Origin of the sequence: Dyadobacter psychrophilus (assembly GCF_900167945.1) — a bacterium.
GTDB classification, from domain to species: Bacteria; Bacteroidota; Bacteroidia; order Cytophagales; family Spirosomataceae; genus Dyadobacter; species Dyadobacter psychrophilus.
Genome location: NZ_FUZA01000002.1, coordinates 115,344 through 173,014, shown reverse-complemented (window position 1 = coordinate 173,014; position 57,671 = coordinate 115,344). Strand labels below are relative to the sequence as shown.

Sequence of the window (57,671 nt, the reverse complement as noted above, 5' to 3'; positions counted from 1 at the left end):
AAAATGCCGGAAACATTCCCGGATAACAGGTTTGAAATAAGGGTTGTGGTAAGAAAATACAGCTTATCGGCCACGCTGAATCTTGGCTTTTTACGCAAACCCAGCGCAATACTAAGCGGGAATACAACCATCAACAGCGGCGAAGAAACCTATATTATGGCCCAAATTACGACTGAAAGCGCCATGTCTGCCCAAGTAACGCTATCCGACGGCACCAAAAGTGACATTTATGGCGGACGAGGCGACCTGTCGTACATTCGCGTAAGTCCCAAGCAAACCACGACTTACACTATTGCTTCCATTCGCAATAGTTGCAGCACAGGTGTGGGCAGCGGGTCAGCGATTGTAGAAGTGAACCCTGTTTCGGCCCGAAGCGTTTCTGTTACCAATGTATTTACCCCGCAAGGCGGAGGTATTTGTGCAGGCAGCGAAATATCCGTTCTTTATGAACTGAAAGGGACTTTCACAACCGGCAACAAGTTCACAGTACAAATCTCCGATTCGACCGGCCGCAATTTTACTGACATTCAAACCAGCGGCAGCACAAGCCCGCTGAAAGCAACTGTCCCACTCAGCACACCCGACGGTCGCCTTTATCGGGTCAGGGTTGTGGCCTCGGATGCGGGCACAAGCAGCAGTGCATTTAAAGATGTGTACACAGTCGCAAAAAAATCAAAAGCACGTTTTTCAACTGAATCGGTTGTTTTCGATGGTTCCAATCCGCCGCACGTGCAAGTGCTATTGGAAGGAGGCGCACCCTGGACATTCCGGTATGGAACAGAATTCATGGCCCAAACGATTCAAACCAACAAACCTTCCTACGACCTTGAACTTTTCAACGCTGCCCCAGGTCAGATCTACCGGATCATTGCCGTAAACAATGCTTGCGGCAGCGGCGATATCGGCATCCCAGGCACAGTGCGCGTTGAAGTAATCACCGGCCCAACCGAACCTGCATCGACACAAAACGTTCGCATTTTTCCAAATCCAACACAAGATATCCTTATCCTGGAATTTAGCCAATCCGTCCCGCGCAGCATTGAGCTGTTTAATATTTCCGGGCGCAGCATGAAAAAATTGCAGGCGAAAAATCTTGAAGAACGCCTTGACATTAGCAAGCTACCCTCGGGAATCTACGTGATCGAGGTGATGCAGGGAGATAAGAAGACGGCTTACCGGATTTTGAAGGAGTAATTTCGGTTTGGTCTTTCTTAAATGTAGAAAGGCAATCAGCATGATGCTGGTTGCCTTTGCTGTTTCTAAACTTTGCGCTCGTGCTGTCTACGCCGCGATTGCGTTCAAATTCAACCAATTTCAACAAATCCTGTAAATAGTAAATCAATAACTTTCGTTTCCTTATTTTTTTATTTTAATTGCAGCTAGCTATCACTTATGTTGAAGCAGCAACGCGGCATGTTTAATCTTACTTTGTCGCACCTTTTATAAACCTGTTCCTAACCACTAAATTTTCCAGCCTTGAATAACCTTACATGCTTTCAGAAAGTACAAACATTCATCACTCAATTACAAGTAACTGACTGGTGGCTAAGGTCTTGCAACCCGCATCTTTATAGGATCAAATTTCTATCCAGGAATTTATTTTTGGCTTGTTGCCTTTCTCTTGCATTATCTCAAACAAATGCGCAAACCAAAACCTCACAGCCAACAATCTTAAAAAAAATCAATCCTAGCTCAGCCCTGCTCCCACTTCCGCAGCAACTGGAACTGACTGAAAAGTTGTTCACAATCAGCAAAAATTGGAAAATTGTAGCCGATCCGACGCTTGCCAAAGAGCAGACCACGAAGACCTTGCAAGAGGGATTAAAGGAAGCCGGCCTTTCCCTTTCCGTTACTGCTGGCAGCGCCGCTGGTACTTCACCCGCCATCCGGCTGGTGATTCAGAAAGGATCTGTCGAAATTGGCGCGAGTGTGGATACAAACCGGACAGCGCTGGCGCGACAGGCATATCGATTGAATTTGAAGCCGGAAGGCATTACCATTACAGCCAACGCTTCGCAGGGTTTGTATTACGGTGTTCAAACTTTTTTGCAGCTTTTAAGGTCGCAGGCGCCTAAAATGCGGGTTCCGGAGGGTGAGATTACGGACTGGCCTAATGTGGATGTGCGGATGATTTATTGGGATGATGCGCACCATTTGGAAAAAATGAGTGCTTTGAAGCGGATCATCAAGCAAGCCTCAACTTATAAGATCAATGCTTTTTCGATCAAACTGGAAGGACATTTTAATTACAAATCGGCTCCCGCGATAGTTGAACCTTTTGCGTTGTCTCCCGCTGAATATCAAGAGATCGCAGATTTCGCAAATGCACATTTTGTTGATCTTGTGCCATTTCTGGATGCGCCGGCGCACGTTTCGTTTATCCTGAAACATCCTGAATACCGTAAGCTACGGCTGATTGATGACATTAATTATCAATTTTCAGTGACTGATCCGGAAACATTTAAATTGCTGGACGCCATGTTCAGCGAACTTATCAATGCCAGCAAGGGCAGCAAATACATTATTCTTTCTAATGACGAAGCCTATTACACGGGCAAAGCGCCTTCGGAGAAGGCGATGGCGGATAGTCTGGGCGGAAATGGTCGGTTACTGGCTTGGTTTATCAAGAAACTGGCGGACAGGTTGCATGAGCAGGGCCGCACGGTTTTGTTTTGGGGTGAATTTCCTTTGCGGAAAGAGGACATTACCGCATTGCCCTCACACATTGTGAACGGCGTTTACAATAATGCAATTGCAGCGGAATACAAAAAGCATGGGATCAGGCAGTTCGTTTATACGGCCACGCAGGGCGCTGAGCCTATTTTCCCAAATTACTACCCGCTGCATACCAAGACTGCCGTCATGGCCGACGGAAGTGACCGCTCATCCGGCCGGGTGGCGGATATGATGAAGGAAATTAATACGGCTTTCACTGAAAATCTGTCTTCATTTGCAGGCGTGGTGATTGCGGGCTGGGCGGATGCCGGACTGCATCCTGAAACATTCTGGTTGGGTTATGCCACGGCAACGGCGGCTGGATGGAACAGCAAAAACCTGACTCCTGCGGATGCCTCGGCGCGATTTATGAATGCATTTTACGGACCCGCACAAAAGGATATGGACAGCGTTTACCACATCCTCAGCGAACAGGCGGAGTTCCATACAGAAAGCTGGGACTGGATCGCATCGCCCTGGCGGCCGATGATCAAAGGGAATTCAGACAGCTTGTTCTTACAGCCTGAAAGAGACCAGACATTACCCCTCCTGCCGGTGCCAGCAAACGGCTCGCTTGCGATTACAAACAAGACCTATCCTGTTAATCATGAACGACTTGCAACTGCCCAATCCATGCTGCCACGCAATGCAAATGCGCGTAAATTGATACAAGAAAACAAATCGCGCGCGGGATCGCAGCTTTACAATCTAGAAGTGCTGGAATCGGTTGCGGCGATTTGCGGCCAGAATTTGCGCATGTTGGTTGCCTTAAATAAAGTTACGGATTTGCTGCAACAAGCTTCGGCGGCCAGCAATCCTGTACAAGCCATTAAAAAGTTAGATGCGGCTATGGAAATGGTCAGCAAGCTAAAAACCCAGCGCGACAGCACGCTTGCTCTGGTTACAAAAACGTGGTATAAAGAATGGCAACCGCTGGTTATGGAAGCCAATGGACGCAAGTTTCTGCATCAGGTGGATGACATCAAAGACCACCAGCCGGTACGCACTACGGACCTTAGCTATCTGATTTACCGTGAATTGCATTATCCGCTGGATCAATGGTGGAATGATGTGAAGAAGGTTAGAAACGATTATGCGCAGCAACACCAGTTGCCTTTGATAAACAAGCAATTGAACTGGGAGCAATATAAATAACACACCGTTCCATCCAATATTTACCAACATTGAAAACAATGCTTCCCGACAAAACGTTTGGAAGCATTGTTGTTTCCCACACCTCGTATCCAGAATATTCCGTCAAAAGCTACGTTATCTTTCTTTTTATTCATATTATATTATTTTTTTCTTACGAAAAGACTTTACATTTGATAAAAACATTATATTTGTTTCGATACCTTTCGATTCAATCATTTCTAGACACCTTATCTTCCATAACCCATGGGAAAACAAATCTTTACCAACGGTTACAATTGCTTCCGCAACATGTGCGGATTGCCACCAGGAATACTTTTCAAAGTATTATTTCTGGTATTCTGTTGCGCCAACGCACAGGCTCAAACATCAGGCCGGGCCAACCTGGTCAATGTGAGCGGCCAAGTCACTGAAAAAGCGACTGGTCAGCCGCTGGTCGGCGTATCCATCCGGGTGAAGGGCGGCAACGACGGGGTTGTTTCCGATGCGAACGGTGCCTATAAAATTCAGGTGCCGGGAAACGGCACACTGCTTTTTACGTATATAGGTTACAGTGACATGGAAGAGCTCGTTGGAAACCGCTCAATCATTTCACCGCAACTCGAAGCCGGCGACAGAGCTCTGAATGAAGTCGTGGTTGTAGGTTACGGAAGCCAGCAAAAGCGCGAACTGACTGGTTCGATTGCGTCTGTAAGTTCCAAGCAGTTGCAGGATCGCGCTGTGGTTTCCTTTGGTGAAGCACTTGCCGGACAAATGGCCGGAGTGCAAGTGCAGCAGACTTCCGCTGCTCCGGGAGGCGGCATTTCTTTGAAAATACGCGGAACGGGTTCTATAACAGCAGGAAATCAGCCTTTATATGTGGTTGATGGTGTGCCATTGGACAACTCGGTAAGCAATGCATCTGCCCAAGGTGGAGATATTGGAGATCAATCGCCTGTTAACCCGCTGGCGAGCATTAACCCTGGCGATATCCAGTCAATTGACGTTTTGAAAGATGCATCTGCTACATCCATTTACGGTTCCCGCGGATCGAATGGTGTGGTTTTGATTACAACGAAGACGGGAGCGGCCGGTAAGTCGCAGATCAGCCTGAACGCCAGCTATGGTTTCCAGGAAGTTGCGAAAAAAGTAGGAATCATGAGCAACCAGCAATATGCGCAGCGTTCAATCGACCAGCGAAATACCGACTGGGTGCGTGCCGGCGGAAAAGCGACCGACCCCAATTCAGCAAGAAGCGGACCGCAATATAAAATACCAGAAGAATTCAAAAACGCGGCTTCCCTCCCATTCACCGACTGGCAGGACCTGCTTTATCGCCGCGCGCCGATGCAAAACTATCAGCTGTCAGCTTCGGGCGGAACGGAAAATGCGCGTTACTATCTGTCCGGTAATTACCAAAATCAGGAAGGGATCGTAATCAACTCCGGCTTCAAGAAATATGCATTTCGTTTGAATGTGGATGCGAAGGTTTCAGATAAGGTAAAAGTCGGTTTCCGTGTGGCGCCATCTTATACCAATAACCGCATAGCAACTACGGGCGGGATTCAGGATTACGGTGCGGTAGCCACAACGGTGATGTCGGTTCCCGGCTTATATCCAGCCCGGAATGCAGACGGCACCTATGCGACCTCTTACTTGCTGCATTATGATGATGGTACCACGCAAAACATCATTTACAACAACGCGCTGACATTTGGTGAGGGCATTAAGAACACGATGAACCAGTTCAGCACAGTCGGCAGCTTGTTTACGACGGTTGATATTTTGAAAAACCTTCAATTCAAAACAAGCATCAACGCGGACGTCAACACATTCAGCAACAACAAGTTTTCGCCTTCCTTTATCAGTGTTAATCCATCTTTTGGCCGTTCCTATGCGGCAACCAACATCAGCTGGATCAATGAGAACACGTTGACTTACGACAATAGTTTCGCCGAGCGTCACCATTTAAATGTACTCGTGGGTTTGACAGAACAAAAATCGAGCTTCAACTCGACGGCGGTCAATGCAAATTCATTCCCCAACGACCTTGTGCCGACATTGAATGCAGGGATCGTAACGGGCGGCAGCTCAATCCGTTCGCAATGGACATTGCTTTCATTATTAAGCCGTGCGACTTACAATCTGGATGAAAAATATTTCCTAACCGCAACATTCCGCCGCGATGGCTCCTCCCGCTTTGGTTCGGACAACAAATGGGGGAACTTCCCTTCGGCTTCGGTCGGCTGGCGCATAGGTCAGGAGAAATTCTTGGCTGATGTAAATGCCCTGAGTGAATTGAAGCTGCGCGCAAGTTATGGTTTGATTGGCAACAACCAGATTCCTGACTATGCATCGGTTGGGTTGATTTATGGCAGCAATTACATTCTTGGCTCGGGCGATGGTTCTATCGCCAGCGGTTTGGCGCAGGGCTCATTAGGCAATGCAAATTTGGGATGGGAAAAAGCCAAGGAGTTTGACTTAGGGCTTGATCTGGGACTTTTCCAAAACCGGATTTTCCTGAATGTGGATTACTACAACAAGCTGACTTCTGACCTGCTACTGAATGTTCCTGTGCCACTTTCAACGGGTTATGAAACAGCATTGCGCAATTTGGGAAGTCTTCGCAATAAAGGACTTGAACTTGCATTGGAAACCAGAAATTTTAAGACGGATAGGTTTACGTGGAATACCAATGCCAACATTTCTTTTAACAGAAACAAAGTAGAATCGCTTGGTGCAGGCGGCACGCCGATCATTGTTGCCAACCGCGCTCAGGAGAACTCTTTGACGCACATTACACAGATCGGCAGTCCGTTGGGAAGCTATTATGGCTACATTTTTGACGGTGTTTATAACACAGTCGACGAAGTGAACGCGTCAGCGCATTTACCCAACACCTACGCAGGCGATGCGAAATTCAGGGACCTGAACAACGACGGCGTGATCAACGATTCTGACAAAACCATTATCGGAAACAACCTGCCAAAGTTCACTTACGGGATGACGAACAGCTTCACATACGGAAACCTGGACTTTGGATTTTCGCTCCAAGGTGTTCAGGATGTGGAAGTGATGAACCTGACAAAACGCAGCGCTTACCGCAACAACGGAACAATTTCCGTTAATTACTGGCGGTCGCCGGAAGAGCCGGGTGATGGCAGAACATTTGGCGCGGGCAGCTCGGCCAATAACCGTACGATTTCATCCTATCTGGTAGATGACGCCTCATTCCTGCGCATCAGAAACGTGACGATCGGTTACCGTCTTGGCAAAGTACTTAACGGGTCAATCCTGAAAAATGCGCGGGTTTACATGAACATTCAGAACCTGCACACCTTTACCAAATATTCAGGCTACAACCCAGAGGTGAATACAACCGAAGGCGATCCATGGATTTCTTCTGCGCTTACGCCGGGCATCGACTATGGCACTTACCCGATGGCCAGAACGATTGTATTTGGCCTTAACCTTGGTTTCTGATCCTAATTAACCCAGATCAAACTTTTAACATTGATTTATTATGATCTCAAAAAATATAAAAATAGCTGTCGCCCTGGTTATCCTGGCATTTACGGGAACGTCCTGTGAAGATTTCCTGGAATCCAAACCCATTTCCCAAGTCGGCGAAACGGATTTCTTCAAAACCGAATCCGACTTTAATCAGGCACTGGTGGGTGCATATTCTGCTTTCTCACAGGTTTATTCAGGCAATGGATATTATTCCTTGCTGGTAGACCTTCGCTCTGATAACACCACTGAGCTCACTGCCGGCGGGGATGGCAATGATGCAAAAAGAAACATTGATGAATTCCGTGAAACGACCGATAATGAGCATTTAACTGCATTCTGGCAAACGAGCTACAACCTCATCGCGAGATGCAACAGTATTCTTACCAAAATCGACGGTTCAACTGTTTCAGAAAACCTGAAATCACAATACATCGGAGAAGCGCTTACGCTGCGCGCATTGGGCTATTTTAACCTTGTCCGCTTGTACGGAGGCGTTCCCTTGGTGACTGAGCCCGTAACGGATATTGACGCCAGTTATGAAGTGGGCCGTTCCTCGGTTCAGGAGGTGTATGCGCAGATCGAAGCGGATCTGGTGAAAGCCGAAGGATTGCTGCCTGTTTCTTACGATGAATCTGCCGTGGGAAGAGCAACAAAAGGAGTTGCGCAAAGTTTGCTTGGACAAGTTTATTTGACCCAGAAAAAATACGCCGAAGCAGCTGCTGAACTCAAAAAAGTAGTTACGTCGGGCACTTACAGCCTTTTGCCTGTTTATGCGGATCTTTACAAAGCCGGTCAGCAAGGAAATCCCGAAGCGATCTGGCAGGCGCAATACAAAGGCGCAGCCAATGGTCTAGGTTCAAACCTTCCCAATCACTTTGCCCCAACCGGTTCAGAAGGCATCACCATTACATCCGGCGGGGCTTACGGTTTTAACCAGCCCACGGATGACATTGCTGCGGCCTATTCAAAAGGCGATGTACGCCGTAACAACATTGCCGACGGCTATCAGAACGGAACTGCTTTTGTCGCGGCCAAATACATCCGCGGTTATGTGGAGCGCGAAACAGGCGGCGGTTACGCGGATTCGGGAGCAGATTGGTATGTGATTCGCTACGCCGACATCTTGTTGCAATATGCAGAGGCGTTAAATGAAGCAAACAAAGGCCCTAACGCCGACGCCTATGCGGCAATTAACCAAGTAAGAACGCGTGCAAAACTCCCCAATCTGAGCGGCCTGACTTATGAAACATTCAAAACAGCCGTTTACAACGAGGAGCGACTGGAATCACCATTCGAAGGGCACCGCTGGTTCGATCTCCTGCGCACAGACCGCGCATTAACGGTTATGAATGCAAAAGTTTCCGGCGGAGGCAAAAGCACAGTAGGAATTTCAACGCCAATCAAGTCTTACCAGCTCCTGTACCCAATCCCGGCCATCGCAGTGATTACAAGCTCGCCCGCAATTGTGCAGAATGAGGGTTATTAAAGAAGTATAAGATTAAAAAGCGTCTGATCATGGAAAGGTGTCAGACGCTTTTTTTTAAGGTAATTTTTTGGTGGTCTTTTGTTCTCTATTTTCCCCGATACAATATGTATTATTCATTCATAATCAATGGTTTGGATACATCTAGGTACAAAAAGGGTACAAACTGGCAATTTATGAGTAAAAAGTTTCCAATTTGTTGCCTGTCATTTTTGGACTTGCACATATTGAACAAGTACTCTTGAATATGGATGATGCCTTCATAAAACATCTGTACTCACCTCAAAAGTAACGATTTTGTGTGTTATGCTCCACTGGTCAATTTTACATAAATCTGGCGGTGCAACTACCGAGGAATTCTCGGCAGTTGAAGTTGGAATGTAGGGTGTAAAGTGTTGCGCTTTAAACCATCTAAGTAAGGCATTTTTCGATTTTAATTAGCTATATTTGTGATACAATGGTATTAATTATTAGGTGATAAAACCTATAAGTACTACAATGATATCACTTATATCGCCATCAAAGGCGCTTCGTAAGCTTGCAGAAAATGTGAGATCCAGGCGCCTGAGCGCAGGCCTTACTCAGGAAGGTCTGGCGGAGCGTTCAGGCGTTGCACTACCAACTTTAAGAAAATTTGAGCAGAAAGGGGTCATCTCTTTAGAATCATTCCTTAGGCTCCTTTTGGTAGTAGGAGGCATCGAGGAAGTGATTGAGGCTGTTAAGCCTGTAAAACCAACTTTCTCTTCAATCGATGAAGTGTTGAAAGAAGAGACTTCAATCCGTAAACGAGGTCGTCGCAAATGAAACGACTGATCACAGAACTCAAAGTAAGATTGGATTTCGGCAGCGAAATTCTTCCGGTTGGGCGTTTGGCTATTCGCGACCACACCGTTTATTTTGAATATGAGGCCTCATTCATTCAAAGAAGGTTGGAGATTTCTCCTTTACGATTGCCTCTCAAAACAGGCGTTACCGCTTTTGAAACAAGACCTTTCGAAGGATTGGCGGGTGTTTTTAGCGATAGCCTACCCGATGGTTGGGGGCGTTTATTATTTGACCGCCTTTTGCGTTCTCAAAACATATTGTCGTCCGATATTACTCCACTGGATCGTTTGGCACATGTGGGATTTCACGGAATGGGGGCCTTAGTCTATGAACCGGATTATAGTCCGTCTGATATAGAGGATAGCTTTATTAATCTGGATCAACTTGCTCAGCAAGCCGGTGAAGTTCTTACAGGAACTTCAGAAGAGATCATTCAGGAGCTACTTTCTTTAAATGGATCATCTGCCGGGGCAAGACCCAAAGCACTCATAGGGGTTGATGAGACCCGTCAGAATATAACCCATGGTGCAAAGCAACTCGCCGATGGATTTGAGCCCTGGCTGATCAAGTTCCCGAATTCTCAGGACGGACTTGATTCCGGCGCTATTGAATACATTTATGCCCTGATGGCAAAAGAGGCAGGCGTTGTAATGTCAGAAGCTCATTTATTTGCAGCTAGCAAAGGATGCGGATATTTTGCGGCAAAACGCTTTGACCGGAATGGTACAAAACGATACCACATGCATACGGTAAGCGGGTTATTGCATAGTGATTTTCGGGCACCATCATTAGATTATGAAGATTTACTGACGCTTACTGGTCAGCTTACGAAAGACATCCGTGAGGTTGAGAAAATGTATAGACTAGCTGTATTCAATGTCCTGGCCCATAACCGTGATGACCATGCCAAGAACTTCAGTTTTCTGATGGATAATAAAGGGGAATGGAAGTTATCGCCAGCTTATGATTTGACGTTTTCTAATGGCCCAGGGGGAGAACAAAGCACAATGGTAATGGGAGAGGGAAGAAATCCCAGCGACAAGCAGCTTATAAAGCTAGGTATTGAAGCGGGTTTATCTAAAGCTCTTGTAGATGGAATTATTGCACAAACAAAGGCCGCCCTGGGGCAGTGGAAAACCTTGGCAAAAGAATACGGTATTAGTCAGGCAAATATAGATTTGATAAATAAAAGGCTGGCATGAAATGGATGGTATACATTTCATGCCTTTGTTAATGTACTCACGTTTGAGAAGCCCATACTATTCCATTTCAATTCGCTATAACAGGCTATCTAAATAGTCAGCATAATGTTTATTTCCAATTCTGCAACGGCCGTTGCAGAATTGGAAATAGTTAACCCTTTTGCCATAAGTGCCCTCGCATGCTGCTGAAATACGTTGTCGGAAATACTACATCAAAGATCCAGATCTGCTGCTAAACTAATGTTGGGAACTTACCCCTCTGCTATGTTTCTCCCATCTAGTTCAACGGTTATGTCCGAGCTGAATGTGTTTGAGTTGACATAACACCTGTTATATAACAAAATATTATTTGGTTTGAAAGTGTCTCGGAGCGCACCATGTCGCCCATCAATCCAGGCGTTCAATTGTAGTCTGAATGCTGTTGCTGATCCGGTAAACATACTAACTTAGAAAGATGACCCTCCTCAAAAGCGAAGCTCTCCTGCTCGTATGTGACGTTAAAATCGTTTGCGAAGGCAGCTATATACTACTTGGCACAAGAAGGTAACGACGGGCGAATGCCCTAAACGTGAGCTTTTTAAGGAAGAAGTCAATCCCTAGTGTAAATACTCTTAGGCTTTCTCATACCCTGAACTGCTCCTCGCAAGTGAAAGAGCGTTTCAACCTCCTAACTGTCCCTGCGGCTTGCGCTGTACCCTTAGGGTTCGGTCAATACCGGGTTTAATTATGTTACAATTTAGCTAATTTCTCGGTAAGCGCCTCTGTTGCGTACATGTGCCGCTTTTCCATATGTTGCTACTCTTCAAGGTAGTTCAAGGTAAACCTAGTTAACTCCTTAGCATTTGCAAGTAATGCAGCGGTTCTAGTAATTGGATCAGCGTTAACAAGCCTAGATTCTTGCATCCTGCCTTGATGCTTAATTGATAAATAGAGAATACCATTGCTATCATGGTAATAAAGAAGTGGTCTAGCAACATTGAGCCAAGTCTTATGCCTATTGAAATCTGTTTGTCGTTGATAATTGTTGTCATTGAGGAATTGACTCATAAGGGTTTTGGAAATGTCAAAATTTACTACTTCCAATTGTGCAACAGCGGTTGCACAATTGGTTGGTGCCCATACTACAAGTTAAACTTGGATTTGCATTAATGCTGATGCTACACCGCATTTAGGTAACTGATTACTATCAAAATGGCGCAGGCGGGATTAATCACATTACGATTGCAGATATTTTCGAAACGCTTTTATTCCTAGCCTTAGAAATGTCACTAACAGGTACAGCATGTATGCTCCTGCCGCTATAAAAATGATGTTCGCAGCAATGCCAAGCACTATTGGTCCAGTTGGTCCTATATAATCATTCATCATACCTTATCTTTTGTTTCAACCTAAGATATAATATTTTCTAACAAGCAAGGTACCTATCATCATTTTTTGCTTTCTAACGTGGTCTGGTTATCTGTTCTAAACCTAAAACATCTAAACCGGGGCAAGGCCAATTCTTTGCGCAGAAGTATGTTCAGTTGGGATGCATGGTTTAACATGCCTCATATTGTACAAAAGGTGTTTCAGGTAAAGGTTTTAGATTTGCCGTTTTAACATCGCAAAATAAATTACTCCAAATCTGTGATTTATTCAGCGGTGCTGCGAATAATTGTTTAAACATGCAGTAATTTCCTTAGCCATAAAAAGCATTTCAAATGCCATTTCACCGCGATACCGCCAATTTCCTCACTGTAATCGAGCTTAATAAAGGTATCATCTATAAAGTGGCGAATGCATACTGCAAAAATAGTGAAAACAGAAAAGACCTTGTTCAGGAAATTGCTGTGCAGCTATGGCAAGCATTTCCGAATTATAACAATCAATTTAAACTCACGACTTGGGTATACCGTATAGCCCTAAACGTTTCAATTTCTTTTTACCGAAAGGAATCACGCTACGGTAGACGTCATAACCCACTAACAGATGATATCATTGGCTTAATCACTGAGGATGAACAATTGGACCTTGAATCTGATCTATCCATGCTGCATAACTTCATTCGGGAGCTCAAAGAGTTTGACCGCGCAGTAATTTTGTTATATCTGGAAGCCCATAGCCAGCAGGAGATAGCTGATATTTTAGGCATCACTCCATCTAATGTTTCAACTAGGATAGCCAGGATAAAACAGCAGCTTAAACAAAAATTTGCCTCATCAAAATATCAGTAATATGCAGGAATCTGAATTAATTGCACTATGGCAGTCCTATAATCAAAAATTGGAAGAGAATTTGGTACTGAACCGGCAGAATGCCAGTGCTATCACACTTATCAAAGTCAAATCGTTGATCAGCTCGATGGTCCCGATGAAAATCTTTGTAATTATTACCACCTCTATTTGGGTCACATTCTTAGTAATCGTGCTTTATCGTACTTTCGCTTATGCAAGTCCATTCTTCTGGTTCTCAATCGCTACCCATGCAATATTGGTTACTGTTGTCATTGCGATATATGTATATCAGGTTGTTTTGATATACCAGACAGACCTGAATGAAGCACTCCTAAAAACACAATATAGGCTGGCTTCCTTAAAGAGTTCAACGTTATGGATTTATAAGCTCATGTTTTTGCATGCCCCAGTATGGACAACTTTTACCATCCAGCAAAGGATGTTCAGCAATCCGGCCTGGTTAACAGCCCAGATCATTGTATCGCTTGTTTTCCTGACAATAGCACTATGGCTTTTCGTTAACATTAAATACGAGAACCGCGGCAAAAAGTGGTTTCGCATGATTTTTAACGGAAGGGATTGGGATCCTATGATCAAATCATTTGAAATGCTCAGACAAATCAAAGGTTATGATTAGGGTAAAATCCAAACTGCTACATAAATGAATTAACCAGCAATTATTGTCCAGGCTTACAGGTGTCCTAAATGTGGATTGTATAGTTGAGATAAGACTTTTACTAATCTGACCGGAACCGGTAGACTCATCAATAACAAGCATCCGCGCTGATCGCTTTTTTTTAAAATCGGGGTTTTGCCTTTCATTCTGACTCGAAGCTGATAATATATCCTAGCATAAAAGATCACTGGGATTTAATAGTTGCCACAAGATCTTGGACTGGAAGTAGAAGGTTTCACTACGTCGATTGTGTGACACTTGACCTCATTTAGCCAGATTTCATGATGTTTCAGTAAACTCGTTGTGGACTTGATACCTTTAAGTGGACACTGAGTTAAGGGAACTTTTGTAACTTAACACTTATGCCTGGAGAAAGAAGAATATTTGACAAGGAGTTCAAACTGATGAGCGTTGTGTCAACATCTACTAGGATTAACTTTGGTCAATTATTTTTCATTCTATAATTGACAACCTATTTCCAGGATCGGACAAACGGTCAACACCTTTCAGGACGGGTCACTTGTCTAAGAGTACAAACTAAGGTGTATCCCGAGTACTAATCTGTAAAATAATTGGGCTTCTGCTGGTCAAATCACACAATCTTCGGTCTAAACCATTCTACAATTTAACCACCGTGGCCGTTGCAGAACTCAGTGAAAAGTAGGTGAAGTCACTTCCATAACTGCTTGGATTTTTGTATCTTCAGGAATGCAAGGAAGAAAAAATTACTTCGAAAAACTGTTCATGAACTTCCAGTTATCCGAGCGGATTCCAAAGGACAATTTTTACAGGAAGCTCAAAGAGACGCTCGATTTACAGTTTCTATACAACGACACGCGCGAGCTGTACGGCAAAACCGGTAATCCTTCAATCGATCCGGTTGTGTTCTTCAAATTAATGCTGACTGGATATCTGGAAAACATCACATCTGATCGTCGCTTGATGGAGCACTGCTCAATGCGTATGGATATTCTTTACTTTTTGGGATATGACATAGATGAGCAGCTGCCCTGGCATTCGACAATCAGTCGCACTCGCCAGCTGTATCCTGGTGCTGCTTTTGAAAGTTTATTTAATAAGGTCTTTACCTTGTGTGTTAATAAAGGTATGGTCAGTGGACATACCCAGGCCATGGATTCTGCTCCGGTTAAAGCAAACGCTTCAATGGAGAGTCTTGAACTAAAAAGACCTTTTCAATCTATTGAAAGGCACTTTGAAGCAGTAGATACGGAAAACCAAGAGCCAGTAATCACTGCCGTACCTTCGACAGTGGGGTTGATCACTGCTCCACAGCATCATTTGAATCGTGTGAAACATGTCCACGATAAACTGCGTCAAAATCCGGTCGGAGCCAGCGGCGCTTCTCATAAGAAAGCTCAGTTATTTAGTAATACAACGCATTATAACCCGCATGACCCGGATGCTCGTATTTCAGTAAAGCCTGGCAAAGCAAGAAAACTTAACTATCACTGCAGTATGGCCGTAGATACTGCTCAGGGTGTAATCAGCCATATACAGGCCGACTTTGCAGATGGAAGAGACAGTCAGTATCTGCCAGCAATGACTGTGCAAATTCAAAAACGACTGAAAGCGAATGAGCTTTGTATGACAGAGTTGTTAGCAGATGCGGGATACTCCAATGGTTTTAATTATGAGTTCTTGGAACTGAGGAATATTACACCCTGGATCCCTGTTTTTGGTAAGTACAAACCTGAAAGGGAATGGGTTACCTATGATAGAAAAGAAGACGTCTTTACCTGTGCCATGGGTAAGACAATCCCTTTTAAGGGCTTCGATCGATCCGCAGACGGAAAGCCAATAAAAAATTACCGAGCTTCAAAAAGAGATTGCATCCCCTGTGTTCTAAAAGAATCCTGTACGCCTAAGTCCCTATTTAAAAGAATTTTCACGACAGCTTATGAAGATTATTACCATAGAGCTTATGAAAGACAACTAAGCAGGCGCGGGAAACGGATGAAACAAGTCCGGCAAAGTACGGTAGAGCCGGTCTTTGGAAGCCTGGTCCATCATTACGGATTAAGTAAAATTAATGTTTTGGGAAAAGCCGCGGCACATAAGGTGATGCTGATGGCAGCGACCTGCTTCAACCTCAAAAAGTACCTCAAAACATTTAAAAGGAAATTGGCAAATAGTGCAGCAATGGATACCATGGCGCACTTAACCGGCGCATTGTTTACGCCCTCGATTGCTTTTACGCCGAATTTTTAGAATTCCCAGAAGTTAGCACTAATAATTCCCAAGACTTAAATTGTCAGATTAGTTCTGCAACGGCCACCACCGTTTCTTTTTAGCTTCACCAGCATAGATATAATCTATGATCCGCCAATAATGCAGGGATGTTATCATTGGGAAAGTTTCACCTATCTGCAATCAAATCGGTTACCAGCATAGGACAATTATAATCAGAGAAATTAGGAGTGCATTTTTGCAGGCATTTGTCTACACCATTAATCATGATTTTCTTAATTGCTTCCAAATCATTGATTTTCTGATCTATCAAAGAGACCTTTTCAAGGATCTTCTCAGAGACATTTCCACATGATGCCTGGTTATTCTCGATCATATCCAGGAATTCAGCTGCTTCATTCAGTGTAAAACCAAATCCTTTAATACGTTTGATCTGCAAAAGCCTTTGCAATGTACCCTGGGAGTACTCTTTATAATTATTAAAGCGACGTTCCTTACGACCCACTGCGATAAGCCCCTGTTTTTCGTAAAAACGGATGGTATCCCTGGATAACCCGGCTTGTTTTGATAATTCTCCGATCAGCATAATATATTTGATTTGGTTATTGACCGTGGACTATACTCCACTGTTTAGCTTTACAATTTAAACAACAACATTAAGAATGGTCGTCATAAAATCTTTACTGGTCTTCATTTTGGCCGGGCTTTGTGAAATTGGAGGGGGATACCTGGTTTGGTTGTGGCTCAAAGAGGATAAGCCGGTTTGGTATGGCATCGTGGGTGGGATCATCCTGGCTTTATACGGTGTGGTCGCTACGTTTCAACCAGCTGGCTTTGGCCGGGTTTATGCCACATATGGCGGTATCTTCATTGTGATGGCCCTGATCTGGGCTTGGCAGGTCGATGGGTTTAGGCCAGACAAATACGATCTGATTGGAGCTGCCATTGCCCTGGTTGGCGTTTGCATCATTTATTATGCACCCCGGCAGTAAATACAAAAACAAAGAGCGCCCCTAAATCGGGGCGCCCTGGTTTATGCCTTCTTCCATTTAATTCCACAGCCAATCGCTTTTGCGGTTGGAACAGCCACTGGCTGACCAGCTAGCAGTTCATTGACAGCATTTTGAACATATTTCTGGCTTGCCTGCCCTCCATCCTGGGCATTGTTATCGATTGCGCCAATATACTTGATAACAAAATCGCTTCCCTGACGCTGGACTACGAAAACGGTAGGGGTATGTGTAGCACCAAATGTTTTAGCTACCTGCTGGGTTTCATCAATCAAATAAGGGAAACCGTACTTTTTATCAGCTGAACGCTTTTTCATAGCTTCATAGCTGTCACCGGGTGAAAGCTGCCCGTCATTGGCATTGATGGCAATGACCGGGTAGCCTTTGGAGGCAAACTGCTTATCCAAATCAATCACCCGCTGCTCATAAGCCTGGGCGACCGGGCAAGTATTGCATGTAAAAACCAGTACATACCCTTTCGCGGTTTTATCAGAACCCAGTGAGATGGTCTTTCCATCCACATTTTTTAGAGAAAAGTCCATGGCTTTATCCCCTACCTGGTAACCAGGCTGTAAAACTGAAAAGGCGCTAACTGCCAAGAATGTCGCGGTCACCGCGCATAAAAAAAATGCTGTTTTCATGTCTTTTATCTTTTTATTGAATAAATGGTTTTAGCTCGGCGGTAAGCTCAGCTTCCGTGAAAGGCCGTTCAAAGCCTTTCCTTAATTTGTTCTTTTTATTAATAATCAAGGTAAAGGGCAGCGCCCCAGACCACTCAGGTGATACTTTATCGATCCAGGCATTGTAGTCTGTTTCGTCCAGTAAAACGACTTGTGCAGATTTAATCCTTTTCCTTGCAATAAATGGTTCTACCTTTTTTTTAAGCAAAGAAGCCGCATCCAGGCTTACCAGAATGACCTTCACTTTGCTGGCAGCAAATTGAGAGCTGATCTTTTCGAAATGAGGTATCTCTGAAACGCACGGAGCGCACCAGGTTGCCCAGAAGTTGACTATCAAAATTGAGTCGTTTGGGCTTTCCAGGATTTGCTGTAAGTCCGGATACTTGATGATCCGTATAGGCTGGCCGTAGCTGCTTTCCGCTATTAAAATCAGTAAAAGGAAAAACAGCCATCTATGATGTAAAGCCATAAACAGTATTTAGGATTACGTAAAAATATTTATGTGAGTGCCGGAAGGGGCTCATAGCAGATTATACCAACCGTGGTGGGTGCCAAAAGTCAAAATGAGGGGAATGGTAAAGCTTCTGGACTTTTGCAGAATATGCTGTAAAAGCGGTTAATTGTTGGTTAACCTGAATGTTGAATTCAGCAGCCAGTAAAGCTGCACAGGCAGAGCACCCAAAAAATGGGTTAGATAGCTCTTTGTCAGCCGTGTCTTTATTTGGGATTGATTTGGATTTCTTTTTACAGCACTGCATGCAGCTCTTTTTGGCAGGAGTATAGCCGCTACTTGCCCCTATCGCAGGTAAAAACGATAGCAGCAAAACATAGCAAGCCAAAACCAGAGCTGATATTTTCATAGTGTTGATTTTCAGAGAGCAAAGGTATGAAATAATACTCCTTTTGAAATGCTCAATGGGGTTTGGGCAACTTGTCGAGTTCCATAACCAGGTACACCATTTCCTTTGTCTCAACTGAATTGCCCATCTTTAAGGAAACAGGCCCTTCGCCTGGCTGGTACGTCAATTGGAAATTCAGCCAGGGGCAACATAAACGCTCAAATTGGATGAAGTCGAACAAATCTTTGCTCAGGGTACTATCAGCATTATCGAAAAACAATTCGTAGCTGGTTGGTTCCTCGATAGTTTTATCTATCTTCTTAAATAGCGTTTGGTGCAACTGCTGCATACGCTTGATCTGGTCCTTATCTGTCAATTTACAGGCAAGTGCAATTTTCTCTTTCAGCTTTGCTGTATGCTCCATTTCCTTTACTGTTTGTCCCAGGCAGGCCAAGGTTATCAGCCAAAGAAGCCCACTTAACGGGATTGTTTTCATGACTTTTTTAAGCAAAGATAAACCGTGGAGTATAGTCCACGGTCAAGCAACGGAGCTACTAATTTTAAATGATTTATTAATTGCGAATTACAAACGAATTCATAATGAGGCACATAAGGCCGTTTGGACTTATCATTTACAATGTCAATTCAAGCTAAGGGCCTTGGATCAAATCAATAGTGCTAAGATATCGCTTAAATTGCGCGGCAAAGTCATATATATGAAAATAATAAGGACACTTCCCCTGATTGCATCATTGCTAGTTTGCTCAATAGCATTTGCCCACGAATTCTGGCTTGAACCCGTAAAGTTTTGGCTCAAAATGAATGAAAAAGTACGCATTGACTTGATGGTCGGTGAAGACTATCAGGGGCAACATACAAATGGGCACAAATACAAAATTTCAAAATTAGACCATTACTCAAATGGTGAAAAACAGGATATTCGCACCAAAGTTTACGGTGATAGCCTTAGTAGTATTGACATATCTTTTCAGCAAGAAGGCAGCCAACTAGTCGCTTTTAACAATACCAACAAGTTTATTCAGCTAGAAGCCAGCAAGTTCAATGAATATCTTCGGACGGAGGGCCTGGACAATGTTGCAAAGCTTCGGCAGGACAAGAACGATACCTTGCAGCCGGGAAGGGAACTGTATCAACGCTGCGTCAAAACGTTGGTACAGGTAGGTAATAAATTAGACGGTTCTTACGCAGTCAATACAGGAATGAAACTGGAAATCATACCTAAAAAAAACCCCTATGCACAAAAATCAAAAGCTCCAATCACTTTCAAGATCCTCTTTGACAATAAGCCTTTGAACAACGCATTAGTACTTGCCTGGCATATGGTCGACGGCAAAACAACGCATGAAAAACTCCGAAGCGACAAAGCCGGACTGGTTTCTTTTCCCATTGATCAAACCGGTAAATGGATGATAAGCACCGTACACATGATCGCAAATAGCAAAAATAAGGAAGCAGACTGGCAAAGCTATTGGGGAAGTTATACTTTTGGGTTCTACTGATCAGTGAGTTGTATTCAGTACTGTTCACTAAACCTTAAAGCTTACAAGTATCCTTTCGACAACCGGATCAAAGGTTTATAACGCTGCCCCGGCAAATCCAATAGAAAGGTTGGGTGCTGACTAGATAGGTTTGTCGCAGACTATTTTACCCCGACAATCTACAATGGATTAAAAGATGTAATCTATCACTTTTGATAACAACTATTAGTCAGCATCAGCAGTCAAGATTCTCTTCTAAAAAAATTCCAAATCATAGCGGTAAATTCCGGAATGAAAATTCTGATCATAGAAGATGAACCCGAACTTGCTGCCGACATTGGAGCCTACCTATCCGCGCAGGATTACCTGTGCGAATATGCTGTCAGCTGGGCGCAGGCCAGGGAAAAAGTTGAGCTATATCGCTATGAATGTATCTTGCTGGACTTAATGCTTCCTGGCGGTGATGGGCTGGATATTCTTGCCATCCTTAAAGAACAAGGTCAGCAGGACGGGGTAATTATTATTTCAGCCAAGAACGACTACGAAAACAAAATCAGGGGCCTGCATGCAGGCGCTGACGATTATCTGGCTAAGCCTTTCCATTTACCTGAGCTTGCAGCGCGCATTTACTCGGTGATCCGTCGCCGGAGCTTTGCCAACCAGAACAATGTGCTGCAAAATGAGCTGAAAGTAGATTTGTCATCAAGAGTTGTAACTGTAAATGGAGCGGTAGTTTCATTAACCCGCAAGGAGCTGGACCTGCTATTGTATTTTATCAGCAATAAAAACCGTGTGATCGGCAAAACTGCATTGGCTGAGCATTTGTCAGGGGACATTGCCGACATGTTCGATAATCACGACTTTGTTTACGCACATGTAAAAAACCTTAAAAAGAAGTTGACCGAGGCTGGTTATGGTAATTATCTCAAAACGATTTACGCGACAGGCTACAAATGGGAAGGATGAAAAAATTGCTGGACCAAAGCCTTCGTCCGCTGGTGATTTATGCGATGGCCGTACTGATCGTAAGCATTCCTGTTTATTTTCTAACCATTAACTGGATCTGGGAAAATGAACTGGATAAACACCATTATGCCATCCGGGAAAAACTTGAAAAAAGATTGACCAGCCTGGATCTTCCCGACAGCTCGGTGGCGAGTATGATCAATGTGTTAGATAAAGTGCAGCCGGGATTTTCATTTACCCAAACTACTGCGCCCAGTCCCGACAGCAGTTACACACTGATCCGGTTTGATACTTTCATGAACGATCGAGAGCAGTTTCGATGCTTGACGACCGATATCCGCGTGAATGGAACCCTCTTGCGGGTCCTGATCGAAACCAATATGGAAGAAATTGATGAAACCATCCTGGCAATCGCAGCGGTCACCATTTTCTTCTTTATTGTGCTATTGGCCGGCTTCGTTTACATAAACCGCAAGACTTCGCTGCGTGTCTGGCGACCCTTCTATGAAACACTGAACAGTCTGCATGCTTTCAGGCTGGAAGGCGGCAAACCGGCAGCACTGCCTGCATCGCAGGTAACCGAATTTACCGACCTGAACCAGGGCCTTGACAGGCTCATGCAGGCAAGTCTAGCCTCCTACAAGCAGCAAAAAGAATTTACAGAAAACGCCTCGCACGAGCTGCAAACTCCATTAGCAGTTGTCAAATCCAAGCTTGACCTGCTACTGCAAAGCCGCTCGCTGGATCAACCCCAAATGCAGATCCTCGAAGATGCCTACCAGGCCATTAACCGCGTGACAAGGATCAATAAAAATCTTTTGCTTCTGGCAAAAATCGAACATGCCCAGTTTGACAACCAGCAGAACATTTCTGTTGCTGGGTTGCTTGGTGAACTGAGCGCGCAGTTTGCCGACCGCTTTGAAAGCAGCAGCATTCGCTATACCCAGCAAGTAAGCGAAATGACATTGCAGGCCAATCCGATGCTTTTGGAAATCCTGCTGACAAATTTGCTTGTGAATGCGCTGCGCTACACCCCGGCAGGTGGCAGCGTTTCTGTACGCGCAGACCAGCGCAAGCTAATATTTCAAAACACGGGCATATCACCGCTTAATGAGCAAAACCTTTTCAGGCGGTTCGCACAGGCGTCTGTCGAGCATGCAGGTAGTGGCCTTGGACTCGCTATCGCCAGGGAGATCTGTGAGCGCTACAACTGGCAGATCACGTATGATTTCGACTGCGGCCATCATCATTTTACTGTCAGTTTCTAAAATTCTAAATTTCTTCCAAATCAATCCGGACTTTCACCATCAGATCAAACGAAACGAATCTGAATGGCATTCAAAAAATCATTAATCCTGCTCGCATTGATGGCGGTGCTCAACAGCGTCCAGGCGCAGGTAAGCAAGGTCACACTGTCGGGACAGGTCTCTTCGCTTCCTAAGAAGGAAATGCTGCCTTTTGTTAACGTGATTTTGAAAACTGAAAAGGACAGCGCGTTTGTGACAGGCACTATCACAGCTTCCGATGGACGTTTTACACTATCCGATATTGCACCCGGAAATTACTTGGTAGAATTTGCTTCCCTGGGTTTCCAAACAATTAAAATGCCAGTCACGGTAGGCGCATTAAGCGCTTTTCTTGACCTAGGCGTGCTTGAAATGAGTGAAAACGCCCAGGTTTTGCAGGAAGTGACTGTCACCGGGGCTCAGGCCGATGGCGTGGATGCCCGTCTTGATCGGAAAGTTTTCGATATCAGCAAAAACATCAGCCAAAGTGGTGGGTCGATTCTGCAAGCACTCAAAAATCTGCCTGGTGTGACGGCTGGTGAAGACGGGAAGGTGATGCTACGCGGGAGCGACAAGGTCGCCGTATTGATTGATGGTAGGCAAACGGCTCTGACCGGTTTTGGAAACCAGACCAGTCTTGATAACATCCCCGCATCAGCGATTGAAAGGATTGAGATCATCAATAACCCTTCTGCCCGGTATGATGCCAATGGTAATGCGGGCATCATCAACATCATTTACAAAAAGAACAAACAAGAAGGCTTTAACGGAAAGATCGGCTTGACGACCGGATTAGGCGCATTGTGGGTGCGAAAAGAGAATTTCCCCGGCATTCGTCCTCAGTCGCGCAATACGCTGAAACTAAACCCCTCCGTAGCCTTGAATTACAAAAAAGGAAAAGTAAACATCTTCTTCCAAGGCGATTACCTGCACACACCCACGCTCAATAAGAATGAATTTACAGACCGTTACTATGATTCGGGCGATACAATACGGCAGCAATTAAAGCGCAACCGCAGCACAAATGTGATAACATCCAAAGCGGGTGTTGACTGGAATTGGAATGAGCAAAATGCATTGTCGGTTTCCGCCCTATTCAGCAGCGAGAAGATCCTGGACCGGGGAGACCAGCCTTTTTTCAATGCAGGTCTTACTCAGCGGCGGCGTCTCTGGCAGTTTCTGGAAGATGAATTGAAAACTACGATGACTGCGACAGCATCCTATCAGCATAAATATCAACAGCCGGGCCGCCTTTTGAATGTTGGCTTTAACTATACATTTCACCGGGAAGACGAAAAGTATTTTTTCACCAACATGATGCCCGATTTCACAGGTCAGGACGCATTCAAGCTGCTTTCGGACGAGAATGTGTTCGATTTGAATGCAGACTATATCCGGCCTTTGCGATATGGGCGCTTTGAAGGTGGATTGAAACTGCGCAGGCGTTTTATCCCGACCAATATGCAGTTTTTCCCAGGCCTAAATTCACCACTTGACAGCCTCGCTGGTGGCTGGGCCAACTACAAGGAAACGATTCCGGCCTTGTATGGCAACTATGTTTTTGAAAACCGCAAGTTCGAGCTGGAAGCAGGTCTGCGGGTAGAGTATATCAATCTGCGCTACACGGTTAACCCCACGCACCCCACCTATAAGAGTGATGGGTATTCCTACGCAAAGCCTTTCCCCAATGTGCGCCTGGCTTATAAGCTTAATGAGCATGATAAAATTTCCCTTTTCTATAACCGCCGGGTTGACCGGCCTAATGAAGTGGATATCCGTATTTTCCCCAAATATGACGATGCGGAAATCATTAAGATTGGAAATCCTGCGCTGAAACCACAATTCACCAGTTCCTTGGAAGCAGGCTACAAAACCAGCTGGGCCAGCGGTTCTATCTACGCGGCAGCCTATCACAAGCAGACGAACGGCACCATTACGCGCATTGGAACTACCGTCCCGGGCAGCACATTGATCTATAATATTTTCCAAAACGCAGGGAAGAGCTATGCGAGCGGTGGTGAGCTGGTTTGGCAGCAGGATCTGGCCTCATGGTTTTCATTGAATGTGAATGGTAACCTTTATCACAACAGCATTGATGCATTTACGGTGGAAAACCTATATCCGGTCCGCTCTTTATACCGCGCTTCCCGACAGGAGCTTACCTCAGGGAGCGCGAAAATCAATGGGTTATTAAAAGGAAAAAAGACCGAGTTGCAAGTGGCGTTTATCTATCAGGCACCCGACATTGTCCCGCAGGGCCGGACCGGTTACCGCTTCTCAGTTGATGCGGGCGCAAAACGCCAGCTTCGTAAAGGCGAGCTGTTTGTGAACGCAACCGATCTTTTCGGAACACTCGTTATTCGCAAAACAGTTTACGGTGACGGATTTCATTACACCAGCCGGGATTACTACGAAACCCAGCTGATCCGGGCAGGTTACAGCTTCAAATTTTAACATTGAAATAATTCCCTGCTGGAATGTGCGTGCATTTGCTGTATTATTAACTGGCCTATAAATCCGCTTCAATCCGCGCTTCCAATTCTCTTATATTCGCTTGCTTCTGACTAGCCAGTTCGTGATGACAATGCTGCGTGCAAAACTGGTGAGACTGCAACAGTCGCAAAGACCCGTTCAGCCAGTTAATCAAAGGAATATCCGTTTTCAACCTGTGCTGCGTCTCTTCCAGCATCAATGCATCTTTCTGGGTAAATTCGGTTGTGCCAAAATGATAAAGATCCGCATCGCAAACGATGGACTCTAACAAATTAACCGCCTTTTGAGGCAGGGTGGTTGCCAGGATACAACCGATGACACCCGCAATCAAATTATCCTCTATCAATAAAGGGTTTGCGAACTCCTTAAAAATCAAAGCGCCACGCTGCTCGTGGCCCGAAGGATCTCCGTTGATATAACCCAGGTCATGAAACCAACTGGCTGATAAAACCACAAATCGATCCGCATCAGACAATTGATAGTGCGCTGCAATTCGTGTAGCATTTGTTACCACGCTACGGGTATGATTCAGATTGTGATACGCCAACCGCTCAGCATATGGGGATAATTGAGCTGATACAAAAGCCTCAATTTGATCCAGCCATGATTGATAATTCATTTCAGTTTCCATTACTTTTTCATTAATCCCTTTTTGAACTGAAAGCTGGCAGATTGATACCAGGCAATGGCTTCTTCAACGAGCCGTTTATTGGAAGTGACAGGGCGCAATGAACCATCCTTGAAATTTGGCAGGAATGTGCCATTGACCCTTTGTGGTTTTAATATTACTAACGAGTCATGCTTGATGTAACCCAAACTCTGGTAAGTGCTGATAAAAGCCCGCTCCCGCCCGGCTTCTAGCTTGAAGATGTCATAACCGAAAAATTGACTGCGGTAGGAAAAATGAAGCAGCCCTAAGATTGTTGGCCCCAGATCAATCTGGCTCATTAGTCTGGGCATAATGCCCGGCTTCACAAACCCAGGCGCGTAGGCAATTAGCGGTATCTTGTAACGATCAACGGGCAAATCGGTCTTGCCGGCGCTGGACGCGCAGTGATCTGCAACAATGAGAAACAACGTGTTCTTAAACCAGGGCTTTTGACTGGCTTTCTTGATAAACTGGCCAATGGCATAATCCGTGTACTTAACAGCACCTTCCCTGCTGGTGTGTGAAGGAATGTCGATCCTGCCATCAGGATATGTATAGGGACGGTGATTGGACGTGGTCATGATTTGCGTAAAAATCGGTTTTCCAGCCTGTGTCCCGTTTTCAATTTCCCGCATTGCTAGTTCAAACAGGTTCTCATCGGCCACGCCCCAAATGTTTTCGAAATCAATCTCTTCCTTGCTTATGGCATTCCGATCCACCACACGGTAGTCATTGTGCCCGAAGAAATATCCCATATTGTCAAAATACCCATAGCCACCGTAAATAAACCTTGTTTGGTATCCCTTGCGCTTGAAGACAGTCCCCATTGAAAACAGTTCTTCATTATGCGGACGCCGGACAATTGACTGACCGGGTGTAGGTGGCGTGCCGATGGACAATGCTTCCAATCCGCGCACCGTCCGTGTACCAGTCGCGTAGAGATTGGTAAACAAAAGACTTTCCCCTGCCAGCGAATCCAGGAACGGCGTGATGCGCTGGGTGTTGCCAAAGCTTCCTAAAAACTCGGCGCTCAAACTCTCAACACTAATCAGAACAACGTTTTTGCGCAATTCTGGACCCAAGTTCACAATGTCACGCCGGATGCTGAACGGATCTTGATCTACAAAATGGCTTTCCCGGGTTTTGATCAGTGCATGAATATCAACAAAGGCCTTTTGGTCACTTACTGTGGAATAGAACTGGTTGTAATCGAGTTCATTGTTGCGATAAGCAGCAAAGAGCTCATACATGCCGTTTCCTGCAAGCTCGTTGACATAATTGTTACTACTGAACTGCCTGACCTTATTGTCGACAAAAAAATAAGCTGCAATTAATACCCCTGAATAGATGCCGGTTACCACAGACCGCTTCCAGAAGCTGAATGGCTGAAAAGGATGCTTTGCAATAATGGTAGTCAACATCCACGTCAACAGGATCGTTAAAATCAGCAGAAAGATGATAATTATTTCAACCGGATAAGACTGACGGATATTGCCCAGCACTTCATTGGTATAAACCAGATAGTCGACGGCTATGAAATTGAAACGCGATTCAAACTCATCCCAGAAAATCCATTCCGAAACCGCATCCAGCAAAAGAACAAACGTCAGTAGAAACAAGAGCCCATTTGCAAGCCACTTGTAGCCAGGCTTGATAGCGAGCCAGCCAGGCGTAAGCCATCCCATCAGCATCAGCGGCAAAACAAAATAAAGCGCATTGACCAAGTCGTAAAAAAGACCAATGGCAAATACTGCCGAGATGCTGGCCAGGTTATAGTCAGCAGTGCCTGCCGACTTGAGCGTCAATGCAATGCGCATTAAATTGGAAATTGCAATCAGCAGAATACCAAGGGCTAATGGATATGTCAGAAAATTGAATCCAGAACCCTTTTTGGGCGTTTCGGTCGCTAACAGGGAAGCAGGTGTCATTCAGTAAAAATCATTGTAGGTGTCCTCATGGGTACTTTACGCCCATTTAAATATTAAACCTATCAGGCAATTTGGAATTCTTTCTGAATTATAAACGGTTACTTTCCTCTTATGTCTCAGCGGCGGATGGCGGCTTTGCCTAACGCGTACATTTTAAATTATTCCACGTTATCTTTCAGCGATATTCAAATCAAGCCAGCCTGAATTATGTGGAAATACTATGCTTTACTTTCCGCCCTTTTTGCCGCCGCAACCTCCATTTTAGCAAAAGTGGGAGTTAAAGGTATCAATGGTAATGTCGCTACGGCCATCCGGACAGTCGTAATCCTCTTTATTGCCTGGGGAATTGTCCTTTTCAGCGGACAAATGAAGGACGTGAAAGACATCAGCCGGACTAACCTGATTTTTCTGATACTCTCAGGAATTGCTACCGGCCTATCCTGGATATTTTATTTCAAAGCACTGGAAACAGGGGATGTTTCAAAGGTCGCGCCGGTCGACAAGCTGAGCGTCCCATTTGCAATTGGATTTGCTGTTCTAATCCTAAAAGAACCGGTTGAGCTGAAAACCATTTTGGGTGCTTTGATGATCGTTGGTGGCACGATCGTGATCATCTGGTAAAATGCATCTCTCCAAAAATAATCCAGATTGTAAAATCACCTTTACATAATTATAGAATAGTGATATCAGGCACCCATGAAATTACTGGTCATTGAGGATGAGAAGGAGCTTTCAGACAGTATTTGCGTCTATCTGAACTCGGAGCAATTTGCCTGTGAAGCCGCTTATGATTACCCCACGGCATTGGAAAAGGTAGTAATCAATGAATACGCCTGCATTATACTCGACATTACCCTGCCGCGCGGCAGCGGCCTGGATATCCTCAAAGAACTGAAAACGTTCAATAAATCAGACGGCGTTTTGATTATTAGTGCCAAGAACTCGCTCGACGACCGGATCACAGGTCTTAACACCGGCGCGGACGATTACCTTACCAAACCTTTTCACCTGGCAGAGCTTGGCGCCCGGGTAGCCGCGATTGTCCGCCGTAAATCCTTTGACGGTAACACCCGCGTATCTGTCGGACCGCTTACGCTGGACCTTTCCGACCGGGTTTTAAAATCAGGGGAGCAGCCAATTGCATTAACTAAAAAGGAATACGAGCTGCTGCTGTATTTTTTAAGCAATAAAAACCGGGTCGTGACCAAAGAGGCGATTGTCGAACACCTCTGGGGTGATGACATTGACATGTCAGACAGCTATGATTTTATCTATTCCCACATTAAAAACCTTCGGAAAAAATTGATGAATGCAGGTTGTAACGATTACATTAAAGCCGTGTACGGCATGGGTTATAAATTCAGCCTGGATTAGTAATAATGGCGAAGCTATTTACAAAATATAACCGGTCCAACATGGCCGTAATGGTCGTGCTGTTCTTGCTTTCGGGCATTTGCTACTACTTCCTGATCAGCTATGTACTTGTGCACGAGCTCGACGAAGCATTGCAGGATTATCAAACAAGGATTCACCGGTACGTTGATTTGCAGGGAAAGCTCCCACCGGTGACCGGCATGGACGAAACCCGGGTAAGCTACGTGCCGGCAGCTACTAGCAGCAAGGCTCAGTCAATATCTACCATTTTCATTTCAGAGCGTGCCGAGAAACGCTCTCACAATTACCGGCAGCTCAGCTACATTCAAAAAGTTGGACGCGCCAACTACCGGGTTACCATTGCAAAGCCCATTGAAGGGGTAAAATTGCTTACCCGGACCGTCGTTGGGATCACCATTGCCATGCTGCTTATTGTGATCCTGACAACCATTCTTTTTAACCAGCTCATATTACGGCGCTTGTGGCAGCCGTTCTATGATTCGCTGTCAGCAATGAAAACCTTTAAACTTGGCAGGAAGCAAATCCCCAATTTTCACCCGACTGATATAGATGAATTCACCTACATGAACCAGTTGCTGGAAGACACCATTGCCAATGCAGAAACGGACTATCAGGTGCTGAAAGAATTCACTGAAAATGCTTCCCATGAAATGCAGACACCGCTGGCCATTATCCGTGCCAAACTCGATCTGGTTATCCAGGACGAAGGCCTTTCCGAAAAGCAAACGCAGGCACTGGGCAGCATTTATTCGGGGATAAAAAGGCTCAACAAGCTAAATCAGTCACTGCTGCTGCTGGCGAAAATTGAAAACAACCAGTTTGAGCAAACCATCCAGGTTAACCTGCTTGAAAGTACGCAGGAAAAGCTAGACCAGTTTCAGGAATTCTGGATGAACAATCAGATCACCTGCCATGCTGATCTTCATCCCGCTACAATGAAGGGCAACCCGGAACTGATTGACATCCTGCTCAACAACCTGATCAGCAATGCAGCCAGGCACAACAAGGCAGGCGGCGCTATTGGTATTAAACTGGACGCCAACGAACTGTACATTGAAAACACGGGGCCGCTCACGGAGCTGGATGCCGCCAGATTGTTCCGCAGATTTTACAAAGAACAGCAGCATAGTCAGCACAACGGGCTGGGATTATCGATTGTAAAGCAAATATGCGATCAGTTGTTAATCAGTATCGAGTATACCTTTTCCGGCGACTGGCACCGGTTTACATTAAAGTGGGATTAAATTTTTCGCAATAGTGCTCTGCGAAGGCTTTCTCTAAAAATTCTCCAGAATTGGCCTCTACGTTTGTTGTATCAACCGACGTATCCATGAAGCCAATCATCTTTCCTGCATTCCTATTACTCCTATTCTGGACCAGTGCATTCAGCCAGAATAAATCAAGCCTGAAACTTACGGGCAAGGTGACAGACGTGGCCACGGGCCAGCCGGTCGAATATGCATCCGTGGGAATTACAGATCAATTAACCAGTAAAGTTGTCAACGGAGCTGTCACCGATTCTGTGGGGCATTTCGAAATCGCAGGGCTTGGCGTGGGGACTTTTACAATCAATATTGATTTTATTGGTTATGAAAAAAAATCAGTCAAAGATGTCAATGTCGGTGCCGGGGGTAAAACGCTGGAAATGGGAAACATTGCACTAACAAGCTCTGTCAAAACACTGGCCGAAGTAACTGTTACGGGCCAGGCAGCCATCATTGACAACCAGATCGACAAGATTGTTTTTAATGCAGCCAACGACGTTACTTCTCAGGCCGGTGTAGCACTGGACGTTCTTAAAAAAGTGCCGCAAGTCTCGGTCGATATTGATGGAAACGTGGAATTGCAGGGAAACCCCAATGTACGTTTCCTGATCAACGGGAAACCTTCCAGTGTTTTTGGAAACAGCCTGACCGATGCCCTGGCTTCCATTCCCGCTAACCAGATCAAAAGTATCGAAGCCATCACCAGTCCGGGCGCTAAATACGATGCGCAGGGTACGGGCGGAATTATCAATATTATCCTCAAAGACAACCGGCTGCAGGGAATCAATGGAAGTGTAAACTTGGCAGCGGGCACCCGGTTGGAAAACGGCTCGGTGAATTTGAATTTCAGAAAGAATAATTTCGGTCTGAATGCTTTTTTTAGTGGTAACAAACAACTTAGCTCCCGCACGCCGAGCTCGCAAAATCGGCTTTCGACTAGTCCGACTGACAGTACGCAAACGCGGCTTTTGCAAAACGGTTTTCAGGATTTTCAAAGGAGCGGCTATCGGTCTGGAATTGGTTTCGATTGGAGTTTATCAAAAAAGGATAACCTAATTGGGGCTGTGGGCTACAACAATTTCAGTAACAGCAGCAGCGGTATTACCAATATTTCTCAAACGCTTTTAGACCCATCAGGCTTTCCGCTTTCCAGCTCCGAAATTCTTCGCAATTCGACCAGCAAAGGCGGCATTGCCGCAATTGATTGGAACCTGAACTATATCAAAAAATTCGGTAAAGATGGCCAGGAGCTGAATGTGCTGTATAGTTCTAGTTTTGGAAAGCCTCGCAATAGCTATTACCAGCTGCAAAATCTGACCTCTGAACGACTGCCTTATGCCGGGGCTTCCGGAAATACCCCAGGGAACGACAAGCAAACCAACATTTCCATCGACTATTCCCACCCCATCAAAAAGGGCTTTATTTTTGAAACAGGTGTTAAGACGGTTTTGCAAAACATCAGCAGCGTAGCGGATATACGTGTATTTAAGCCTTCACTGAACCAATACGTTCCCGACGCTACGCAGTCTTACGAGCTGGGTTACGACATGAAAATTTACGCGGGTTACCTGTCAACCACATTCTCGCTCTTTCACTTCTTAAATGTAAAAGCAGGTGCCCGTTTTGAGCATACGGATGTAAAAATTGACTTTCCCAATACTTCTATCCCTTCCTACAATAATTTGGTACCATCGCTTATTTTCTCTCATAATTTCAAAGATGAGCAGTCGCTGAAACTGGCATTTACCCGCCGGATCGAGCGGGCTGAATACCGGGACATTAATCCGTTCATGAACCTGAGCGACCCTTACAACATCACCACCGGAAACCCGCTTTTAAAACCAGAGATCGGCAACAACTTTGAACTGGGTTATAACAAATCCTTTAAAAACGGCGGCAACCTGTACATCGCATTGATCGAGCGGATCAATACCGATGATGTGAAACCCTACACAGTCCTTTACCCGACTTATCTGATCGGGGATTCAACCTACGTGAATGTATCGGTTACAAACCGTCAGAACATTGGCATTGAATACAATTCCGGTGTGAGTGTCTCGGGCTCGATGCCGATCACGGATCAGCTGAATTTGCGCGGAAATTTAATGGTAACCCAGAAAAGGGTTGTAAACGAGCTGCTAGCAGGTAACGTGACCAATGGTACCAACTGGCGCTTCAACCTGAATGCAACCTACCAGCTTCCCAAAGACCTTATTCTGGAAGGATTTGGAAATTACTCTTCCGCTATCAATACCATTCAGGGAAAGCGCCCGCAGCAGCTGACCTACAATTTCGCATTCCGCAAGCAGTTTAACCACAAAAATGCAAGCATTGGATTTACAGCCACTAATCCATTTACCAAATACATCAGCCAGGTCAGCACCATCAGGACAGGCAATTACATCTCGACCACTACAGTGCTTGTCCCCTACCGCTCATTTGGCGTAAGTCTTACCTATAAGTTCGGCAAGCTCGAATTCAAGAAAGGCAAAGAGCAAGGCAATGACTTTTTGCACAGCGCACCCAGCAGCGATAATTGACCCACTCTATCTAGCGGACATTTTTATGAAAACCATTTTTATTTACCTGACAGCACTTTTACTTAGTAACTATCCTGCCCTATCACAAAGGTCGGACACCCTTGCCCATTACCAAACGCGCTTTACTGTCAAGCAGTTGTCCCCACCAGCCTCTCTGATCCTGGTTGGACTGATTTCAAATGGGCACTCACCTGAGTCGATTAAAAACGAAGTTGCAGAAGAAAGGAATGAACATTTCCCCAGGTTTAAAACCCATCTGGACAATTACCTGCAATTTTCGCCGCTGGCAGTTGCTTATGGTTTGGACGCAATGGGGATAAAATCAAAAACTGACTTTGCCAACCGGACTGTCATATTGCTGAAAGGTGAATTTCTGGCGCTGGGCACAACTTCGTTACTTAAAAAGGCGACGCATGTTTTAAGGCCTGACGGAAGCTCGTATACGTCATTTCCATCCGGGCATACCACCCAGGCATTTGCGGCGGCCACCTTTCTAAGTGAAGAATACAAAGATCGCTACCACTGGATGCCATACGCTTCCTATACAGTTGCTTCGTCGGTCGGGTTACTGCGGGTCGCAAATAACAAGCATTATATCAGTGATGTACTGGTAGGGGCCGGAATTGGCTACCTCGCTATGAAGACGGCATATTGGACGCACAGGTACAAATGGGGGAGAAAACGACAACATGTAAATCTATAAAATATGAAACCATATCAATTCATAGCGCTCATCTTTTTTATCCTTGCATTTGTCTCTTGCAAGGGTTTGTTCGAGTATAGTCCCAGCCAAATAACATTAAATGAAAATGAAAAAGGCTTAACCGCAAAAAACATTGACCGAATTCAAAAAAGCGCTGCCAACGATACAGTCAAATTCATCGTTGCAGGCGATACACATCAATGGCTTGATGAAACCAGGGATTTCGTAAAAAGTGCTAATGCGCAGACCGGCATTTCATTCGTCACGCATTTAGGAGATGTTTCAGCTTCTGGAATAACGCAGGAATTCAAGTGGTTCAATGAAATCATGGCTGACCTGAAATACCCTTACCTGACCGTAGCAGGGGATTTGGAGGCAAACGACAAAGCTAAATTGTATCAGCATATGTTTGGCGAGATCAATTATTCATTTGAATTTGCCGGAAGCAAGTTTGTTTTCGTTAATACGAATTCAAAATCCTTTGATTCGAACGGAGTTGTCCCAGATGTTCCCTGGCTAAAAGCACAGCTTTCAACAGGTGCGTCAAGTAACAATACCATTGTACTAGGCCACACACCCCCATTTAGTGCCGACTTTGATGACAATCTAGAAACGCAATATGCTAAAACCCTTGCTGACAATCCGAATGTGAAGCTTTCATTCTACGGGCACGAACATGCTTTTAGTGAAAATGAACCCTATCAGGATGGAATTAAATATTATGTTACAGCCGGCATGAAAGCCAGAAGTTACCTGATTGTTACAATTTGGAAAACGGGTTATAGAGTCACCAGCATGAAGTTCTGAGGATCGACCGGATTTGATCCTTGATTATCCACGAAATCGTTTTACAAAGTCTTTATAGCTCAGCATAACAAACAAAACGGTATACACGGCATTTATCAAAAATAGACGCTGGTGGCTGGACGCGTCTTCTTCCTTATAATTCAGCAACTGAAATGGGGCAGCATATGGCAGGTATATGATAAATTTCCAGCTTTTTAATAGTAGGCCAATCATCAGCCCACCCAAACCAATGCCCAGGGATGTGATCAGATTTTTTAGCCGGAACGACAGCCAATACTGTAAAAAAACCGTTGGCAAGATCGAAATGAAAAACTCGGTCACAAACCTGAAAATGTGCATGCCGGCTACCGGAAATTTTGAAAACCCAAGATCTGGGACCGCATAGCCAAGCACGGCACCTGATAGCACGCTCAAAGCCAGGTACAAAGTAAAGAAGCAGATTACCATGGCGAAAATAACAAGCAGCTTACCAAAGTAAATCCTGCCCCGGCTGATCGGCAAAGTAAATAAGTGTTTCCAGCCACTAGCCTTATGTTCGATATGGATGGTCAGGCCTATGATCAACAGGGCAAAGCCTATTGAAAAGAAGCAGCACCCATTTAGTGTCCGAACCAGAAAATCGTCCCAGGGATTTATCCCGTGCCCTGGCACAAACGATTTTACGTCAGACAGATAGGTTGTAAACAAAATAAGCGGGACAAAAAGGGCGCCCAACAGGGTAAGCCATAGAGCGAATGTATTTTTAAGCTTAATGAACTCGGTGTAAAACAATTTCATAAATGATCATCTTTTATAATTGAAAGAAAAGTTTCTTCCAGACTGCTTTCAACCAGCTGGGCGCGGTTAACACGCAGGCCTGCCGCCGTCAACAATATGATCAACTGGGCAAGGCGATCTCTGTCAGTATAGTGTACTTCCAAAAACTGTGCGGCTTTCGAGACTTGCTGATGATCTTCCAGCAGGATTTCCAGGGCGCGCGCGTTGTCATCCGTATCTATTTCAATGACGGCCTTGTCCTGGCTGATCTGCTGCAATTTTTTTAGAGGCCCTTGAAACATCATTTCCCCCCGACCAATAATACCAACATGGGAAACCAGCCTCTCAACTTCCGAAAGTAAATGGCTTGATACCAGGATGGTAACACCGTGATTCGCATTCAGATCCCGCAATAGCTCCCTAATTTCTATGATGCCGTTCGGGTCGAGCCCATTTGTAGGCTCATCGAGAATCAGCAGATCTGGACTAGAAAGTAATGCTATTGCAAGGCCAAGCCGCTGTTTCATTCCTAGTGAATAGCTGTGGACGTACTTTTTGGATTCTGTATCTAAGCCCACTATTTTCAAGACTTCCTGTATTCTGTCCTTCTTGATGCTTCTCAGGTTTGCAGTTACTTTTAGGTTGTCATACCCGGTCAAATGTTCATACAATGATGGCGATTCAATGAGTGCGCCAGTCCGGGAAAGTATGTTACTACGATCATCCCCAAGGGTCTTCCCGAAAACACTTATTTCTCCTGAGCCGGAAGGGAGCAGGTCAAGCAACAGCCTGATCGTAGTGGTCTTTCCTGCTCCGTTTGGACCTAAGAAACCATAAATGGCCCCTTTTGGAATTTGCATATTAAGCTCCTTAATGACAGGCCGGTCTTTGGAGAAGCTAAAAGATAAACCGATAGTTTCGACTGCAAGTCCATTCTCATCAATCATATTGGTGTTGTTAAAAAATGACTGGCAAATCTTCGCTGCTTTGTTCAAATGAAAAAATGACAGGGACATAAATGCTAACCAGCCCGTCCTAATAGCGCTTTTCCAGGCTGAATCTATTTAGAGACATATAAGATGAATTGGGCATTGAAAAGTGTGTTTTCGGCATGGATTGTTTTGAAAACGGCAGTGATTGCCCATATTTGAATATGGAACAGCTGGAATCTTTTATCGGAAAAGTAATGGCTTCCAGAACATTGCTACACCTTTCTTTTTGCCTGGCGTTTGTGGGTGTGTTTTCATTCGCAGTCATTTTAAGTGGTAACCACGACGTGGCTGTTGCTGCAATGATAAGCTGTCTTTACATTTTGACTTGTACATATGTAGGAAGGTGGTATGGCAAGTCTTGGCTAAACCGATCAGTAGTACAGGTGCCGCTGTCAAAATCAATTTTAATATTTCTGATGATAGTGCTGGGTGGTGCTGCCGGTGCTGCATTTATGTTCAAAGGAAATGTCAATAGGTACTTCCTGCAGAACCTCTTTATTTGTTTTCCCATATCGTTACTCTTTGTATTTTTTGGAATTGCAATTGCCTTAGCACGTCATACATTATCGACGCAGGTCAAAGAAGCTAAAATTGCCCAAGAACAAAGGGAAAGTGAGCTGCGGCTACTGTTATCGCAACTGAGCCCGCATTTTCTCTTCAACACACTTAATAACATTTATGGAATATCACTCACCCAGCAGCAAAGGGTACCAACCTTACTGCTCAAACTTTCGGAATTGCTCAGATATAGTGTCTACGAAACCAGGGAAGAATTTATTCCGCTCGAAAATGAGCTGCTGTATTTAAAGAATTACATTGATTTTGAGAAGATACAGAACGGTGACAGGCTGGTGCTGGAACATACGATCGAAGAAAAGCCCCGTGAAAAGACACGGATCGCTCCCATGCTGTTGATTGTCTTTGTAGAAAATGCATTCAAACATTCCAAATCTACACGCAATCAAAAAATGTCAGTTTTCATTACGCTGGCAGTCCAAAAAGGTTGGATTTGCTTCACAATCAAAAATTCGTTCGAACCTGGCCAAAGGCAGCTAACTGGTTTTGAGGAGCCATCAGGTATTGGTCTGCACCACACACTGAAAAGATTAGACCTGATTTATGGAAGCGATTATTTATACAAGGCTACCCATGACAATGACACTTATAATGTAGAACTACGCTTAAAAGCGAAATAAATGATCAATTGCCTAATTGTAGACGATGCGCCTATTGCAAGACAAATTGTAATGGAATACTGCAAATTGCTTCCTGTTCTGCGGGTAGTAGGGCAATGTAGTGATGCTTTTGAAGTCAGACACGAGCTGCAGCAGGTTCAGGTCGATCTGCTTTTGATGGATATCAACATGCCAGTGCTGTCAGGAATTGACCTTTTGAAGACCTTAAAAAATCCTCCATTGGTGGTTTTCACCACGGCCTACAAGGAATTCGCAACGGATGCATTTGATCTTGCTGCCTGCGATTACTTATTGAAACCTTTCTCGCTTGAACGGTTTATCATCGCCATTGACCGGGTTATTGAGAAGTTAGAATCTAGGAAGACTGTCAAACTTGATACGCAACCTTCCAGCCTGGTTAGCCACCTAATATTGCGATCAGAAGGCCGAATTAACAAGTTAAACTATGACCAAATCCTGTATCTAGAGGCTAACCGCAACAATACAAAAGTCTTTACTATTGGCCAGCATTTAATAAGCACTACTCCCCTTTCAATTATTGAATCCCATTTACCTGGTGAACTGTTTTTCAGAGTTCACCGGTCCTTCATTATAAACATTACAAAAATTACTGGTTTGCAGGGAAACCGGATCTTTCTTGGTAAAAGCGAAGTACCATTAGGTGGCAACTATAAGGATGAGTTCTTGAAAATATTGGGGATATAGTTGTACGTGTTGCCCGCGGAACCGAGTTCACTTTTACCCGTTAAACCTGTCTTTTTCTGTACCAAAAGCCTCGAATAAAGAGACTTGACAGACATTTCTGACAAATTCCTAAATTTCATTTTAACCACGGTATTTCTGTAATATCAAAGCTCATATCATATTTGGGTGGCGTCGATTAGTTCGGCTATTGATATCTATATCCGATTCGCAGCACTCACCCAAGCTGAGCCAGTACAGAAGTGTGAAAATAAGCTGGCCGCAAATTTGGGAAATGGAAGTGGGTTGGCGATTTTTACGGTTTCTTACCTCTTTTTACTACCTAAGATGTTGGATGTCCAGTAGCAAGGTTTTTAGAGGATTGATAAAAAACAAATGGGAAAAAAAATTCTTCTCCCATTTGTGTATACCATAAACTTAATCCTCTGAAATGCCGTACTGCCCGGCAAATACCTTCATCCTCTCCTCTATCTGAGAGACACAGCTAAGTAAGTACAAAATGACCTCGATGTTCGTCGATTCCTTTTGCAAGTCAAAGACTGACTTTTTCAAATCCTTAACGTGACGAATCAGATTTGGAATTAAACTCTTGCTAAGCACAAGCTCATTAATGTTATAGTTGGCTTTTTGGATAGCCGCTCTCAACTCAGCTGCCATTTCTGAAAATTGTCTGTTTACTAGCACATCGTATTCTGTTCGTTTCGCGATTAACAACATACTCCCCGTCATTTTAAGCAAGTTTGTCATCTCGGCCCTTACCTCTGGATCTATCGGTTTAGATAAAGTTACCGCTTCTCTATTAAGCAGCTTTTCTCGAAGGAAAACACCAAAGTCTACAACATAGCCTTCATGTTCTTTCCTCAGCTGCTCAACCTCCAATGGTGTTAACATAAGAGTCACGTTTTGCCTGCGTTCTTGCTCCGGCAATCGCGGCCTTCCGCCCTTTTTTCGAAATTTCTTTTGTTCCATAATTATTACAATGAGCCGTAGGGCGAATTGACTCCCGAAGGGCAAGCGGTTTTCCCGTGGACAAAATCTGCGAAGCAGTATTATGACCATGGGAAAACATAGCTTGCTATTAACGGAAATCCCGAAAAATTAGAATTGTATCGAAATCGCCTGATTCCGGTCGAAAATGTTTGAATAATATTGAATTGATCAGAAATTGATTGAAAAAGGCACAAATGGGAAGAAATTGTGCCTTCGTTTACTTCTTACCCAGCGGAATAAGAATTCGGCCTAAATTACCGTCCTCAATATATTCCTTTCCGATAAAGACGTCGCCAGATTTCTGATCTGCCTTCCCCATAACTAAGTATTGATGACCTTCATGTTCGATGATTATACCGTTTTTCATCAACTTCGCATATGATGGTGCATTTCTGTAGTCCTCCATAATTTGCTTGCGAACTTCGTATTCCCGCGTGGTCGTGCTATACCAAAAAACCATCGCTGATATAAGAGTGCCCATGGCTGCAAACGGTAATGATAACCCTATCCCGAATCTTATGGCCTCCTGGTTGTTTCGGAAATTGATCTGGTTGACCTTGCCCTTGATATTTTTTGCTGCTTCATCAATCTGAATAATCGATCTGTTTACCTCGTTTGTAAGAAACAAAAATCTTTGAGAGATTTCCGTCATGACCATGGCAGACCAATCGTCCATTTCAATGCCATATTTTGCAGAGAACTGGCCTTTAAGCCTTGTCATTTGCTCTGTGCTAATTTTACTCATTGCTGAAATTCTCTTTAAGTTCCTTTTTCATCCTAATCCTTGCCCCAGGGCCGTACTCGTTTATAGAGTATCCCCTTCGTATGCCGTCCAGCACCTGTCCGCCAAGAAGGGTAGATGGATCAAAGTCCCCAAATCGTTTGTATGAGATTTTTAGTTGCTTGCAATTTTCAGCCAGTTCGGTTGATAGTGCTGGAAACTGGTTGAAGCTTGTGATGTTCTCCCAGGCGACAACTTTGAATTCGTTTTTGAGCACAGTCGTCATTTTTTGTAGATAGTTGACAGAAGCTTTGTAAGCTCCACCCCCTCCGATAACTATATTTAAAACAATTTCGAAACCAAGCTCCTCGCAGAATTCCCTAAATGGTATATCTCTCTGGATAAGTGCTGGAATCTGTTCTGATTCTGGCGCGCCGAAATCCATATAGATTTTTTCAAAGCTACTTTCTGCTAGACTTTCCATGTATCCCAAAAACGTATCCCGCACCAATACGTCACGATTATCAAGAAGAGAAATGGTTTCCAATCTATCTGCACCAAGAAATTTGAGTTGACGTGTAGACGTTTGCGTGGAGCTATCCACGTCAACAAAAAGTGAATGCTCATCCGGCACAGAAAGCGCTCGGAAGTAAGTATGGAAGCTCTTACCTACCCCTCCTTTGGATTGTAGGGTAAATTCAATAATACGACTCATTATTTTGAAAATTTAGATTTGATAATTTGATTTTGACTGGTGCTTAGCTCATCAGGGTCTGACCATTGTACGCCTGACCGGGAGTCAGATGCTTTCGCCTTTTCTTCGCGTTTCGAAGGCATAACCATTGGAGAGCGTATTTTCACAGCAGTTTTCATCTTACCATGAAAATAGAACCGGCAGTATTTGATATCGCCAACCGTTACGAGACCAGGCGTTCCCAAATCTCCATTGATAGTCTCGGCAATAAATACGGATGATAACCCTGGCTCAAAATAGTCCTGGTATAAACTGTACAGAATCTTTCTGCGCTTACGGTCCTTCTTTTCAAAAAGACGGATTAAGATTTCGTTATCCATGACGCGTCGAAGTTTACGGTTTCCTAGAACCGCATTTGTTGAATACTAAACTTGGAGAATGATAATTCTTTGAAAACAGGTACTACTACACCCGCTACATTACTACACATCATTTTAGAAAGCTCTTTCTCAGCCAGTTGTGCAATAATCATTTACCACTTCACTTACTACACTTCAATCTTGGTCCTACTTCACATTCTTTCTGAGCCCATTTCGTAGTAACTCGTAGTAATAGCATAATAATTGTCTTACTTCACTCAACTTTAAGATTATCAATGCAATAAGCCTACTTGTAGTAGGTAGTAAGATCATTATGTAAAATATAATATCCCTTTACAGGAAACCTTTGCTCCTCGTGCCCTCTTTTCTGAGTTTGAGCGAACCCCAAAAATTTAAGTGCTTTACCGATCTCGACTGGGCTAATTTTCAGTTTTCCGTCTGTTCTGATTGCTAGGTTCTCACACAGATCAGTTGCGGTGTAAAACTGATCGAAACGGTCCTTTGTGGCCGGAGAATAGAATTTTTGTATCAGTTCGAACTCGATGGTTGTGGTCTTATACTTACTGTTTGCCAGCTCATTATCTAAAATTTCTTGCACTGTCATCTCGTACTTAAATCCCGCTGTATAGAGTTGATAAGCTTGCGACCAGACAACGTTGATATCAATGTCGGATTTGTACGCCCAATTAATCTCTCGAACTCCGAAACACAACCATCTGACGCTGCCAGTTTCATCGACCAAGAACTCAGCTTTGTTAGTCGAACCCCATATGGACGCACGTCTTGGCTCCATCTTTGGTCGTCGGTCGTACGGGTGACGTACCTTAATATACGACTTGCTCATTAAGGTCTTTTGCGCATTGATCTCTGTCTTGGACAAAGTAGAAAGTTCATCTTGAATGACACCGAAATTCTGACACAATGCGATCAGACTGTCCTTGTCAACCGAAATGTTTTCGACCTGATAATCTCTGAGCACCTCAGGAATCAAAAATCTTGTCAGCGTCGTTTTTCCACTATTTTGGTCATCCTGGACAAATATTAGCGCCTGTATATTGAAGTAATAGTGATGGAAGTAGATGTTAACTTACGGGCCTAAACGTATTAATGAGAGTTTCCGAATTCTCAAACAAAACGTTTTTATCTTTTTCAATTTGTGATTTTAAAGCGACAAGCGAATTTTTGAAAGTAATGTTAGCTTGCCGCTGCTTCATAATGGCCGCATAACTCTCTGATGTTACATTGTACATCTTAGTCAGATGGACATTTCTACAAAGCTCTGAGCTGGCATCTATATAATCCCCTATCGGAAGAAAAAGCTTTTCGGCAATTTTTGCCGGTCCGCGCTCCACATCGTTTTGACTGTCTATGAAGCTAGTATGTATTCTTACTAAATTTTCGATATGTATTTCAGGTATCAAAGCCTTATTTTGAATATCTCTCAGCTCGTGAATAAGCTCAGTTGATGCGTCAGCAATAATCTTAGCCAGATTTTGGTTACCGTCGACAAACAATCTCCACTCTGAAAAAATTGCTTCCTTGTATATATGTAGTGAGTCAATACAAAGAAACATCCGTTCAATTTCTAGGTGTTTTCCCGCAAACCTGCCTACATACGGAAGATAAAACTCTTCTTGATTTATGTTTTCCACGACACGAGCAACAGAATTGTCTGATACTAAAAACTCTGACGGTACAATGAAAGGATCATTAGAAAGTTTTGACTCCCAAAAATTGAGAGCATTATTCATTCCCAATGCGTACCTGCGGGCACCCGAAACTAGGAAAGCCAAATACATCAACTTGCTATCGCGCTGCTTCTCCTTTGCTCTCGTCTCCTTATCACGCGCATTTTTTTCCTGTGTTCGGTAAAGTCTTAAAGCCAACAGACCACCCAAAAGAGTACCTACAATTTGTACTGAAACGTCAGCAATCCAACCTAAAACTCCACTACCAGTTTCTCCCGCAAATTCTCCGGATTGAAAATAAAACTCGAACATTTTGGATAATTTCAAATTTGCAAAAAATCAACAATAAAGGGCTGTCACAGACAGCCCTCAATCACTAAGCCTCACTAACCATTCGTTCAAAACCTTCCCATAGCACTTTTAGATCAAACAGAGCTGACTTTTCCGCACTATCGCACGGAATATCCGAATGATAAAGCGCCAGATCATGGATTGTCCGAAGTGAATGAGCAAGTTCTTTGCAACCCTGGCATTCAACGAGATACCAAAACGCTGCCTGAGAATCTGTCATCGGCGAACCGACATTTGATGCGTGACGTGCATCATTCGCTGGGTTAGCTGAATGTTCATTCGAGCCAACACCTGAACCATCCGAAGTTTGCATTTAAAATGGGTAAGTGTGAACAAATAAGGAGAGGTCACCGCAAACTTCGTCAAAGAGCTAACTTTGATAGGTTTCGGGACTTTCACCCGTGTGCCTCTCCAGGGCCATTTTTTCCTACATTTTAACATTAGCTCTTAATTTTATTTTCAAAGTTTGCAGGGCAAATATAGGGGAATATTTCAATCAGTCATAGGTACTTGGCTCTCAGCAACGCAGCCGTCCAGATCAGTAAGACGAAGTATAGGAGACTTATTACTAAATTGGAACCGACATGAGTGAAATGTTCTCAAAAATGGTTGCATGTCATGTCATTTTCAGATAACCTCAAATCTAAAAATACGGCCCGGTCGAATTTATGCTTGACGATAAAAACGAATTAAGGAGAATAATATCAACAGTCACACAACTTTTCCAGGCAAATCAAGACGATACGCTTGCTGATTTGTTGAGGGTTTCCGAGATAACTTCTGAAATATCACATTATGATAATTGGAATGCTGGGATAACATACTATTCAGTCTACATAAACACACCAGTCGATACGTTCATAAAAATTCAAAATCGACAATCAGAGATTGAGTCGGCAATATCTGAGAAAATAGAATTGGTTATGCGTCCATACGACGACCACCGATTAGGAACAGTGTATGTTATTCCGATCTCAATTTCAAAAATTGAGTGGGAAAGAATTGCAGACATTTCCACAAAAGAGCAACTTATTGCAGATGTTAACTTTTTACATGATACAATGATTTCCGTTTCAACGGGAGGATCGAGAATTCAAGATGTCAATGACATATATCAAGAGAAGTTTGCGAAGGTGGAATTAGCTTTGAAACGATTAAGCTTGGATAATCCCAATCCTTTTTCCGATTTATGGAGGTGGTATGCTAAGTGGAGTGCGGGTGAAATGCCTCAATATAAAGATAGGCGAACATTTATACGGGAAATGTACGGTGAGTTCCTAAAAAACCTACAAAGCGCGGATCATCATCAACTATTAAATGTTTCCGTTAACCTTACGGGTTGGGAAAGAATCGGCAGGACAGTTCGAGACTTCCGGTCGAAACTTAGCCAAGCAACAACAGAGGAGCAATTTCAAACAATAGGCCTTCTTTGTAGAGAGACTATTATTTCACTTGCGCAAGCGGTCTATATTGAGGAAAAGCATCCAACATTAGATGGGATTAAGGCAAGCAAAACAGATGCTAAGCGAATGCTTGACGCATACATCGCTGCTGAATTGGGGGGAAGTTCCAATGAAAATTTGAGAAAATATGCGAGAGCGTCAAACGATCTTGCTAATGAACTAACTCACAAGCGAACTGCAAATAAACAAGATGCTTCTCTCTGCGCATCTGCAACAATTTCACTTGTAAACGCGATAGGAATTTTAGAAAAGAGACATTGAGGTATAGTCATAATTTACACAGAATCCAGTAGCCATCGATCTTGGAATGCTGCACTTCTTTCCAGGTCAGTTTTATCATATCGGACCATCTAAGTCCTGTCAGTGCTGAGAAAATTGCAGCACGCTTCAGAACTGGGTGCTCGCATTCAGTTAGATAAACGGCTTTGAGCTCTTCTAGAGTTAGAAATTCACGGTGCGTTTCTCCCTGCGGCACGCCTTTCACTCTAAGCAGCGGATTGACTGCGAAGAGCCTATCTTCAAATGCTTCTTTAATACAAGCCCGAAACTTATTGTAGTAGCTATACTTGGTATTGGTCGAAAGACTTGCCTGCTCCGACTTTATGGATTTTACCTTATCTAAAAACATCTTAAATCCTTCGCAAAACTTCTCATCAACTTGGCCAAACGTGCATTTACCCATTGTATACAGATCAAGGTATTTATATGTTCCATACCAGTTATCATAGTTGCCCTTCGACTTGTTTCGTTTCGCAGCCATGGCTTTGAAATATGCCAGGAAATCCTTCTTGGCATTGAGCCTGTCAGCGAAATCAAAATTCTGATTGATAAATTGAAGCTCTCTTTCCGAACGAATGCTTTCCGCCTTGGCCTTGCTTATCCTATTGTATTCTTTCTGAGTAGGGTTCGCCGGCTTGTCATATAAGTAAATCTTCAAAAACTCTCGGCGAGTCTCTTTCCCCGTTTCCGGGATGTAAATCGCAGGGTAATAATCCAGGTAAAGACTTTTTCTCCCGTCTGACAGTATTTTTTCTCTAAGCTTTACACTTCTTGTCCTTTCCATTATATGAATAGTTTATCTATTGAACTTCTTGATATCACAATGCGGCGGCCGAGCTTGACCGATTTGATCTTCCGATCACCGATGAGTCTCCATAATGTCGTCCTGCTAATTGTTAGCAACGAGCATGCATCCCTTACAGATAAGTAGCTATTTGCCGATACATCACTTTTTGTGATTTGCCTCTTCTCAACTGTCTCCTTTTCGCTCTGCTCAACCTTGCCCTGACGAACCCTCTTTTTGTAGTTCCTCCTGTTACATTTTAGGCAGCAAAATCTGGTCTGCGTAGTCCTCGCGGTGAACCGTTTACTGCATTCCTGACAGATCCGTACAGTTTCGATTGTTGAGCTCATTCGAGAATTTTTTAAAGTGTTTCAGCATGTTTCTCAACGTTTCAGAGTGTTTCAGTTTGTTTCATCATTTCCCCCCTAAATCGTAAATTTTTGTACCTTTTTGTACCTCGGCTTAAAAATACCATAAAAGGTACAAAAAGGTACAAATCACCCAGATATTATCGCAAAATATCAATAAATCAAAAACCCCATCAGGACGATCCTGACGGGGTTTTACTTACGTTTGTTTATATATATTTATGGTTACTTACGACATATTACTTGCCGATACAGAAAGTAATCAAATTACCTAACAAGCTATTTATCAATATTTTAGATTACAAAAATTTTGTCCAAGTAACAAATAGGTAACAAAAATTGACTTTTAATAACATTCGCCATAATTTCCCCGGTTATTTCCCCCTACTACTCCTGGGCATTTGCGGGACAAACTGTAATTACTGATTTCTATTTAGTACACTTACCACTAATTTTTTCACTGTTTCCATCTCTTCCGGCTTACTGGCCGCGGCAAATAAAGCGAGACTGGCAAGAGCTTCGTTACTAATTATTGGCTCCCCAGACCTGGACTCTAAGAGGGAATTTCTTTCTAAAAATAACAAGAAACATGCAGCGGCAATCCGCTTATTGCCATCCACAAAACCATGATTCTTTATAATGAGGTATAGCAAAGTCGCTGCCTTTTCCTCTATGGATGGGTAAAAATCATTATCACCAAAGCCTTTGCTGATTTGTATTACTGCACTTTGAAAACTTCCGTCCTTTTCCTTTCCAAACACATCAGAATCAAAATCGGCCTTCATGATTTCAACGATTTGCTCATAATCGGCTAGTTCCGGATAAATTGCTTGTCTGGTACTAATTCCTTTACGGTCTAATTCTTCATGATCGTAATCGTCCAGTAATTCCAGTCCCTTTGCAAATTGGCTCAGCCATGCAAAATCGGTATCATCGATTTTACGTTCTATTGCTCTGCCTAAAATCCGGATACCGTCTTTTAGTGTTTGCACTTGCTGCTGTTTCTGAGCGAGACGTTGTTCGTTGATCGCATACCCTTGGATTAAGTAATCCTTCAAGCGCTGGGTTGCCCATTGACGGAATTTTGTCCCCTGCGTGGACTTTACCCGGTACCCTACAGAAATTATTACATCCAGGTTATAGTATTTGACCGGTCTGTCTGAGAAAGCAATGTGCAAAATTTGCACATTGCTTTTTTCATCTAGTTCGTTTTCCTTGAAGACATTGCTAATATGTTTTGTTATAACGCTACGCTCACGTGAAAATAGCTTACCAATTTGCTCTTGCGATAGCCACACCGTTTCCTCTTCAAACTTTACTTCGATCAAAGTACGTCCGTCGGCACTTTGGTATATTTCGATTTGATTTTCCATAATAATCATAAATATACATATCTCGGATTAACTATTTTCTGTAAAGACTATCCTATTGGCACAAATCCACGCAAGGTTCAACTGCTAGGTCCAATTATCATCCAGTACAAACGTAAAATTCACTTTCGCACTGTATGCATCTACGGCAATTACTATACTTGATTCAATTTTAGTGTATATATTTGCTCAATCAACATATTCTGGCATATTTCCTAATAAATCACGGGTAGATCTCATATTCGATCAAGAAAATTTAAGTTTAACGAAATCCTATCTATCCATTATCCCTATTAATGTAGACTTACCATTCTATGACCATGAATCCTCTACTACCGCATCAAAAATATTATCCTCTTCAGGAACTAATCAAAGAACGAAAATCAGATGGAGGCGACTTCACGCTTACAATTTTATTTATAGATGAACATCTTAAGAAATATGGCAAAACCGGAATACCAAATTCCGCATACAGATATTCGTCCATATTTTGGAGTAATGACCTAAGAAGTCCAACTCACGTTTGGAAACCTGCGTGGCTGACCAATGGCTGCTATGTTACCAGCATTGATAATGTCTCAGAAGAAAAAAGAACCGGTTCAATAAAATTCTCCTTCAAACGGTAGAAACATTTTTGTTGTCCTACATACTAAGCGCCTCAATACCAACGCAAAATTAAACCTTCATAATGAGCATTCTTTTACGCAGTGACATAATACTCCAGACAGAAAATTTCCTTGCAAAGTCAAATCCCAATGACCGATATTCTTCATTTGACTATTGCTACAACCATTTTAAAACCTTCGATAAGTCAAATGTTGATATTGAGAAGAGCTGCCTAGTGCTTGGTTTTTATTTAGCTAGCTGGGGAATGTTTAGGGGCTCCAGTTTTTTAATTCAGAAAAGTGTTAAGCACTTTCAACCGTTAATTTTATACATAGCCTCCTTAGAAAAGGATATCTGGAAAATTGATGTCGACAATTACTCAGACAAGAACATGGCTAACATTATGGAAGTTTATTCCAAAATCAAAGAGCTTGTCATCACGGATAATAACACTGATTTAACCCTTATCACGAAGATTCTCTTAGGAGTCTTTGGGTTTGTTCCAGCTTTTGACCAATATTTTGGAGATACGTTTAGACAAATTTTTACACATGAAAACTGTGGATTCCGAAGAGTAAATGTTAAATCGCTTACGTGTATCAAGCAGTTTTATGAGGCCAACAAAATTGTTATTGATAATATTGCCAGTAGAACATTCACAACTGACTTTCTTACTGGAGAAAAAACAGTGGTCAATTATCCAAAAGCGAAAATCATTGACATGTATGGATTTAATCTCAGAACCTCCAAAACTCCATTGGTTAATACATCTTTGTAATCTAATTATAATCCAACAATTTTACAGGAGGCCAAATAATTCTTAACTTCAATCGTTGGTGATTGAAGCATATCTATCATTGGATCTGTTATTAAAAGTGTCCCGCGTTTGGCGCGACTTGTTGAAACGTTAAATCGATTTTCCTGAAAAGCAAAAGCAACACCATCAAACGGAATAAGAATGATGGAAACGTCACAAGTTAAACCTTGTATCCTATCGATAGTCTCGATTATTAATTCCTCCACGCCAATCCCAGTGTGCATAAAATGATCATAAATTGCGTAGCTGGTCATTTTAAATGGGGTGAGAATTGCAATAGTAAAACCAGGATTTTGTGTCTTAACATCTTTAACGACCTCTGTAATTACTTTGATAGCGGTAATTGGTCGCTTACCTTCATGAGCTATACTTATTTTAAGTAAACTTGTTCCACCCTTCTCACAAAATAAATGCGTGAAATTGGAAGCAAAAGATATTTTTTCTTCTAATGGTGAAACAGATACTAATGAATGACTGTAAAACTCTCCTGTTTGCTTGGCAGCTTGATTGCTTAATCGATAAGTATAACGCATTCTATGTGACAGAGGAGAATAATTATTACTTACGGTTTTTAAACCTTCAATGATTCCATTAATATTTTGGTCAATTCTAGAAGCGTTGTTTTCATCGACTATGATCGGAGTTAATTGTTTGATATCGCCAACAATAATCACTTTTTTTCCCAGCCTCGTAAATCCCGCTATCGTAGCGAGAAATGCCTGAGACGCTTCTTCAATGATGATTATATCATAAATCTGTGTTAAGGATCGGATGCTTGCTAAAAGATCGGATAGTTTATAGTAAGAGGATAAAATTAATCCTCCAACAACGGGCATACCAGGATTTTCACAACACTGTAATCCCTGAAGATTCTTTTGTTCATCCCCAGAAAGATTAGTTTTAAAAATTCTATGCTGTCCTAGAAACGACCCTAATCCAGGTTTTTCAGCAACCTCGATTAAAGCCTTGTTGGTTAGCGCCGTTACACAAACCTTTTTATCAAGAGCTAGAAAATGTTTACAAATACCCGCTATTAGATGCGTTTTGCCAGTTCCTGGCGGTCCCTGTATTATTGTTAAATTATTCTCATCGACATGTGTTAAAGCTTCGGATAAGACAATATCCGGCTGACCCATTAACTTGGGATTCCAATTCTTTGGATTGTATCTAACAGATAAATTTAGAAAATTATCCTCTGGATTTTGATTGACATAATTTCGCAAATTGATTAAATATTTTATAGGCGGATCTTCCTCGCCAAGAACTATCAGTGGGTGATTCTTTTCCTCAAGGTCTAACCGGATATGATTAAAAAACTCAGGTTCTATACCTTGGAAACCAATGTACCTCCATTCCTCATCCGGTTCACTTTTCATGTAGAAAACAGGAAGAGAGAAAGTCGATATTTCGGTATGACTTCTTCTAAATTCCTCGTAGTTAAAATTCCAGGAACTCGTAACACCAGCAGAACTTTTGACGTAACACATCGAAAAAGGACTTTTTAAGCGAGGTAAATCTCCCTTGCGAAACCTTATGATTAAAGATCCTCTGGAAGTATCGTAACCCCATATCTTGCCGATATACAATCGATCGTTCTTTCTTAAATCCAAAACCATCGATTTCAAATATCTTAGACGGTCTTTTTCTATCTTTTCGATTTGCCAATCAAAGAACTTGGTATGCTGACTTATTGAAATACCACTCATATTTCGTCGTCAATTACGCCGCCGGTTCGGACAGCTAATGAATCTGATCCAAATGTTTCAAAAATGGACTTATATTGACCTGCATCCATTCTGTAAATTAACTGCATTTTTTTAACGTCATTGTCCGATTTGAGTATACTCTCCAAATTTGGATAATTTTGATCAGCCTCTCTCCTAATTACCCAAAATATGGAATTGGCTTCGTCAAGGTCTTCAGTATTCTCACAAATCTTACAGTCAGTGAAAATAGAACCAGTCAAAATATATAGTTTAATTTCACTTTTTCGAAGTTGTAACCATGCATATGCTCCCAAAAATAGAAGGCCTGATCTGGCACTTCTGCACATAACTGTAAATCTTCGACCATCTGAACCAATGATTGGACCCAGTGTTTTTGATGACAAATTCTCTTTAAAGGATAGCCTGGCCTGAGAAACGTCGCACCCTGAATTCTCAAAGTAGAATAAGGCCTTAACATGCGCAGCTAAATTTTCATCAAACATTTGGTCGTCAGAAAGACTACCATCCAATAAACTTTTAAGCTCCTGAATTTCATCTTCCGACATTATACTAGTCTTTACAGGTGGGCTTAGCGGTGAAACCGGTGAGATCCCAGCAATTGAAGGATCTGGATCCGTTAGTTTAGGTGGTGTAGAAGTTAGAAGAGATCGCAGTTCACTAATATGAATTTGTATTTCCTGAAATACTTCAAAATCCACTATTGAACTAATAGATAAATTAGTCAAATCCAAATACTGGAGTATTTCGTGTTCTTTAAGTTCTAAAAGCAACTGTACTTCACGCTCCAATCCTTCACATTTTAGAATGGCAGCTAGTTGATGAGAAATGCTGTATCTTTCAAGAGGGTGATACCACTTATATGTTAAGTAAAAACCGTCTTTCGAATGATAGTACTTGACAGATGTTCCTTGTATTTGGCTCCCTTTATGATTCAATACAAGCATTATTTCCTGGCAAGAAAAAAGTTTAAAGGAGCTAAGTTTTTCAACGAGACTTTTCAAGTAAACTTCTTCGCTTTTGATTTTCATCTTCGACCTTAATATCAGGCAAAGAGCGGGTAAGCACTCAAATACTTTGATAGTTAACTTAATATCCTCTATCGAATCTATGGGAGTAAAATCACATTTGTCAACTATTTGCAATCCAAATAAGGCGAATAAATGCTCTGTTTTATGGTTGATTTCTACATTGCTTGGTATAAAGAATGAATGAATTTTATCCGCATTTTCATCAAACCCAGGTATTCTTAACCAAACTATGGCAGAACGATTACGAGGAATTTTGTCGGTGCAAAGAAACTTACTAGATACTGCCCACGTTTTTATAAGCTTTTCCTCCTCTGCTCCAAAATCTTACACAATGTCGATTAATTCATTATAGATTAATCCAATACGCTCAATATTATCATATTTCACCTCGTTATTCTTATTTGTATCATGACAAATTGAAGTCAACAGCTCGAGATATTCAGTAAGAGAGAGCTTTGACTTAAGGCCAATCAATTGTACCCATTCCTTTGAAAGCTCTTTTTCAATTTGAACAATCGGCAGATATTTCCCTCCTAAACTTTTTATTCTTTCCGAATTAGTATAAACTTCGTCGGCAAGGCGACAATTCCCCTGATTTGTCGGAATACATGCAACATTTTTTAACTGCCAAAAAATATAGGAGGGAATATAGGTTCTATTATTTGGGTAGTAGCCCCAACCCATTGAATCAAGAGAACTAATTTTAACTGAGTTTAACTTATAAACAAACTGCTTACGATCAGCACCATAATTCTGAGTTACAGCTTGACTTCCAACAATTGATACAGAGTATATATTTACAATTCTATTCCAAAAAATCTCCGAATATGAGAAATGCGTTATTTTAGTAAAAAATGTAAAATAATTTATAAACACTGGTATTGCCGTACCATATGGATTTGTTTTATTAATTAAATGTGGATAGGTATGACCAGTTTTAGCAAAAACCAAAGCATCATTTAGATATTTGGTATTAATATCAAGTGTTGATAGATGATAGTTCTCAATAAGTCTAATATCATCACCAACATTAATCAAACTCAAAAAAGATTTCCACTCATTGGCATTGTAATTTCCAATATATATTTCTGATAAAACATTCAGACCGCTCAAATATTCAGAAAAATTTATGGTAGGATTATAATCCTTATGAAGAAATGAATCTTTGGCCTTACAAAATTTATTATTTGTCTTTAATGGCAAATCTTGTAATTGATCATAGTGATTTTTTAAAAGCTTTTTGGCTAGGTGCATCTTAAGAATAAATTCGGTCACTTCAATAAAATTTTCTTCATTGATTGCAGTGTCAAATTTTCCAATAATTTCTTTCTCAAGATAAGCAATCTCTGAAGGCTCTTTTACATCAAATGACTTCAACCAAGCTAATACATCCGGATTACGAGAAATTAGCTCAAACACCTTTGAGTGAATAAGAGTCATTTCCGCTCCAAAGTCAGTTTTATATACTTTCAGCGGAAAACAGACAAGTGGTATCTTCTCGAGAGAGTCATTATCAGAAAAAATGTATGTATTATTTCTAATAATATAGTTCCATTCTCCATTAACGCTACCACGATCAAGTTCTTTCAGGAACATTAACAAATTGAAATTTTGTTCGATTTGATGAGTGCTTAGAAAGAAATCCGACTGAAAGAATAATTTAAGGTCTTCATCCGAGAAGGTTTTTGCACCAAAATTTATAAGTTTGTCAAAATCAGTAAATGGTGGTAGAATATTGTCGTTTACAACAAAATCGCCAGCAGAGTTTGCGTTTACAAATGCAGATATCGAATCCAGATTTGTAACCTCGTGTCCGATTAAATTTACTTTATCAATGACAATTTCGGAAAGCAGAGCAAGGTCTCCATTTCTATTGGGTATGAACTTGATTTTATCAAATCCGACTTGCAAACCATCATTAAACCATTCCATTAACTTATTTCCATTTGGAAAGTAAGCTGGTACTAGACCTTTAACAAAGTCACATTTTAGTTCCTCAATTGATGTGAAATCAGCACAACATTTTATTAGTTCGTATCCAATAACCTTAAATAACCATTGATTCCAAATCCTGTCTTTATGAAGTTTTTCCCGACCGGCATCAACTAAAAAATTGGCATTTACTAAAAACGGAAATTCAAATTCTTTTACGGTTGTAGGAAGATAGGTAAATATACAACTATCCACTTTTTTAAGAACCTGGATCGAACTGAGATCATTTCCAAGCAAAAACGCAAAAGACAGTTCCGCCCGATCCATTTCCTGAAGCTTTTTAGGCGACTTGCTGTCGTCTCTAAGTCCCTGCCTTATATTCGACGGAATTGGGTGGTTCATCGTTTTCAAATACCAGCTTGAAATAACATTCTCGTTTTTCAAGAGTGAAAACATCTTGTCTTTTTGAGCGTGAGACTCCTTTTTAATAATAATACTACTTGATTGATGCCTAAAAGTTACTTTATGTATTTTTCTTAGGAAAAGTAAAAATCTGGCATCGTCAAATAATTCATTGATATCTTTGGTAAGTTCAGTTTCATTTTCAACTTTTATCGCCGTTTTTACGGTAAAATTCTCGTTATTCAGAATTTCATCGACTTCAAAATGGTTTGATGATTCAGATAAAATGGGAATTAACTGCCAAGGTGATTTAAATTTACTTGAATTTGCGCGCTCCCACACAGATTGATTACCCCATCTTTTATTCCAACCATTTGCCTGCATGTAGGTTTTGTCAAATCGAAATAACAAGTCTTTGGATTTAACAAAAACCAGGCCGTCCCTTTGACCAAAAACAGATTTAAATCCTATACCTTTATATCCTGTCTTAGTCTCATCATCTCTTTTGGTTCCCCTCCCAATACCACATAAACCGCGGAGATCCTTTTCATCAAATGGCTTGCCATTATGAGACAATATGACAAAACCAGCTTTTGTTTCTATTACCAATTCAGAACCGAATTTGGTAGCAGCATCATCTGCATTCTGGATAAGCTCGTAAATGAACCTTTTATTTTCCGAGTATATGTCAATAGCTAAGGCTTCAACAGCCTCAGCGATATCAATGACGTTATTGGGGTAGTTTTGATCAAGTTTTTCCTTATAGATTTCTTGAATTACCTCCGATAAGTCTCTGGCAACTTGGGGTGGAATAGAAGTCTGAACACTAGCCTTATTACCAATTAGACTAAGACTGTCCGTAAGAATAGTTAGTAAATAGGGATGAAATTTTAGTCTCCTTTGCAAAGCGGCAAACTGAACCTTGAATCTGTAACGTTCGCCAACAACCATTTCTTCCTGCACATTTTCAGGTACCATAACGCTAAGCGGATACTTATCTTCCGGATACTTCAAGCGCCTCCCACCTATGCTTGTACAATTTGACAAAAATCCTGCGGAACCAGTTTTAGACAAGGAGTATGTACCAATCAACTCATTATTATCTATGTCAAGATTCCATAGAGTCCTTAAAATTTCTTTGTACTCAAGATCTGATTGCGGTAGAGTCTTTAACATTACAATGGATATATAGCTTACGACAAACAAATTGAACCATATCACTCTCCCAAAACCGCCTTTTGAAGCAACATCTGGCTATTAGCAAAAAACGGAATGTCAGTTTCTCCTAAAATACTTTGAGGTAAAGTTGTCATTTCACTTAAATTTGCAATTGGTACAAGAACTGTCTTTGCTCCATTTTCTGAAAGCAGTGTAATCTTTTCTGCAAAATTCATCGCTCGCTCCATAGCTCCTCCAATTGAAATGTTCCCCAGAACAGCAAGGCCAGGCTTTAAATTCTTCTTATAAATCGCAGAAATAATACCAACGTATACTGCGCTACCGATGCCTCCACTAATGAACGCACCCATGAGGTTACTTACTTGAATATTTAAATCATAACCTGAAAGCGAATGCTGTTCATTTAAAATACTCTTTTCGTTGGCTCTTAAATAGTTATAGGTATTCTTTATATTTTCTTTGACTCCTTGATTACTGGTTCCAGTCACATTTACCTTACCACTTCCTCGGAGAGCAACTACTTCTATTTTAACCAAGGAATTATTTTCACCATCACTTGTTGCGGTATAGCATACACCAGGAGGAAGGGGATTACTTTCTATTAGAGAAGAACCTCTCTCCTCTGGTAAACCAACAAATATCTCTTCCTGAGTCTCCTTGTCAAGATATGAGAAGTTTGTATCCCAAAACTCCATACCGCCTATCCGTTTCAACTGTTCCTTAACCCTCCTTCTCATTTCCATTGCGGTAATCAGGTACTCCCTGATGTCTTCCTTAGTATAGTTTCCATCAGGATGAAGTAGTTTGATGAATCCGGAAACGATCCGACGAACCGATTTCGAATCCCTTTGTTTAAGGTGAGCGCCGAGTGTAAAATATTTGTCTATTGCATCGTAGAAGGTGATCTTACGTTGTGATTTCAAGATTTCTGAAAAGAAATCCGTACTAAATCCAAAATGATTTGTGAAATTCTTAGGGCTAAATTTGGTTATCTCCCACCCAGGTAAGAATAAGTTAATCCGGTCCAAAAACGCTGTATCATAATTTACTTCATCCGACAATGGACTGAACAAATGAGAAGTTTGCAAAACTGTTTCAACCGGTTGGTTGATGTTTCCATTCAAAATAATAGAAGCTGAGCCCGAAATCTCTCCTCCTTTTGCTCTTGAGAATGAACCCGACTCCATATAATCCTTCATCAGCGGAATGGCGTCTCTGTCTTTGAAAAGTTTGTCGGTACTCTCGTCAAAACAAATCGCATCCCACATACCAACGGCACCTACCCTGCCAGACGTATTATTCACAAATAGTTGAGCAACGGATCCTTGTCCACCTGAAATCAATATTGCATACGGTGTTATTTCTTTATAGATATATGACTTACCGGAAGAACGAGGCCCCAACTCCACCATATTGAAATTGGCTTCAACCAATGGAATAAGGCGACATAATAGCAAATTTAATTTTCTCTCTTCAAGCCCTTCACTGTAAGGCTCATAGCCTGCACTTCTTAACAGTAAGGTCTTCCATTCGGCAGTTGTGAAATCTTTTCTTTTCTCAGAAATTTTAGAATTATCAAAACTTGATAATTGTATAGGTCTGATATCCCTTACTACGAACGGGTAAACTGTATTACCAACTGTAATCATAGGATCGTATTCCATTTCAATTATTGCCCAGATTCCTCCTAGCAATAACTTTTCATGGGTTCGTACCAACTCATCACTGATATTGGCTTTTTTTATATTGCTGTTGCTAACATTAGCCCAGTAACGGTCTCTTTGAGGATCCAGATCGACTGAGATTTTGTCGATAATTCTGTACTTGCCTTTTTCACGTAGCTTTGACTGAATTAAGGAACTTTCTTCTGGATTGATGTAATGATCACGGAGAATTTTCTTTACATTCTCCATTCCCTCTTTTAACTTATCTTCATCTTCTGTACTGCAGGTGTTAGCTAACAGATATTCCAATACAAAAGCAGGCACATTTGCGCCACCCTTTATAATACCAACAAGATCTTTTTTTACTACGAAACCCCTGAAGTGATCTAATGCTTTTTTATCTAACTCGTCTAAAACTATCATGTGATTTCGTATTAAAATAATCCGCCTAAATCCCGAAGGTTAGATTTATTAATGGTTATGCTATCCAATTGTTCCTGGGTCACTGCATCCAGTAACACCGCCTGTATCTGAGCATTATTTCCAAAGGAAAGCTCGATCTTCTCTATGTCCCCGGTTTTCATAGTAATAGCATCACTGCTTTTAAATTCAGCATTACCGGCATAAAGTTTTATAATCACTTTCCTTTGTGCTCCAAAAAGATCTGATATTGACTTGGTTGCTTGTAATTTTACTACGAAATGTTCGCTTGGCACATCACTCAGCTCTGACTTATTTGCAATAAAAACTTCCAGCTTGGATGTTCCGGTTTTTGCTTTTGTAAATCTGAATTTTGGAATGATGATTTCTTGCGGAGTAAAGCCGCCATGTGAAAAGCCGTAAACACCTTTAGATTTAAATGGCCGGTGGTTTTTTGCAGCATATAAATATTTGTATTCGCCGTACGCTTTTTCGAATGACAGTAGATCGTCATTATTTTGCCGATCGACTGTACGTATGAAACGCTCATGTACATCTTTTTTGCCAGTTACGTTTGAGTCGATTTTATCTGCTTCATCCAGTAACCCTGTTAATACAAAACCGTGATCTGTAACGAGGTACACTTCCTCAAAACCCATATTTAGCAAGAGCGTTATTTTATTAATTAAAACCTCCTCAAATTCTGAGAATAGTTTCAAAGAACCATGCTGTAACTTTTCTCCTGCTGAATCAATGTCCTTATAAGTCAGGACTAAAATGTCGGCTTCTGTGCCATAGTTTAATTTTTCCAACGGCATATACGAGATATTTTTACCTGTATTCTTCGTTAACTGCAACTCCCGTTCTTTATGGATAGGAATTACTTTGTTATCGCCTACATACAAAGCACTCATATTATGTTCAGTTTCAGAAGGCATATCTGCCAACATTACCTCTCTTTCCACTTTAAAATGCTTTTGTAGTTCGGAGGCCACAAAGTCTGCTATTTCATAACGTACACCATCACCCACTATAACTGCTATTTTTGATTTTGCAGCGCCTATTAATTTTGGTAAATATCCTTGCTGATCTGACTTGTAAGCCGAATTAAAACCAAACCAGGTATCAAGAACAAT

General features: G+C 42.4%; 48 protein-coding genes (2 of these 48 cut by a window edge). 24 read left to right on the top strand and 24 right to left on the bottom strand.

All coding sequences use genetic code 11. The features are described 5' to 3' along the window. The 9 genes from B5X68_RS07840 to B5X68_RS07795 all read left to right on the top strand — a co-directional run. Positions 1-1,194: the 3' end of a T9SS type A sorting domain-containing protein gene (locus tag B5X68_RS07840; protein ID WP_170916601.1), read on the top strand. Its footprint begins 3,057 nt before the window's first position; the window shows 1,194 of its 4,251 coding nt (coding positions 3,058-4,251); its start codon lies beyond the left edge, outside the window; its stop codon occupies positions 1,192-1,194. Positions 1,195-1,476: 282 nt separating this feature from the next. After that, a complete protein-coding gene (locus B5X68_RS07835) occupies positions 1,477-3,870 on the top strand; it encodes a beta-N-acetylhexosaminidase (protein ID WP_229208330.1) in 2,394 nt (797 codons plus the stop codon). Between the two features lie 243 nt (positions 3,871-4,113). After that, positions 4,114-7,329 carry a SusC/RagA family TonB-linked outer membrane protein gene (locus tag B5X68_RS07830; protein ID WP_082214157.1) on the top strand — a complete coding sequence of 1,072 codons (3,216 nt, stop codon included), beginning with the start codon at positions 4,114-4,116 and terminating at the stop codon, positions 7,327-7,329. Between the two features lie 40 nt (positions 7,330-7,369). Continuing rightward, on the top strand, positions 7,370-8,845 hold the full coding sequence (locus B5X68_RS07825) for a RagB/SusD family nutrient uptake outer membrane protein (RefSeq protein ID WP_082214156.1): 1,476 nt from the start codon (positions 7,370-7,372) through the stop codon (positions 8,843-8,845). Positions 8,846-9,340: 495 nt separating this feature from the next. Next, positions 9,341-9,646: a helix-turn-helix domain-containing protein gene (locus B5X68_RS07820; protein ID WP_170916600.1), complete on the top strand. Its 306-nt coding sequence runs from the start codon at positions 9,341-9,343 to the stop codon at positions 9,644-9,646. Continuing rightward, on the top strand, positions 9,643-10,869 hold the full coding sequence (locus tag B5X68_RS07815) for a type II toxin-antitoxin system HipA family toxin (RefSeq protein WP_082214155.1): 1,227 nt from the start codon (positions 9,643-9,645) through the stop codon (positions 10,867-10,869). The genes B5X68_RS07820 and B5X68_RS07815 overlap by 4 nt, the downstream gene beginning before the upstream one ends. 1,700 nt (positions 10,870-12,569) lie before the next feature. Then, the gene (locus B5X68_RS07805; RefSeq protein ID WP_082214153.1) at positions 12,570-13,082 is read left to right on the top strand and encodes an RNA polymerase sigma factor; all 513 of its coding nucleotides are present in this window, start codon (positions 12,570-12,572) and stop codon (positions 13,080-13,082) included. Position 13,083: 1 nt separating this feature from the next. Further along, positions 13,084-13,719, top strand: coding sequence for a hypothetical protein (locus B5X68_RS07800; RefSeq protein WP_082214152.1), 636 nt, complete (start codon positions 13,084-13,086; stop codon positions 13,717-13,719). A 747-nt stretch (positions 13,720-14,466) separates the two neighbouring features. Beyond that, positions 14,467-15,987 carry an IS1182 family transposase gene (locus tag B5X68_RS07795; RefSeq protein ID WP_082214151.1) on the top strand — a complete coding sequence of 507 codons (1,521 nt, stop codon included), beginning with the start codon at positions 14,467-14,469 and terminating at the stop codon, positions 15,985-15,987. A gap of 148 nt (positions 15,988-16,135) precedes the next feature. Here the strand turns inward: B5X68_RS07795 and B5X68_RS07790 are convergent, their stop codons facing one another. Beyond that, positions 16,136-16,552, bottom strand: a complete 417-nt coding sequence (locus tag B5X68_RS07790) for a MerR family transcriptional regulator (RefSeq protein WP_082214150.1) — start codon at positions 16,550-16,552, stop codon at positions 16,136-16,138. Between the two features lie 76 nt (positions 16,553-16,628). Between B5X68_RS07790 and B5X68_RS07785 the strand changes: the two genes are divergently transcribed. Further along, positions 16,629-16,958 (top strand): YnfA family protein, encoded by a 330-nt coding sequence (locus B5X68_RS07785; RefSeq protein ID WP_082214149.1) that lies wholly within the window; start codon positions 16,629-16,631, stop codon positions 16,956-16,958. Positions 16,959-16,999: 41 nt separating this feature from the next. Here the strand turns inward: B5X68_RS07785 and B5X68_RS07780 are convergent, their stop codons facing one another. The 4 genes from B5X68_RS07780 to B5X68_RS07765 all read right to left on the bottom strand — a co-directional run bounded on the left by B5X68_RS07780 (position 17,000) and on the right by B5X68_RS07765 (position 18,991). After that, a complete protein-coding gene (locus B5X68_RS07780; protein WP_082214148.1) occupies positions 17,000-17,617 on the bottom strand; it encodes a thioredoxin family protein in 618 nt (205 codons plus the stop codon). A gap of 13 nt (positions 17,618-17,630) precedes the next feature. Further along, positions 17,631-18,125 (bottom strand): TlpA family protein disulfide reductase, encoded by a 495-nt coding sequence (locus B5X68_RS07775; RefSeq protein WP_082214147.1) that lies wholly within the window; start codon positions 18,123-18,125, stop codon positions 17,631-17,633. A gap of 61 nt (positions 18,126-18,186) precedes the next feature. Continuing rightward, positions 18,187-18,516, bottom strand: coding sequence for a hypothetical protein (locus B5X68_RS07770; RefSeq protein ID WP_082214146.1), 330 nt, complete (start codon positions 18,514-18,516; stop codon positions 18,187-18,189). A 52-nt stretch (positions 18,517-18,568) separates the two neighbouring features. Next, positions 18,569-18,991: a tetraspanin family protein gene (locus B5X68_RS07765; RefSeq protein WP_082214145.1), complete on the bottom strand. Its 423-nt coding sequence runs from the start codon at positions 18,989-18,991 to the stop codon at positions 18,569-18,571. On the opposite strand from B5X68_RS07765, the gene B5X68_RS07760 reads away from it, so the two are divergent. From B5X68_RS07760 to B5X68_RS07745, 4 genes are all read left to right on the top strand, one after another. After that, entirely contained in the window at positions 18,990-20,015 is a 1,026-nt protein-coding gene (locus B5X68_RS07760; RefSeq protein WP_082214144.1) for a DUF4198 domain-containing protein, read from the top strand. The genes B5X68_RS07765 and B5X68_RS07760 overlap by 2 nt on opposite strands. A gap of 270 nt (positions 20,016-20,285) precedes the next feature. Continuing rightward, positions 20,286-20,960, top strand: coding sequence for a response regulator transcription factor (locus tag B5X68_RS07755; RefSeq protein WP_082214143.1), 675 nt, complete (start codon positions 20,286-20,288; stop codon positions 20,958-20,960). Next, complete coding sequence (locus B5X68_RS07750) at positions 20,957-22,228, top strand: sensor histidine kinase (protein WP_170916599.1); 1,272 nt, start codon at positions 20,957-20,959, stop codon at positions 22,226-22,228. The genes B5X68_RS07755 and B5X68_RS07750 overlap by 4 nt, the downstream gene beginning before the upstream one ends. Before the next feature lie 63 nt (positions 22,229-22,291). Continuing rightward, complete coding sequence (locus B5X68_RS07745; RefSeq protein ID WP_082214141.1) at positions 22,292-24,700, top strand: TonB-dependent receptor; 2,409 nt, start codon at positions 22,292-22,294, stop codon at positions 24,698-24,700. Between the two features lie 55 nt (positions 24,701-24,755). Here the strand turns inward: B5X68_RS07745 and B5X68_RS07740 are convergent, their stop codons facing one another. Together B5X68_RS07740 and B5X68_RS07735 are read right to left on the bottom strand one after the other, a co-directional pair. Beyond that, entirely contained in the window at positions 24,756-25,370 is a 615-nt protein-coding gene (locus tag B5X68_RS07740; protein WP_082214140.1) for an HD domain-containing protein, read from the bottom strand. Further along, entirely contained in the window at positions 25,370-27,316 is a 1,947-nt protein-coding gene (locus B5X68_RS07735; RefSeq protein ID WP_082214139.1) for an LTA synthase family protein, read from the bottom strand. Before B5X68_RS07735 ends, B5X68_RS07740 begins: the two co-directional genes overlap by 1 nt. 207 nt (positions 27,317-27,523) lie before the next feature. On the opposite strand from B5X68_RS07735, the gene B5X68_RS07730 reads away from it, so the two are divergent. From B5X68_RS07730 to B5X68_RS07705, 6 genes are all read left to right on the top strand, one after another. Next, the gene (locus B5X68_RS07730; RefSeq protein ID WP_082214138.1) at positions 27,524-27,937 is read left to right on the top strand and encodes an EamA family transporter; all 414 of its coding nucleotides are present in this window, start codon (positions 27,524-27,526) and stop codon (positions 27,935-27,937) included. 75 nt (positions 27,938-28,012) lie between these two features. Then, the gene (locus B5X68_RS07725; protein WP_082214137.1) at positions 28,013-28,690 is read left to right on the top strand and encodes a response regulator transcription factor; all 678 of its coding nucleotides are present in this window, start codon (positions 28,013-28,015) and stop codon (positions 28,688-28,690) included. A gap of 5 nt (positions 28,691-28,695) precedes the next feature. Further along, positions 28,696-29,955: a sensor histidine kinase gene (locus B5X68_RS07720; protein ID WP_082214136.1), complete on the top strand. Its 1,260-nt coding sequence runs from the start codon at positions 28,696-28,698 to the stop codon at positions 29,953-29,955. A gap of 86 nt (positions 29,956-30,041) precedes the next feature. Next, positions 30,042-32,516, top strand: coding sequence for a TonB-dependent receptor (locus B5X68_RS07715; RefSeq protein WP_082214135.1), 2,475 nt, complete (start codon positions 30,042-30,044; stop codon positions 32,514-32,516). A 25-nt stretch (positions 32,517-32,541) separates the two neighbouring features. Further along, positions 32,542-33,219 (top strand): phosphatase PAP2 family protein, encoded by a 678-nt coding sequence (locus B5X68_RS07710; protein ID WP_082214134.1) that lies wholly within the window; start codon positions 32,542-32,544, stop codon positions 33,217-33,219. A 3-nt stretch (positions 33,220-33,222) separates the two neighbouring features. Further along, complete coding sequence (locus B5X68_RS07705; protein WP_082214133.1) at positions 33,223-34,026, top strand: metallophosphoesterase family protein; 804 nt, start codon at positions 33,223-33,225, stop codon at positions 34,024-34,026. A gap of 24 nt (positions 34,027-34,050) precedes the next feature. Here B5X68_RS07705 and B5X68_RS07700 read toward each other — a convergent pair whose 3' ends face one another. Continuing rightward, entirely contained in the window at positions 34,051-34,803 is a 753-nt protein-coding gene (locus tag B5X68_RS07700) for an ABC transporter permease (RefSeq protein WP_082214132.1), read from the bottom strand. Continuing rightward, positions 34,800-35,729: an ABC transporter ATP-binding protein gene (locus B5X68_RS07695; protein ID WP_082215255.1), complete on the bottom strand. Its 930-nt coding sequence runs from the start codon at positions 35,727-35,729 to the stop codon at positions 34,800-34,802. Before B5X68_RS07695 ends, B5X68_RS07700 begins: the two co-directional genes overlap by 4 nt. Positions 35,730-35,935: 206 nt before the next feature. Between B5X68_RS07695 and B5X68_RS07690 the strand changes: the two genes are divergently transcribed. Together B5X68_RS07690 and B5X68_RS07685 are read left to right on the top strand one after the other, a co-directional pair. Beyond that, positions 35,936-36,970, top strand: a complete 1,035-nt coding sequence (locus B5X68_RS07690) for a sensor histidine kinase (RefSeq protein ID WP_170916598.1) — start codon at positions 35,936-35,938, stop codon at positions 36,968-36,970. Next, positions 36,971-37,675 carry a LytR/AlgR family response regulator transcription factor gene (locus B5X68_RS07685; RefSeq protein ID WP_082214130.1) on the top strand — a complete coding sequence of 235 codons (705 nt, stop codon included), beginning with the start codon at positions 36,971-36,973 and terminating at the stop codon, positions 37,673-37,675. Between the two features lie 414 nt (positions 37,676-38,089). Here B5X68_RS07685 and B5X68_RS07680 read toward each other — a convergent pair whose 3' ends face one another. The 7 genes from B5X68_RS07680 to B5X68_RS07650 all read right to left on the bottom strand — a co-directional run bounded on the left by B5X68_RS07680 (position 38,090) and on the right by B5X68_RS07650 (position 42,809). Continuing rightward, on the bottom strand, positions 38,090-38,641 hold the full coding sequence (locus B5X68_RS07680) for a hypothetical protein (protein ID WP_141110235.1): 552 nt from the start codon (positions 38,639-38,641) through the stop codon (positions 38,090-38,092). Between the two features lie 238 nt (positions 38,642-38,879). Beyond that, the gene (locus B5X68_RS07675; RefSeq protein ID WP_082214128.1) at positions 38,880-39,407 is read right to left on the bottom strand and encodes a hypothetical protein; all 528 of its coding nucleotides are present in this window, start codon (positions 39,405-39,407) and stop codon (positions 38,880-38,882) included. After that, entirely contained in the window at positions 39,400-40,098 is a 699-nt protein-coding gene (locus tag B5X68_RS07670) for a P-loop NTPase family protein (protein ID WP_082214127.1), read from the bottom strand. The genes B5X68_RS07675 and B5X68_RS07670 overlap by 8 nt, the downstream gene beginning before the upstream one ends. Beyond that, positions 40,098-40,457 (bottom strand): hypothetical protein, encoded by a 360-nt coding sequence (locus B5X68_RS07665; RefSeq protein ID WP_082214126.1) that lies wholly within the window; start codon positions 40,455-40,457, stop codon positions 40,098-40,100. The genes B5X68_RS07670 and B5X68_RS07665 overlap by 1 nt, the downstream gene beginning before the upstream one ends. Positions 40,458-40,743: 286 nt before the next feature. Beyond that, a complete protein-coding gene (locus B5X68_RS29450) occupies positions 40,744-41,499 on the bottom strand; it encodes a VapE domain-containing protein (protein ID WP_374754817.1) in 756 nt (251 codons plus the stop codon). A gap of 40 nt (positions 41,500-41,539) precedes the next feature. Further along, a complete protein-coding gene (locus tag B5X68_RS07655) occupies positions 41,540-42,457 on the bottom strand; it encodes a hypothetical protein (protein ID WP_082214124.1) in 918 nt (305 codons plus the stop codon). Positions 42,458-42,521: 64 nt separating this feature from the next. Continuing rightward, positions 42,522-42,809: a hypothetical protein gene (locus B5X68_RS07650; protein WP_082214123.1), complete on the bottom strand. Its 288-nt coding sequence runs from the start codon at positions 42,807-42,809 to the stop codon at positions 42,522-42,524. A gap of 355 nt (positions 42,810-43,164) precedes the next feature. Between B5X68_RS07650 and B5X68_RS07645 the strand changes: the two genes are divergently transcribed. Further along, complete coding sequence (locus B5X68_RS07645; RefSeq protein WP_082214122.1) at positions 43,165-44,220, top strand: hypothetical protein; 1,056 nt, start codon at positions 43,165-43,167, stop codon at positions 44,218-44,220. A gap of 7 nt (positions 44,221-44,227) precedes the next feature. Here the strand turns inward: B5X68_RS07645 and B5X68_RS07640 are convergent, their stop codons facing one another. The 3 genes from B5X68_RS07640 to B5X68_RS07630 form a co-directional block, all read right to left on the bottom strand. Beyond that, positions 44,228-45,022 (bottom strand): site-specific integrase, encoded by a 795-nt coding sequence (locus tag B5X68_RS07640; RefSeq protein ID WP_082214121.1) that lies wholly within the window; start codon positions 45,020-45,022, stop codon positions 44,228-44,230. Beyond that, positions 45,022-45,372 carry a helix-turn-helix domain-containing protein gene (locus B5X68_RS29445; protein ID WP_082214120.1) on the bottom strand — a complete coding sequence of 117 codons (351 nt, stop codon included), beginning with the start codon at positions 45,370-45,372 and terminating at the stop codon, positions 45,022-45,024. The genes B5X68_RS07640 and B5X68_RS29445 overlap by 1 nt, the downstream gene beginning before the upstream one ends. A gap of 437 nt (positions 45,373-45,809) precedes the next feature. Then, positions 45,810-46,763, bottom strand: coding sequence for a virulence RhuM family protein/type II toxin-antitoxin system death-on-curing family toxin (locus tag B5X68_RS07630; protein ID WP_082215254.1), 954 nt, complete (start codon positions 46,761-46,763; stop codon positions 45,810-45,812). 685 nt (positions 46,764-47,448) lie between these two features. On the opposite strand from B5X68_RS07630, the gene B5X68_RS07620 reads away from it, so the two are divergent. Continuing rightward, positions 47,449-48,144, top strand: coding sequence for a hypothetical protein (locus B5X68_RS07620; protein WP_082214118.1), 696 nt, complete (start codon positions 47,449-47,451; stop codon positions 48,142-48,144). A gap of 5 nt (positions 48,145-48,149) precedes the next feature. On the opposite strand, the gene B5X68_RS07615 is transcribed toward B5X68_RS07620, so the two are convergent. The 5 genes from B5X68_RS07615 to B5X68_RS07595 form a co-directional block, all read right to left on the bottom strand. Next, positions 48,150-49,889, bottom strand: a complete 1,740-nt coding sequence (locus B5X68_RS07615) for an AAA domain-containing protein (RefSeq protein ID WP_082214117.1) — start codon at positions 49,887-49,889, stop codon at positions 48,150-48,152. Beyond that, a complete protein-coding gene (locus tag B5X68_RS07610) occupies positions 49,886-50,938 on the bottom strand; it encodes a hypothetical protein (protein WP_141110234.1) in 1,053 nt (350 codons plus the stop codon). The genes B5X68_RS07615 and B5X68_RS07610 overlap by 4 nt, the downstream gene beginning before the upstream one ends. Before the next feature lie 324 nt (positions 50,939-51,262). Continuing rightward, on the bottom strand, positions 51,263-54,448 hold the full coding sequence (locus B5X68_RS07605) for a sacsin N-terminal ATP-binding-like domain-containing protein (protein WP_082214115.1): 3,186 nt from the start codon (positions 54,446-54,448) through the stop codon (positions 51,263-51,265). 41 nt (positions 54,449-54,489) lie between these two features. Further along, the gene (gene brxL / locus B5X68_RS07600) at positions 54,490-56,538 is read right to left on the bottom strand and encodes a protease Lon-related BREX system protein BrxL (RefSeq protein ID WP_082214114.1); all 2,049 of its coding nucleotides are present in this window, start codon (positions 56,536-56,538) and stop codon (positions 54,490-54,492) included. An 11-nt stretch (positions 56,539-56,549) separates the two neighbouring features. Continuing rightward, on the bottom strand, positions 56,550-57,671 hold the 3' portion of the coding sequence (locus B5X68_RS07595) for a PglZ domain-containing protein (RefSeq protein ID WP_082214113.1). It continues 1,119 nt past the right edge of the window; 1,122 of the gene's 2,241 nt are visible here — the last part of the coding sequence; its start codon lies beyond the right edge, outside the window; its stop codon occupies positions 56,550-56,552.

Bases quoted from the DNA above. Each gene is read 5' to 3' on its own strand.
- B5X68_RS07830 (WP_082214157.1), top strand. From the start codon at position 4,114: ATGGGAAAACAAATCTTTACCAACGGTTACAATTGCTTCCGCAACATG.
- B5X68_RS07825 (WP_082214156.1), top strand. From the start codon at position 7,370: ATGATCTCAAAAAATATAAAAATAGCTGTCGCCCTGGTTATCCTGGCA.
- B5X68_RS07820 (WP_170916600.1), top strand. From the start codon at position 9,341: ATGATATCACTTATATCGCCATCAAAGGCGCTTCGTAAGCTTGCAGAA.
- B5X68_RS07815 (WP_082214155.1), top strand. From the start codon at position 9,643: ATGAAACGACTGATCACAGAACTCAAAGTAAGATTGGATTTCGGCAGC.
- B5X68_RS07805 (WP_082214153.1), top strand. From the start codon at position 12,570: ATGCCATTTCACCGCGATACCGCCAATTTCCTCACTGTAATCGAGCTT.
- B5X68_RS07800 (WP_082214152.1), top strand. From the start codon at position 13,084: ATGCAGGAATCTGAATTAATTGCACTATGGCAGTCCTATAATCAAAAA.
- B5X68_RS07795 (WP_082214151.1), top strand. From the start codon at position 14,467: ATGCAAGGAAGAAAAAATTACTTCGAAAAACTGTTCATGAACTTCCAG.
- B5X68_RS07790 (WP_082214150.1), bottom strand. From the start codon at position 16,552: ATGCTGATCGGAGAATTATCAAAACAAGCCGGGTTATCCAGGGATACC.
- B5X68_RS07785 (WP_082214149.1), top strand. From the start codon at position 16,629: ATGGTCGTCATAAAATCTTTACTGGTCTTCATTTTGGCCGGGCTTTGT.
- B5X68_RS07780 (WP_082214148.1), bottom strand. From the start codon at position 17,617: ATGAAAACAGCATTTTTTTTATGCGCGGTGACCGCGACATTCTTGGCA.
- B5X68_RS07775 (WP_082214147.1), bottom strand. From the start codon at position 18,125: ATGGCTTTACATCATAGATGGCTGTTTTTCCTTTTACTGATTTTAATA.
- B5X68_RS07770 (WP_082214146.1), bottom strand. From the start codon at position 18,516: ATGAAAATATCAGCTCTGGTTTTGGCTTGCTATGTTTTGCTGCTATCG.
- B5X68_RS07760 (WP_082214144.1), top strand. From the start codon at position 18,990: ATGACTTTTTTAAGCAAAGATAAACCGTGGAGTATAGTCCACGGTCAA.
- B5X68_RS07765 (WP_082214145.1), bottom strand. From the start codon at position 18,991: ATGAAAACAATCCCGTTAAGTGGGCTTCTTTGGCTGATAACCTTGGCC.
- B5X68_RS07755 (WP_082214143.1), top strand. From the start codon at position 20,286: ATGAAAATTCTGATCATAGAAGATGAACCCGAACTTGCTGCCGACATT.
- B5X68_RS07750 (WP_170916599.1), top strand. From the start codon at position 20,957: ATGAAAAAATTGCTGGACCAAAGCCTTCGTCCGCTGGTGATTTATGCG.
- B5X68_RS07745 (WP_082214141.1), top strand. From the start codon at position 22,292: ATGGCATTCAAAAAATCATTAATCCTGCTCGCATTGATGGCGGTGCTC.
- B5X68_RS07740 (WP_082214140.1), bottom strand. From the start codon at position 25,370: ATGGAAACTGAAATGAATTATCAATCATGGCTGGATCAAATTGAGGCT.
- B5X68_RS07735 (WP_082214139.1), bottom strand. From the start codon at position 27,316: ATGACACCTGCTTCCCTGTTAGCGACCGAAACGCCCAAAAAGGGTTCT.
- B5X68_RS07730 (WP_082214138.1), top strand. From the start codon at position 27,524: ATGTGGAAATACTATGCTTTACTTTCCGCCCTTTTTGCCGCCGCAACC.
- B5X68_RS07725 (WP_082214137.1), top strand. From the start codon at position 28,013: ATGAAATTACTGGTCATTGAGGATGAGAAGGAGCTTTCAGACAGTATT.
- B5X68_RS07720 (WP_082214136.1), top strand. From the start codon at position 28,696: ATGGCGAAGCTATTTACAAAATATAACCGGTCCAACATGGCCGTAATG.
- B5X68_RS07715 (WP_082214135.1), top strand. From the start codon at position 30,042: ATGAAGCCAATCATCTTTCCTGCATTCCTATTACTCCTATTCTGGACC.
- B5X68_RS07710 (WP_082214134.1), top strand. From the start codon at position 32,542: ATGAAAACCATTTTTATTTACCTGACAGCACTTTTACTTAGTAACTAT.
- B5X68_RS07705 (WP_082214133.1), top strand. From the start codon at position 33,223: ATGAAACCATATCAATTCATAGCGCTCATCTTTTTTATCCTTGCATTT.
- B5X68_RS07700 (WP_082214132.1), bottom strand. From the start codon at position 34,803: ATGAAATTGTTTTACACCGAGTTCATTAAGCTTAAAAATACATTCGCT.
- B5X68_RS07695 (WP_082215255.1), bottom strand. From the start codon at position 35,729: ATGATTGATGAGAATGGACTTGCAGTCGAAACTATCGGTTTATCTTTT.
- B5X68_RS07690 (WP_170916598.1), top strand. From the start codon at position 35,936: ATGGAACAGCTGGAATCTTTTATCGGAAAAGTAATGGCTTCCAGAACA.
- B5X68_RS07685 (WP_082214130.1), top strand. From the start codon at position 36,971: ATGATCAATTGCCTAATTGTAGACGATGCGCCTATTGCAAGACAAATT.
- B5X68_RS07680 (WP_141110235.1), bottom strand. From the start codon at position 38,641: ATGGAACAAAAGAAATTTCGAAAAAAGGGCGGAAGGCCGCGATTGCCG.
- B5X68_RS07675 (WP_082214128.1), bottom strand. From the start codon at position 39,407: ATGAGTAAAATTAGCACAGAGCAAATGACAAGGCTTAAAGGCCAGTTC.
- B5X68_RS07670 (WP_082214127.1), bottom strand. From the start codon at position 40,098: ATGAGTCGTATTATTGAATTTACCCTACAATCCAAAGGAGGGGTAGGT.
- B5X68_RS07665 (WP_082214126.1), bottom strand. From the start codon at position 40,457: ATGGATAACGAAATCTTAATCCGTCTTTTTGAAAAGAAGGACCGTAAG.
- B5X68_RS07655 (WP_082214124.1), bottom strand. From the start codon at position 42,457: ATGTTCGAGTTTTATTTTCAATCCGGAGAATTTGCGGGAGAAACTGGT.
- B5X68_RS07650 (WP_082214123.1), bottom strand. From the start codon at position 42,809: ATGCAAACTTCGGATGGTTCAGGTGTTGGCTCGAATGAACATTCAGCT.
- B5X68_RS07645 (WP_082214122.1), top strand. From the start codon at position 43,165: ATGCTTGACGATAAAAACGAATTAAGGAGAATAATATCAACAGTCACA.
- B5X68_RS07640 (WP_082214121.1), bottom strand. From the start codon at position 45,022: ATGGAAAGGACAAGAAGTGTAAAGCTTAGAGAAAAAATACTGTCAGAC.
- B5X68_RS29445 (WP_082214120.1), bottom strand. From the start codon at position 45,372: ATGAGCTCAACAATCGAAACTGTACGGATCTGTCAGGAATGCAGTAAA.
- B5X68_RS07630 (WP_082215254.1), bottom strand. From the start codon at position 46,763: ATGGAAAATCAAATCGAAATATACCAAAGTGCCGACGGACGTACTTTG.
- B5X68_RS07620 (WP_082214118.1), top strand. From the start codon at position 47,449: ATGAGCATTCTTTTACGCAGTGACATAATACTCCAGACAGAAAATTTC.
- B5X68_RS07615 (WP_082214117.1), bottom strand. From the start codon at position 49,889: ATGAGTGGTATTTCAATAAGTCAGCATACCAAGTTCTTTGATTGGCAA.
- B5X68_RS07610 (WP_141110234.1), bottom strand. From the start codon at position 50,938: ATGAAAATCAAAAGCGAAGAAGTTTACTTGAAAAGTCTCGTTGAAAAA.
- B5X68_RS07605 (WP_082214115.1), bottom strand. From the start codon at position 54,448: ATGTTAAAGACTCTACCGCAATCAGATCTTGAGTACAAAGAAATTTTA.
- brxL (WP_082214114.1), bottom strand. From the start codon at position 56,538: ATGATAGTTTTAGACGAGTTAGATAAAAAAGCATTAGATCACTTCAGG.